The 57,671-nt window shown below is 48.0% G+C and carries 53 protein-coding genes and 1 pseudogene (1 of these 54 only partly in view); 40 read left to right on the forward strand and 14 right to left on the reverse strand.

Annotation, left to right across the window (positions count from 1 at the left end; all coding sequences use genetic code 11):
• The first annotated feature begins 241 nt into the window (after positions 1-241).
• The 4 genes from E8L90_RS01620 to abc-f all read left to right on the forward strand — a co-directional run bounded on the left by E8L90_RS01620 (position 242) and on the right by abc-f (position 4,874).
• A complete protein-coding gene (locus E8L90_RS01620) occupies positions 242-643 on the forward strand; it encodes a hypothetical protein (RefSeq protein WP_015892556.1) in 402 nt (133 codons plus the stop codon).
• A gap of 13 nt (positions 644-656) precedes the next feature.
• A complete protein-coding gene (locus tag E8L90_RS01625; RefSeq protein WP_137027711.1) occupies positions 657-1,595 on the forward strand; it encodes an AEC family transporter in 939 nt (312 codons plus the stop codon).
• Between the two features lie 99 nt (positions 1,596-1,694).
• Positions 1,695-2,492 carry a stalk domain-containing protein gene (locus tag E8L90_RS01630; protein WP_137027712.1) on the forward strand — a complete coding sequence of 266 codons (798 nt, stop codon included), beginning with the start codon at positions 1,695-1,697 and terminating at the stop codon, positions 2,490-2,492.
• Between the two features lie 456 nt (positions 2,493-2,948).
• Positions 2,949-4,874, forward strand: coding sequence for a ribosomal protection-like ABC-F family protein (gene abc-f / locus E8L90_RS01635; RefSeq protein ID WP_137027713.1), 1,926 nt, complete (start codon positions 2,949-2,951; stop codon positions 4,872-4,874).
• A gap of 62 nt (positions 4,875-4,936) precedes the next feature.
• Here abc-f and E8L90_RS01640 read toward each other — a convergent pair whose 3' ends face one another.
• Positions 4,937-6,274 (reverse strand): MFS transporter, encoded by a 1,338-nt coding sequence (locus E8L90_RS01640; protein ID WP_341870825.1) that lies wholly within the window; start codon positions 6,272-6,274, stop codon positions 4,937-4,939.
• 22 nt (positions 6,275-6,296) lie between these two features.
• On the opposite strand from E8L90_RS01640, the gene E8L90_RS01645 reads away from it, so the two are divergent.
• Positions 6,297-6,695 (forward strand): hypothetical protein, encoded by a 399-nt coding sequence (locus E8L90_RS01645; RefSeq protein ID WP_137027715.1) that lies wholly within the window; start codon positions 6,297-6,299, stop codon positions 6,693-6,695.
• Positions 6,692-6,898, forward strand: a complete 207-nt coding sequence (locus tag E8L90_RS01650; protein ID WP_137027716.1) for a YqgQ family protein — start codon at positions 6,692-6,694, stop codon at positions 6,896-6,898. Before E8L90_RS01645 ends, E8L90_RS01650 begins: the two co-directional genes overlap by 4 nt.
• 131 nt (positions 6,899-7,029) lie before the next feature.
• Here the strand turns inward: E8L90_RS01650 and E8L90_RS01655 are convergent, their stop codons facing one another.
• On the reverse strand, positions 7,030-7,434 hold the full coding sequence (locus E8L90_RS01655; RefSeq protein ID WP_137027717.1) for a hypothetical protein: 405 nt from the start codon (positions 7,432-7,434) through the stop codon (positions 7,030-7,032).
• Positions 7,435-7,776: 342 nt separating this feature from the next.
• Between E8L90_RS01655 and E8L90_RS01660 the strand changes: the two genes are divergently transcribed.
• The 11 genes from E8L90_RS01660 (at position 7,777) to E8L90_RS01710 (ending at position 21,048) form a co-directional block, all read left to right on the forward strand.
• Positions 7,777-8,364, forward strand: a complete 588-nt coding sequence (locus E8L90_RS01660) for a DedA family protein (protein WP_137027718.1) — start codon at positions 7,777-7,779, stop codon at positions 8,362-8,364.
• 291 nt (positions 8,365-8,655) lie between these two features.
• Positions 8,656-10,698: a methyl-accepting chemotaxis protein gene (locus tag E8L90_RS01665; protein ID WP_137027719.1), complete on the forward strand. Its 2,043-nt coding sequence runs from the start codon at positions 8,656-8,658 to the stop codon at positions 10,696-10,698.
• A 161-nt stretch (positions 10,699-10,859) separates the two neighbouring features.
• Entirely contained in the window at positions 10,860-12,275 is a 1,416-nt protein-coding gene (locus E8L90_RS01670; protein ID WP_137027720.1) for an NAD(P)/FAD-dependent oxidoreductase, read from the forward strand.
• Positions 12,272-13,111, forward strand: a complete 840-nt coding sequence (locus tag E8L90_RS01675; RefSeq protein ID WP_137027721.1) for an NAD(P)/FAD-dependent oxidoreductase — start codon at positions 12,272-12,274, stop codon at positions 13,109-13,111. The genes E8L90_RS01670 and E8L90_RS01675 overlap by 4 nt, the downstream gene beginning before the upstream one ends.
• A gap of 24 nt (positions 13,112-13,135) precedes the next feature.
• Positions 13,136-13,600, forward strand: a complete 465-nt coding sequence (locus tag E8L90_RS01680; RefSeq protein ID WP_244297132.1) for an SRPBCC family protein — start codon at positions 13,136-13,138, stop codon at positions 13,598-13,600.
• A 19-nt stretch (positions 13,601-13,619) separates the two neighbouring features.
• The gene (locus tag E8L90_RS01685; RefSeq protein ID WP_137027723.1) at positions 13,620-14,390 is read left to right on the forward strand and encodes a DeoR/GlpR family DNA-binding transcription regulator; all 771 of its coding nucleotides are present in this window, start codon (positions 13,620-13,622) and stop codon (positions 14,388-14,390) included.
• A gap of 24 nt (positions 14,391-14,414) precedes the next feature.
• Entirely contained in the window at positions 14,415-15,884 is a 1,470-nt protein-coding gene (locus tag E8L90_RS01690; protein WP_137027724.1) for an amino acid permease, read from the forward strand.
• A 24-nt stretch (positions 15,885-15,908) separates the two neighbouring features.
• Positions 15,909-17,429, forward strand: coding sequence for an FGGY family carbohydrate kinase (locus E8L90_RS01695; RefSeq protein WP_137027725.1), 1,521 nt, complete (start codon positions 15,909-15,911; stop codon positions 17,427-17,429).
• Between the two features lie 501 nt (positions 17,430-17,930).
• A complete protein-coding gene (tnpA, locus tag E8L90_RS01700) occupies positions 17,931-18,335 on the forward strand; it encodes an IS200/IS605 family transposase (protein WP_425267096.1) in 405 nt (134 codons plus the stop codon).
• A 2-nt stretch (positions 18,336-18,337) separates the two neighbouring features.
• Entirely contained in the window at positions 18,338-19,429 is a 1,092-nt protein-coding gene (gene tnpB / locus E8L90_RS01705; RefSeq protein ID WP_137027726.1) for an IS200/IS605 family element RNA-guided endonuclease TnpB, read from the forward strand.
• A 134-nt stretch (positions 19,430-19,563) separates the two neighbouring features.
• Complete coding sequence (locus E8L90_RS01710) at positions 19,564-21,048, forward strand: amidase family protein (RefSeq protein WP_137027727.1); 1,485 nt, start codon at positions 19,564-19,566, stop codon at positions 21,046-21,048.
• Positions 21,049-21,481: 433 nt separating this feature from the next.
• On the opposite strand, the gene E8L90_RS01715 is transcribed toward E8L90_RS01710, so the two are convergent.
• The 5 genes from E8L90_RS01715 to E8L90_RS30045 all read right to left on the reverse strand — a co-directional run bounded on the left by E8L90_RS01715 (position 21,482) and on the right by E8L90_RS30045 (position 24,364).
• Positions 21,482-21,925 (reverse strand): DUF2269 family protein, encoded by a 444-nt coding sequence (locus E8L90_RS01715; protein ID WP_137027728.1) that lies wholly within the window; start codon positions 21,923-21,925, stop codon positions 21,482-21,484.
• A gap of 2 nt (positions 21,926-21,927) precedes the next feature.
• Complete coding sequence (locus tag E8L90_RS01720) at positions 21,928-22,281, reverse strand: ASCH domain-containing protein (protein WP_137027729.1); 354 nt, start codon at positions 22,279-22,281, stop codon at positions 21,928-21,930.
• 171 nt (positions 22,282-22,452) lie between these two features.
• Positions 22,453-23,169, reverse strand: coding sequence for a hypothetical protein (locus tag E8L90_RS01725; RefSeq protein WP_137027730.1), 717 nt, complete (start codon positions 23,167-23,169; stop codon positions 22,453-22,455).
• A gap of 565 nt (positions 23,170-23,734) precedes the next feature.
• Positions 23,735-24,193 carry an NUDIX hydrolase gene (locus tag E8L90_RS01730; RefSeq protein WP_137027731.1) on the reverse strand — a complete coding sequence of 153 codons (459 nt, stop codon included), beginning with the start codon at positions 24,191-24,193 and terminating at the stop codon, positions 23,735-23,737.
• Between the two features lie 15 nt (positions 24,194-24,208).
• Complete coding sequence (locus E8L90_RS30045) at positions 24,209-24,364, reverse strand: hypothetical protein (protein ID WP_167403233.1); 156 nt, start codon at positions 24,362-24,364, stop codon at positions 24,209-24,211.
• Between the two features lie 129 nt (positions 24,365-24,493).
• Between E8L90_RS30045 and tkt the strand changes: the two genes are divergently transcribed.
• The 4 genes from tkt (at position 24,494) to E8L90_RS01750 (ending at position 33,221) form a co-directional block, all read left to right on the forward strand.
• Positions 24,494-26,500, forward strand: coding sequence for a transketolase (gene tkt / locus E8L90_RS01735; protein WP_137027732.1), 2,007 nt, complete (start codon positions 24,494-24,496; stop codon positions 26,498-26,500).
• A 170-nt stretch (positions 26,501-26,670) separates the two neighbouring features.
• The gene (locus tag E8L90_RS01740) at positions 26,671-29,187 is read left to right on the forward strand and encodes a PBP1A family penicillin-binding protein (RefSeq protein WP_137027733.1); all 2,517 of its coding nucleotides are present in this window, start codon (positions 26,671-26,673) and stop codon (positions 29,185-29,187) included.
• A 145-nt stretch (positions 29,188-29,332) separates the two neighbouring features.
• Positions 29,333-29,683, forward strand: a complete 351-nt coding sequence (locus E8L90_RS01745) for a hypothetical protein (protein WP_007721499.1) — start codon at positions 29,333-29,335, stop codon at positions 29,681-29,683.
• 232 nt (positions 29,684-29,915) lie between these two features.
• Positions 29,916-33,221 (forward strand): collagenase, encoded by a 3,306-nt coding sequence (locus tag E8L90_RS01750; RefSeq protein WP_137027734.1) that lies wholly within the window; start codon positions 29,916-29,918, stop codon positions 33,219-33,221.
• Between the two features lie 147 nt (positions 33,222-33,368).
• Here the strand turns inward: E8L90_RS01750 and E8L90_RS01755 are convergent, their stop codons facing one another.
• Positions 33,369-34,793 (reverse strand): L,D-transpeptidase family protein, encoded by a 1,425-nt coding sequence (locus tag E8L90_RS01755; protein ID WP_137027735.1) that lies wholly within the window; start codon positions 34,791-34,793, stop codon positions 33,369-33,371.
• Between the two features lie 96 nt (positions 34,794-34,889).
• Here E8L90_RS01755 and E8L90_RS01760 point away from each other — a divergent pair, with 96 nt between their 5' ends.
• The 5 genes from E8L90_RS01760 (at position 34,890) to E8L90_RS01780 (ending at position 39,314) form a co-directional block, all read left to right on the forward strand.
• On the forward strand, positions 34,890-35,600 hold the full coding sequence (locus tag E8L90_RS01760) for an AAA family ATPase (protein WP_137027736.1): 711 nt from the start codon (positions 34,890-34,892) through the stop codon (positions 35,598-35,600).
• A gap of 101 nt (positions 35,601-35,701) precedes the next feature.
• Positions 35,702-36,250 (forward strand): RNA polymerase sigma factor SigX, encoded by a 549-nt coding sequence (locus tag E8L90_RS01765; RefSeq protein WP_137027737.1) that lies wholly within the window; start codon positions 35,702-35,704, stop codon positions 36,248-36,250.
• Entirely contained in the window at positions 36,247-37,422 is a 1,176-nt protein-coding gene (locus E8L90_RS01770) for an anti-sigma factor family protein (protein ID WP_137027738.1), read from the forward strand. The genes E8L90_RS01765 and E8L90_RS01770 overlap by 4 nt, the downstream gene beginning before the upstream one ends.
• 91 nt (positions 37,423-37,513) lie before the next feature.
• Positions 37,514-38,476 carry an ABC transporter ATP-binding protein gene (locus E8L90_RS01775; RefSeq protein ID WP_137027739.1) on the forward strand — a complete coding sequence of 321 codons (963 nt, stop codon included), beginning with the start codon at positions 37,514-37,516 and terminating at the stop codon, positions 38,474-38,476.
• Positions 38,448-39,314, forward strand: a complete 867-nt coding sequence (locus E8L90_RS01780; protein ID WP_137027740.1) for an ABC transporter permease subunit — start codon at positions 38,448-38,450, stop codon at positions 39,312-39,314. The genes E8L90_RS01775 and E8L90_RS01780 overlap by 29 nt, the downstream gene beginning before the upstream one ends.
• 98 nt (positions 39,315-39,412) lie before the next feature.
• Here the strand turns inward: E8L90_RS01780 and E8L90_RS30565 are convergent.
• Positions 39,413-39,679, reverse strand: a pseudogene (locus E8L90_RS30565) (VOC family protein); the annotation flags it as partial.
• A gap of 211 nt (positions 39,680-39,890) precedes the next feature.
• Between E8L90_RS30565 and E8L90_RS01790 the strand changes: the two are divergent.
• From E8L90_RS01790 to E8L90_RS01800, 3 genes are all read left to right on the forward strand, one after another.
• Complete coding sequence (locus tag E8L90_RS01790; protein WP_137027741.1) at positions 39,891-41,201, forward strand: CitMHS family transporter; 1,311 nt, start codon at positions 39,891-39,893, stop codon at positions 41,199-41,201.
• Between the two features lie 100 nt (positions 41,202-41,301).
• The gene (locus tag E8L90_RS01795) at positions 41,302-42,933 is read left to right on the forward strand and encodes an ATP-binding protein (protein WP_244297133.1); all 1,632 of its coding nucleotides are present in this window, start codon (positions 41,302-41,304) and stop codon (positions 42,931-42,933) included.
• Positions 42,911-43,609, forward strand: coding sequence for a DUF977 family protein (locus E8L90_RS01800; RefSeq protein WP_137027743.1), 699 nt, complete (start codon positions 42,911-42,913; stop codon positions 43,607-43,609). The genes E8L90_RS01795 and E8L90_RS01800 overlap by 23 nt, the downstream gene beginning before the upstream one ends.
• A 360-nt stretch (positions 43,610-43,969) precedes the next feature.
• On the opposite strand, the gene trmB is transcribed toward E8L90_RS01800, so the two are convergent.
• Positions 43,970-44,614 carry a tRNA (guanosine(46)-N7)-methyltransferase TrmB gene (gene trmB / locus E8L90_RS01810; RefSeq protein WP_016743027.1) on the reverse strand — a complete coding sequence of 215 codons (645 nt, stop codon included), beginning with the start codon at positions 44,612-44,614 and terminating at the stop codon, positions 43,970-43,972.
• A 446-nt stretch (positions 44,615-45,060) separates the two neighbouring features.
• On the opposite strand from trmB, the gene E8L90_RS01820 reads away from it, so the two are divergent.
• On the forward strand, positions 45,061-45,561 hold the full coding sequence (locus E8L90_RS01820; protein WP_137027745.1) for a C40 family peptidase: 501 nt from the start codon (positions 45,061-45,063) through the stop codon (positions 45,559-45,561).
• A gap of 105 nt (positions 45,562-45,666) precedes the next feature.
• On the opposite strand, the gene E8L90_RS01825 is transcribed toward E8L90_RS01820, so the two are convergent.
• From E8L90_RS01825 to ilvD, 3 genes are all read right to left on the reverse strand, one after another.
• Positions 45,667-46,926, reverse strand: coding sequence for an MFS transporter (locus E8L90_RS01825; RefSeq protein ID WP_137027746.1), 1,260 nt, complete (start codon positions 46,924-46,926; stop codon positions 45,667-45,669).
• Between the two features lie 120 nt (positions 46,927-47,046).
• The gene (locus E8L90_RS01830) at positions 47,047-47,649 is read right to left on the reverse strand and encodes an ArsR/SmtB family transcription factor (protein ID WP_137027747.1); all 603 of its coding nucleotides are present in this window, start codon (positions 47,647-47,649) and stop codon (positions 47,047-47,049) included.
• Positions 47,650-47,785: 136 nt separating this feature from the next.
• Positions 47,786-49,462 carry a dihydroxy-acid dehydratase gene (gene ilvD, locus E8L90_RS01835; protein ID WP_137027748.1) on the reverse strand — a complete coding sequence of 559 codons (1,677 nt, stop codon included), beginning with the start codon at positions 49,460-49,462 and terminating at the stop codon, positions 47,786-47,788.
• Positions 49,463-49,683: 221 nt separating this feature from the next.
• On the opposite strand from ilvD, the gene E8L90_RS01840 reads away from it, so the two are divergent.
• Complete coding sequence (locus E8L90_RS01840) at positions 49,684-50,169, forward strand: PaaI family thioesterase (RefSeq protein ID WP_137027749.1); 486 nt, start codon at positions 49,684-49,686, stop codon at positions 50,167-50,169.
• A gap of 49 nt (positions 50,170-50,218) precedes the next feature.
• On the opposite strand, the gene E8L90_RS01845 is transcribed toward E8L90_RS01840, so the two are convergent.
• Positions 50,219-50,596 (reverse strand): hypothetical protein, encoded by a 378-nt coding sequence (locus E8L90_RS01845; protein ID WP_137027750.1) that lies wholly within the window; start codon positions 50,594-50,596, stop codon positions 50,219-50,221.
• A 142-nt stretch (positions 50,597-50,738) separates the two neighbouring features.
• On the opposite strand from E8L90_RS01845, the gene E8L90_RS01850 reads away from it, so the two are divergent.
• From E8L90_RS01850 to sat, 9 genes are all read left to right on the forward strand, one after another.
• Positions 50,739-51,515 carry an inositol monophosphatase family protein gene (locus E8L90_RS01850; protein ID WP_137027751.1) on the forward strand — a complete coding sequence of 259 codons (777 nt, stop codon included), beginning with the start codon at positions 50,739-50,741 and terminating at the stop codon, positions 51,513-51,515.
• A gap of 109 nt (positions 51,516-51,624) precedes the next feature.
• On the forward strand, positions 51,625-52,071 hold the full coding sequence (locus E8L90_RS01855) for a hypothetical protein (RefSeq protein ID WP_137027752.1): 447 nt from the start codon (positions 51,625-51,627) through the stop codon (positions 52,069-52,071).
• Between the two features lie 11 nt (positions 52,072-52,082).
• The gene (locus E8L90_RS01860) at positions 52,083-52,340 is read left to right on the forward strand and encodes a hypothetical protein (RefSeq protein WP_137027753.1); all 258 of its coding nucleotides are present in this window, start codon (positions 52,083-52,085) and stop codon (positions 52,338-52,340) included.
• 10 nt (positions 52,341-52,350) lie between these two features.
• Complete coding sequence (locus tag E8L90_RS01865) at positions 52,351-53,592, forward strand: glutathionylspermidine synthase family protein (protein WP_137027754.1); 1,242 nt, start codon at positions 52,351-52,353, stop codon at positions 53,590-53,592.
• 22 nt (positions 53,593-53,614) lie between these two features.
• Positions 53,615-54,052, forward strand: a complete 438-nt coding sequence (locus E8L90_RS01870) for a DUF350 domain-containing protein (protein WP_137027755.1) — start codon at positions 53,615-53,617, stop codon at positions 54,050-54,052.
• A 146-nt stretch (positions 54,053-54,198) separates the two neighbouring features.
• The gene (locus E8L90_RS01875) at positions 54,199-54,966 is read left to right on the forward strand and encodes a potassium channel family protein (protein WP_137027756.1); all 768 of its coding nucleotides are present in this window, start codon (positions 54,199-54,201) and stop codon (positions 54,964-54,966) included.
• Positions 54,967-55,392: 426 nt separating this feature from the next.
• Positions 55,393-56,250, forward strand: coding sequence for a sirohydrochlorin chelatase (locus E8L90_RS01885; RefSeq protein WP_137027757.1), 858 nt, complete (start codon positions 55,393-55,395; stop codon positions 56,248-56,250).
• 73 nt (positions 56,251-56,323) lie between these two features.
• A complete protein-coding gene (locus tag E8L90_RS01890) occupies positions 56,324-57,040 on the forward strand; it encodes a phosphoadenylyl-sulfate reductase (RefSeq protein ID WP_137027758.1) in 717 nt (238 codons plus the stop codon).
• 41 nt (positions 57,041-57,081) lie between these two features.
• Positions 57,082-57,671, forward strand: partial view of a sulfate adenylyltransferase gene (gene sat / locus E8L90_RS01895; protein WP_137027759.1) — the 5' portion only. The gene runs 550 nt beyond the window's last position; 590 of the gene's 1,140 nt are visible here — the first part of the coding sequence; its start codon is at positions 57,082-57,084; its stop codon lies off the right edge, out of view.

Genomic DNA, 57,671 nt, shown 5'->3' on the forward strand with positions numbered 1-57,671 from the left:
ACAAGAAGCTGAGCGTTTTCTCCTGTTTCCTCGACACCACTACAGAACGTTTACACTTTTTATCCCTTTTAAGTTTCTCCATTCACGCAGTAGCTATGTGCATGAGACGAAAACTTGGCGCAGAAGTAGTGGTTGAGGTTCCCCGTCAAGAAGCGTACAATTAGTACGAATTGAAAGGCCTACAAGCAATGACGTGCTTGTTCTTCATAGGAGAGCGCACCGACAAAAGGAGTCAATCAACATGTTAAACGACTGGCGTATGTATACAGATGGAAGTGGAATCGAGCAAAAGCATGTAGCTTGGCATGAAGTACTGAAGGAAATCGCTCAATTGGATGGAGTAACCCGAACGTTGGTTCACGCAGCGTACGGAGACCATGTTGATTTGGTCGTAGCAGGCGGGAACAACGGCAAAGTATTGGTGCAATGGAAAGAACACGAGCCTTCTGAACAGCACTTTGTCCTTGCGGCAGACAAGCAATCGGCGGTGATGTCCACACTCGTCATTGAGGGTAGTGAGGTTGCCTTCCCCCTTTCCTGGTGTGTTCCGCTTGAGCAGGTTGTTCCCTTGTGCGGGGATTTGCTCCGAACATGTGAAAAAGGGGAGCCGGCAAAACTCGAATGGCTTCCGGTAGAAATGTAGGCAGGAGGGCAGCATGGAACTACAAACGTTGCAGCAGTCCATCCTCATCATGGCCGTCATCATTGGGATCGGTAGCTTAATCGGCTACCGACAACCCTTGACTGCGGACTCCCGCCAACTCGTCATCACGATTATTATTAACGTGGCCATGCCGTGCATTATTTTAGACGGGATCTTTCAGACAACCATTGATCAACAAATTCTATACCAAATTTTTGTAATATTCTTCATTTCTATTATCCTGAACTGCTTGGGTATTTTCATCGGCTGGTTAGGTGCGCGTGCTCTTCCGCTTCCTGTGAAAAAACGCCGGGAGATCGCGCTCTTGTCTGGCTTGGGGAATACAGGCTTCATCGGTTTACCGCTTTGTGCAGCATTGTTCGGGCCAAAAGGGGCACTCTTGGCAGCGATTTTTGACGCAGGTGTGGATGTTGTGCTATGGACAGTAGGGGTGATGATGCTCCAGGGAAAAGGAAGCTTTTCCTTGAAAGGGCTCAAGACACTCATCAACATCCCGATGATCGCGATTGTATTTGGACTCGGTTCTGCCATTATTGGGTTTGTGCCTCCTGAGCCTGTGAAGCAGCTGTTTGGAACGCTGTCCAAGCTCGCCTCTCCGTTAGCCATGATGTATATTGGTATGCTTTTGCCTATGTTTTTGCGCAACAAACCACAAGTATCCTTGAAGCTTTTGAGCATGCCACTCACGTTTAAATTAGTTGTTTTTCCGCTGATGACGGCGTTTCTTTTGTCCGTTTTTTCAATCGACAGTGATATCGTCAGCGTTTCCCTTGTGCAAGTAGCAATGCCCACCCTGACATTGGCCTCGATTTTGTTCGGGCGTTATGCGGCGGATGAGGAGATGGGGGCCATGACGACGGTTTGTTCCACCTTGCTGGCGCTCTTGTCCATCCCGGTTGTTCTGGTCATGGGAAATTGGCTTTTGCACTAATCTCTCGCCAATCTCAGTCATAGTGAAACGAAACAGAGGTAACCTATGTCTAACAAGTAAAGAATGACGAAAATGATGATGAGGGATGGAGGAACAACAATGAAAGGCAAATCGATTTTGGCTGTTGCCCTGACACTGCAAGTGTTGGCGGCTTATCCTGTGCAGGCGGCAGTGACTAGCACACCACAAACAACGACAAATGCGATACTGGTAAACGGAGAGCAATCTTCCTTGGCAAAAGCACCGATTCTCGTCCAGCAGCGTACCTATGTAACTGCCGAGGATGCGAGTCGGATTTTAGGAGGCACTTGGAAACAGGATGCAACGAATGGAGAAATGAAGCTGGCAAAAGGGACGCTGACGTTCCAACTCGTTACAGGAAAAGTAGCGTTGAATGGCAAGTGGCTGTTAGATGGGCAGGGCGCAATCGTGCGTGACAAGCAAGTGTATGTGCCGTTGAGATGGATGGCAGAGCAGGCCGGACATCAAATCACGTGGAATGCCGAGAAAAAGGCGGTGGAAATTGTGATGGCTGGGGAAGAGAGTGCCTTTACGCTTGTCGATGCCGATAAGCTGACAGAACAGGAACGTACATTTATTGAATCGGTAAAAGAACAGCAAGGCATTCACAAGCAGGGAGATCTTTATGTCATCGCACGCGGGTCCTCACCGAATCCTGGCTACGGACTGCAGGTAACCAAAGTCGAGCAGAGCTTGGAGCAGCTTTTTGTGTATGTCAAACAAACGCAGCCTGATCCAGGCAAAATGTATCCGCAAGTGATTTCCTATCCGTATTTGGCGGCAAAAGTGAAGCTGCCACCTTACACGACGATTTCCTTTCTAGATGCAGAGACGAAGAAGCCGCTGTTTCCCACAGAGGGCAACGGAAGCCGATAAAAAAAATCGAACAAACGACGCAGAGGGCCTGCTAACGAGGAGCACGTAGCAGGCCCTCTTGTTTTTGTGTAACTCCTGATGTAAGATATGGTTGTGATTTCCTATCCCTTGAGAAATGGAGGTGTGTGTACGTGTCCGGAACTCTTCAAGCATGGTTTGTGGTAGAAACTTCCAGTATGACGCATGATTTTACATTCAACGGGACCAGTCTGTCCTTTTTTGCGCATACAACTGAACGGAGTTTCCATAGGCGTACCATGCATCGATCAGGGGCGGTTTGTTCTTGTCTATAATGGGTAACTGACGTAAGGTCGGTCCCTTTCACGATGCCGCAGGTAATGGCCTGCGGCTTTTTTGCGTCCACTCGTACGTGCGGTGTGGTCTCAAAATTGTGCCGGGGCCACCAGGAAATCCATTATTTTGAACCGTTACCAACATTTCTAGGAGGAAACTATCATGATTATTGTCGCGACACAGCAGTTGCAGAAATCGTACGGAGCCGATCCGGTTTTACAAGATATCACATTGGAAATAAAGGCAGGAGAACGCGTCGGAATCGTCGGACCGAATGGAGCAGGCAAAACCACGTTGTTCAAGCTGTTGGCAGGTATCGAAAGCCCAGATTCTGGTGAGCTTTTTCGGGCAAAAGGAACGATATGGGCGTACCTGCCGCAAACGCCGAAGTATCCGGCGGAGTGGACGGGGGCGGATGTTGTAGCCAGTGCTTTTGCGGATGTCATCAAGCTGCAGGAGCAGATGCGCGAGCTCGAGCAACAGATGGGTTTGCTTTACGAAAATGAACAAGAGCTAAACCGCCTCATGCTGCGCTATCAAAAGCTGCAAGATGAATTTGAACAACGGGATGGCTATCAGTGGGAGACGAAAATGGCCCAGGTGACACAGGGCTTGGGAGTGAGTTCGGAGCTGTTAGCGACACCTTTTGCCCAGCTCAGTGGTGGGGAAAAGACGAAGGCTGGCCTTGCAAAGCTACTCTGCCAACAAAGCGATGTTCTGCTCTTGGATGAGCCGACCAACCATTTGGATGTGGAGTCGATGGAGTGGCTAGAGGAGTTTTTGAAAAATTATCAAGGCACGATCCTGATCATCTCCCATGACCGTTATTTTTTGGATGCGGTCGTCACGTCTGTCTATCATGTGGACGGAGGGGAAGCTGAATTTTATATCGGCAATTACAGTGCGTTCGCTACGGAGCGTGAGGAGCGCTTGTTGCGCCAGTTTGCCGCTTATCAGGAACAGCAGAAACAAATCAAGAAAATGAAAGAGACAATCAAACGGCTCAAGGAGTGGGGCAATCGCTCCAATCCACCGAACGAGGCGTTTCACCGAAGGGCAAAAAGCATGGAAAAAGCACTGGCGCGGATCGAGCGTATCGAGCGACCGAAAATGGAAGCAGATCGCATGGGCTTGCAGTTTATGAAAACCGACCGAAGCGGGCAGGATGTGCTGAAAGCGACGGGTGTACAGAAAACATTTGGCGGAAAGCAGTTGTTTGCGGACGCTAGCTTTTTATTGCGCTTCGGGGAGCGAAAAGCACTGCTCGGACCAAATGGCTGCGGCAAATCTACCTTAATCCGCATGATGCTGGGAGAAGTTGAGCCAGACGCAGGTACGCTCAAAATTGGCAGTAGTGTAAAGGTAGGTTACTTGTCACAGCAAGCTTTGGAAGGGGATCAAAACCAGCGGCTGATTGACGTTTTCCGTGAGGTCGCCAGAGTGACGGAGCCGGAAGCACGACATTTACTGGCGCGGTTTATGTTTTACGGTGAACAAGTTTTCAAGCGGATCGGGCAGTTGAGCGGCGGAGAGAGGATGCGACTGCGACTGGCGCAAATGATGCATCAGGAAATCAACCTGCTCATTTTAGACGAACCGACCAACCATCTGGATATTGAAGCGCGAGAAACATTGGAGGAAGCGTTGGCGGATTTTCGCGGGTCGTTATTTATCATCTCGCATGATCGTTATTTCCTGCAAAAGATGGCAGATGGTGTGTTTTGGGTAGAAAATAAGCGGCTGGTTCACGATGTGGGTTCCTATGAAGAAGCAAGGGAAAAACAAAGACAGAGGATCGCTGCACGCGCCAATAAGCCAGAAGAAATAGAGCGAAAGCAGCCAGCAGTCAAGCAAGTCCAAGAGACTGCCATGACGAATACGACAGCTAAACGTCCGAATCCATACAAGCTGGCAGAGCTTGAACAAAAAATAGCATCACTAGAAGGAAGAAAAGGTGAACTGACGGTCTTGCTCCAGAGTGAAGGGGCAGATTACGAGCAGCTAGTGGCTTGGCAACAAGCGATCGATCAGGTGCAGCAGGAGATAGACGGAACCTTTACGGCTTGGATGGAGCTACAGGAACAATAAGCTGTAATAAAAATAGCACCGCCAGCAAAGTGTTGAATGCTGGCGGTGCTTCATTTTCTGACTCACGATTGCGCTTGTGTGCTTGGTTCCGGCAGGCGACGATAGCTGCCGACGAACCAGAGGAGGAGCAATACCATCAAGACGCCTCCGAGGAAGAACGGACCGCTGTGCGAGACTTGGTAAACCGCTCCACCAGCTAATGGACCCAAGATCCGTCCGAGGCTGTCCATCGAGCTGATTGTCCCACTCGTCACGCCTTGGCCTTGCGTCGTTCGTTGGGTGATCATCGCTGTGGCTGTCGCTCTGATCATTCCTTGTCCCGCTCCGAATAAGGAGAGGATCAGCGCCAGCACCCAAAAGTTACCTGACAGCGGAATGGCGAAAAATCCAATGCCGTAAAGAATCATCCCGATAACGAGGACACTTGCTTCCCCTAACTGCTTGACCATTCTTCCGATCAGCCCGCCTTGTACAGCGGCAGCGATCAAGCCCATGACGAGAAACATGTAGCCGAGGTCTTTGGAGGTAAAACCGTACAAATCACTTATGTACAGAGCAAAGGTCGTTTCCAGTCCGGAAAAAGCAAAGGAGACGGTGAACAAAATACCGTACAGCAAGGATATGGAACCGAACAAAGAGACAAGCGGATTTTGCCGCTGTTCTTTTTGCAGATTCGCCCGTTTTTCTTTCGGCAAGCTCTCTGGCAAGGCAAACAGGATCAGGAAAAACGTAAGAAACGCCACGATACCCGAAGCGTAGAAAGGAACACCAAAGCCGAATTCACTGAGCAGTCCGCCGATTACGGGACCGAAGACAAAGCTAAGTCCAATCCCGGCACCAATGACCCCCATCCCTTTTGCTCGTTCTTCTGAAGGGAAGAGATCCGCCACCATAGCGGTTACGGTTGGCAATGCGGCAGCCGAGACGATTCCACCCAAAATGCGATACAGGAGCATTTCTGTATAACTGTCAGCGAGTCCAAACAGGATAAAGGTGATGGAAAAGCCGAACAGCCCAAATGATAGGAGTGGCTTTCGCCCGATTCTGTCCGAAAGTGCTCCCCAAATCGGTGCAAACACTAGCTGCATAATATTATAGCTGGCAAAAAGCATGCCGATTTGAAACGAAGTCGCACCCAATTTTTCCGCGAAAAAGGGAAGAATGGGGATAATGATGCCAAAACCGAGCATGATGAAAAAAGCAATAAAGAACAAGAGGGCAAGGTGCTTCTTATTCACTACGTCTACCTCTTTTCGCACAAAAATCTGTTCAAGCGGATTGTTTGCTTTTTCCACCTTACGTGAAGGAAAAGGCGAAGTCAAGCCAGCAAAGTGGGCAGTCATAACGAGACGTGCTATAATAGAAAAGAAATGAGAATGGCTACCTATATTGTCAAGTATATATCCATGAGGTGTTTGTTACATGTCTACTGCGATGCTTTACTACCTAGCCTGGCATGAAGATGATTGGCTGGATGAAGTGCTCGATCGTTTTCCTGAGATCAATGCCATTGTGCCTTCGGTCAAAACGTTTGAGTTGCTGGCTAAACAAAGAGAGTCCGGAGAAGTTGAGCGAGCTGTTCTCGTTCTGAATGCGGCTGTCGAACAGGATCGATGCAAGGAGTTTTTACGCTTATGTCAAGAACACCCACAGCTATCCACGGACCCTTTGTACATCGTCGGATTGAAACCGGAAGAGGAGGAGGCGTGGCAAGAAGCGTATCCACACGCGAAGATCATCGTCATTACCGGCTTTGCTGTCGAGTTTGATTACGATGCCGTCCTCGCAAGGATGGAAATCGATCTGGAGGGAGCTCATTGAAAATAAACCCGAATGAATTCGATTTGAAGTCGTTTCTGCACCGTTTCGGATTGGTTATTTATACAGGTGATCCTGAAGGGGATTTGCTGTTGATAGAAGATGAAATTCGGGAGCTATATGAGCTGAATGTCATTGACAAGGAAGAGTTCATTGAAGCCATGTCAGCCTTGCGTAGCAAGCGTAAGGGTGAGGGAAGAGAATAGAGAGTAAGAGCGTGTTTGCCAAGCCGTGTGTATGCGGAAGATGGTAAACACGTTTTTTGTGAGCATTGTTTGATTTGTAAAACGCCTAGTACTTAGAACTAGGCGTTTTCAAGAGATACTCATCAATTCTGTTAACGAGACTCGAAGAACTCATCAATTTCTGCTTTTCTCTTAAAATAGACTTCTTTCGCATGTGGTTCACGTTCGATTAAATCTTCGTAGTGGTTTTCATCAAGTACCATCTCTTCATATCCCCAGATGGCAGGTAATCTATGATTTTTTCGATCTCCGAAGTACCAATTTGGTGGAAGGGTATGGTCTGTGATAATAAACAATTCGGATGGATACCAGTTTGGTTTGTTAGATCTTTTGTTGTGGAGTAAGAAGCGTAATGAATTTTCACATTGAAACATCCCATATACAGTAAGTTCATCGCCGATTTCTACAGAAAATTGGGTTTGTTCACTATAAAAAATTCTATCTCCATAGTAATTTGTAACATCTTTCCCTAAGGTATGGATACATTTTACTTTCAATCAATATTCTCCTCTTCTTGATAAGCAATCTTTCGAACAATTTGCTTAAGAAATGGCTCATTCCAACAACCGCGAGACAAGAAATGGCCGATTATGAAGCAAGAGTGTCTCTTTTTCTATTTAATCACAGCGGATTTTGGAAAGTACAGTCAAAAGTTAAATCTCTAGTGTCGGTATAAACCTAAAAAGGCACATTCCACTTTGAACGTAAAGAGGAAATGAGCTTTTTTGCGCTTCGTAAGAATTTCTTCAGAAATCCTTATCCATTTCTTAAGGTTTTCTGTCTTCTTTTGAAAGGTTTACCCTGTAGGATAGAGGGCAGAGAGAAAGGAGGTGGCACAGGTGGAGTTTACAGGGTATTACGAGCTATTCTGGGAGATGGTTACAGGCATGCTGGGAAAATTCATTCCTGATGAGATTACGGTCATGACCGTAGGGGCGCAGATTGCCAATACAGGAGCGGACTTTTTTACAGCATTTGCAGTCATATACCCTGTTTTTTTCATTGTTTCTTGCGCGGGGTACTTTCTGGGAGCGATGGCATTTGGCTGGATGACCCGGAATCTGGGCTTGCGTGCTGATTTCCTGTCGGCATGGCGCGGATCAATGGGCTGGGTGCTTGCATTTGGTATCTTTCTTCCGATTATTCGTCATATCGTGCCTATCCTCGCCGGTGCCAGCCGAATGCCGTTTCGGCAGTTCCTCCTCTACTTTTTGCCGAGCAGTATCGTCTGGACCTTTCATTATTTTGTGGCAGGCTACTGGTTCTCCGATCAATTGGAAATAATGGTTGCGGGTGTTTATCAATATAGCAAAATTACGTTGACGATTGTTTGTTTCGCAGGGTTTTCATTCCTCATGATTCGCCAGTTGCAGCGATTTGGTGGAATGAAAGAACCTCAAACGAATAAGCAACCACCTGTTTCATAATCGATACGAATTCCTAGAGTGCGGCGTCTACTATCCACGAGCTTTTCGGATAGCAGGTGCCTTTTTCTGTGAAAAACGTTTCGACGTTTTTCATAAAAGTGGATGCGACCGCTTGTGGTCAACAAAACGGTCATGACCGTTTTGTTATGTGGATTTATTGCCGTTATGTTCTGATATGACTAAAAGTTTGTAAAGAAGAAGTTTACATTTGGTAATAATGGGGTAGATTACCAAATGTCGTCGTGTCATGTATTTCCATTTTTAAAAATTTGTGTGAGTGGAGGCTTTTGCATGAGGAGCATAAAAAATGTGCTGGTAACCATTTTGGCTGCCATCACCATCGGTATTTTTATTCTTCAGCTAGTGTTTGGTTTTCTCCAGTTTGAACAAATTATCTCGAATGAGGTAGAAGCAAAGCTGCAAATGCAGGTAGCCAAAGAGGCGGCTTATCTGAATGGGTTGCTGGACAAGACAGGCAAGCTCTCAGAAACACTTACTTACTCTGTCTCTCATGGCTCCAAGGAAACAATCAAGCAAATCGAAGGGACGCTGGTCGATGTCGTAGCGTCTGAGCCTTTGATTGTGGGCGGTGGATTTTGGATGGAGCCATACAGCTTCGACAGTACGCAAAAGCTGTACGGCAGGTACGCCATCCGCAATAACGACAAAGTAGAGCTCGATCCGGCTTACAGCGATGGCAGCTATGATTATCTCGCGCAGGATTGGTACAAGGCGGGGATGGTTGATAAACGATACGTGTGGACTGAGCCGTATGCTGACCCAATTTCCAAAGTTCCTATGGTTACAGCGATTGCGCCCATTAAAGTGGGAGGAAAGATCAGTGGTACGACAACATTGGATATTGGGCTTACGGAGCTTAACAAAAGCATCGAAAATCTGAAGGTTGGCGAAACAGGTTACGGTTTTATCGTTTCCAAGTCGGGCATTTACGTTTCCCATCGCGATGCACAAAAGAACTTGCAAGTGAAAATGACCGACGAGTCTGAGGAGGGGCTTACGGACATTGCTCAAAGTATTACCGAAGCAACAGCAACTGGGATGACTCAGGCTATCATAGGTGGTCAAAAGCAATACGTCACCTTTGCTCCAATCGGGGAAACTGGCATGACGCTAGCTACTGTCATGCCCGCAGCAGAGATTAAGGGGCCGATTACCCACTATCTTTACGTCAGCCTGATTATTTTTGGTGTCTCCATTAGTATTTTCCTCGTGTTCTTGTACTGGTTCATCAATCGACAGGTAGCACGTCCATTGCTGCAACTGAAAGCAGGCATCGTCAATTTGGTGGAAAAAAAGGATTTAACCCAGACGATCCCAATCCGGCGCAAGGATGAAATTGGCGATGTAGCGACAGCAGTGAATGCATTCATTGAGGATCTGCACGGAATGATGAAAAATATTAGCGGCTATACCGGTCAAGTAGGAACAGTCTCGGATACCTCCGCAAAGAAGGCTCATGAAGCACGACTTGCCTTTGGTCAGGTTGCCTCGTCGTTCCAAGAGGTAGCAACTGGGACGGAGAATCAACAGCATAGTGCCGAAGAAAGTGCGCGGGCTATGGAAGAGATGGCGATCGGTATTCAGCGGATTGCCGAAGCCTCCTCCACGATGGCCGAATCATCGAAACATATGGCAAACGAAGCGGTGGCGGGCAACCAATCCGTAGAAAAGGTGTCAGGACAGATGGATTCGATTAACCGATCCGTAAGCCATTCTGCCGATGTAGTTCGTTCGCTAGATAGCCGCTCAGCAGAAATCTCACAGATCGTGGAAGTAATCGCAAGCATCGCATCCCAGACGAACCTGTTGGCACTCAATGCAGCGATTGAAGCCGCGCGTGCAGGTGAACAGGGCAGAGGCTTCGCTGTGGTAGCGGATGAAGTGCGCAAGCTGGCAGAGCAGTCCAACGACTCGGCCAACCAAATTGCCAACCTGATTACCGAAATCCAACGGGAAACGACCTCTGCGGTACAAGCCATGGATGAGGGAACACGCGAGGTTGAAACGGGAATCCAGATCGCCTATGAAACAGGGGAAGCATTCCGCCGGATCATGGATTCTACCCAGGATGTAGCAGATCAGATTCAGGAGATTTCCTCCGTTGCCGAGCAAATGTCAGCGGCAACGGAACAAGTGACGGCATCCATTTTGCAGTTGTCCTTGATTGCAAAGGAATCTGCCGCAAGTGCATCGAGTGTGGCTGCGTCAACAGAAGAGCAGCGCATCTCGATGAACCAGCTTTCTACATCAGCAGAGCAGTTAAACCAAATGGCGAAGGAACTACAGCAAATGATTAACCGTTTCACACTCTAATCACTGATTGCAAAAAAATGCAAAATGATGAACTGCTGCTGTCAAATGACGGTAGCAGTTCGTTTATTGACAGAAAAATAAGAGTCAGAATATAATGAACAAACAATAAGGCAAACAAAAGCAACATTTTGCAAATAAAAATCAGAGGTTGGTGAAACAGAATGCAAAACCATAGGTATGACGTTGTGGTGATTGGTGGTGGAGTAGTCGGTACAGCTATTTTACGCGCCCTTTCGTTTTATCAACTGAAACTGCTTTTAATCGAGAAGCAGCCTGACGTTTGTGAAGGGACAAGCAAGGCGAACAGTGGGATTGTTCATACCGGGTTTGATGCAAAGCCAGGCACGATTGAGGCAGAGTGCCTTCGCCGCTCCCGCAGCTTATGGCCGATGTTGGTTGAGAATCTGAGAATCCCCTTCATTCCATGTGGCGCGGTAATGGTGGCGACAAACGAAGAAGAAAAGCAGATTATCGAAACCACCTATGTTCCCCATGCAAAGGCGAATGACGTAGATGTTCACTGGATGTCTGTTGAGGAGATTATGGAGATGAATCCCGCTGTGACAACCAAGGTAACTGGCGGACTGGCAGTACCAGGTGAAGCAATCTGCGATCCATTCTGGGCCACCAGAGCCTTCGGAGAGAAAGCAGTACGAAACGGTGCGGAGGTAATGCTTGGGCAAGGTGTCTCCCACATCGAGACTGTACGGGATGGAGAGGACTTGCGCCTTACGCTGGAAAATGGGGAAACGGTCACGACCCGTTACGTGGTGAATGCTGCCGGATTATGGTCGGATGAAATTGCCCGGATGGTGGGAGATGAGAGCTTCTCGATTTCACCGCGTAAAGGCCAGTTTATCCTGACCGAAGAGGCGGTATCCATCTCCTCGATCATCCTGCCTGTTCCTACGAAAACCTCCAAGGGCGTGTTGGTTTCGCCAGTTGTGTTCGGCGGTTTTCTGCTTGGGCCAACGGCGGAGGATCAAGAGGACAAATGGGATCGTTCCACCTCACAGGCTGGGATGGAATCGGTGCTGGCAGGCTGCGAGAAACTGGTTCCCGACTCTCGTCAGTTTTCCACGATTCGTCAGTTTGCCGGCGTCAGGGCAGTTTGCAGCGAAGGAGATTTTGTCATCCGTCCATCCGCTGTACAGCCACGTATGATTCATGCCGCCGGGATTCGTTCCACAGGACTCTCTGCTTCCCCTGGCATAGCAGAGCTGGTAGCGGAAACACTCCAGAAAGCCGGCCTTGAGCTGCAAGCAAACGAACAGGCACAGCACGCCCTTCCCGATCTCTTTTCAGAAGAGCAGGATACAGGAGAAATCATATGTCTATGCCGCTCCATTACCCGGAGTGAGATCGTCCATTCCTTGAAGGGTCCACTCTCCCCGCAGACTATTGATGGAGTGAAGCGGCGGACAGGCGCCACCTTAGGAGAATGTCAAGGAAACTGCTGTATTCCCAAAATCATCGATGTTATGGCCGAGACCTATCCTGAGCAGACCGGGAAGCAGCCTTTAAAAGGAGTAAAAGACTCTTATCTAGCTGTAGCACAAGGAGAGAAGCAGGCATGATGTATGAATTGGTGATCATTGGAGCAGGAATCTCGGGATTGACGGCAGCCCTTTGGGCGTGGGAAGGAGGAGTCAGCTCTGTTCTGATGATCGATTATCAGAAGAGGAGAGGCGGCTTCACCTTACCGTATTGGAGCTCTGAGGAGTTCGTTCTAGAACGGGAGCTGCTGGAAAAAGCTGCTTCGCTTCCCTACGATATTCACGAGCAATCAACTGTCGTCGGTTTTTTCCCAGGGGCAAACGGTCAGTTGCACCAGTTGTACGTCCAATCGCCGATGGGCACCCATTCTCTTGAGGCAAAAAAGGTACTGATCGCCTCAGGCTCACTGGAAAAACCGCGTGAGGCGCACAAAATCCCGGGGACACGTCCAGCAGGAATTATGACGCCGATGATGGCGATGCAACTGATTGAGCGAGGATATCAGCCAGGCCGCAAGATTGTGTTGATCGAGAATGGCAGAATCTCTCGCAGTACAGCGATATTTCTGGAAAAAGAGACGAGCAATCTGGTCAAATATGCGGAGTCAGATTGGGAGCTTACCTCAATCAAGGGATTGTCCCGTGTAGAAGGAGTACAGCTGCGGCATCGGATGACGGATGAGATAGACGAAGTGGCGTGCGATACACTCATTTTTGCAAAAGGTCGGGTGCCCTGCACGTTTTTCTTGAAAGGAACGCCAATCGAGCGAGATCATCACGATGCGATTATCGTAGATGCCACGGGGAAAACGAATCTGCCAAATATTTATGCAGCGGGGAGCTGCACCTGCCTAGGCGACGATGATCACTCCAATTCGATGGAATTGGCTAAAGAAACAGCCAAGCACCTCTTTTAAAGTGATCATCAGAAGGGAGAGTTTATGATGAAGCTATCCGACTCGTTTACGATTCAGGCAAGCAAAGCAGATGTATGGTCCGTCTTTATGGATGTTGAAAAGCTGTCAGGCTGCGTACCAGGCTGCAAAGAAGTAAAAATGAGCAGCCCCACTCGTTATGAAGCGAACATGGAAGTGAAAATACAATTTATGACAATTCAATTTCGCGTCAGGGGGGAATTAAAAGAAGCGGTAGAAGGAGAAGCGCTGCAAGTGGAGATGACCGGACAACCGATAGCGTTGGCAGGATTGTTCCGTAATCAATTACACCTTCGATTAATAGAGGAACAGCCGGGAACTACGCAGGTGAAATACGAGATGGATTTGCAAATGACAGGACGACTGGCTTCATTAGGAGATATACTAATGAAGGGGACTGTGAAGAAAAAAGCGGAAGAATTTGCGACGAACGTCCAGACCCTGTTTCAGTCTAGTCAGATTTACAATTAAGAGAAGATGGTGATCATCCATGCTACAAGAAGAAAGACAGCAGCTGATCCTACAAATGCTACAAGAAAATCAATCCGTTCGTATTGCAGAGCTATGCAGCCGATTAACGGTGACACGCGAAACAATCAGGCGTGATTTGTATGAAATGGAGCAGCAGGGGCTACTCAAGAAGGTACATGGTGGCGCTATCTTGAATAAAACCAATGTGGAGCCTCCTTATGCCAAGCGAAGTGGATTAAATTTGGCGGAGAAGGAGGCGATTGCGGTCGCAGCCGCCTCCTTGGTGGAGGACGGCGACGCCATTTATATTGATTTGGGCACGACGACACAATTATTCGCCAAACACCTTTCCTATAAAAAGGGAATCACGGTGATAACCAATGCGCTGCTGGTGGCATTGGAACTATCTCATCACCCGGATGCAAAGGTGATCATGAGTGGGGGTGAATTGCGGGCAGGGGATCTGGCCATGTCCGGTCCGATCGCCAGGAAAAGCCTCGAGGGATTATTTGTAGACAAAGCGTTTATTGGTGTAGGGGGATTGGCAGCAGAAACTGGTTTTACGGATTACCATGTGGGCGAGTCAGACATCAGGCAGCTGATGCTTACAAACGCCAAAGAAACCTACGCACTGATCGATCATTCCAAAATAAATGTAACCGCTTTTATGAGAGTGGCAGAGCTATCCGACATCGACGTAGTCATTACAGATGAGGAACTACCTCAATCTCTTGCTGGGCGACTCGCACAGGAAGGATTGCAAGTCATCGTTGCTAAGACATCCGTGTAAAGCAAATGGTGAGGGAGGCAATCCATGGTGAAGCAATCGGTACAAGCAATTGATTCGCAAGATATGCAAACGTATCAGTATAAGCAAGAATTGAGACGAACATTAAAACTGTTCAGTTCGTTTGCCGTCGCGTTTTCTTTTATTTCCATTACCACAGGCATTTTTAGCAATTATGGATTTGTGCTTAGTACGGCAGGGCCGGCTGGTATCTGGACTTGGCCGATTGTAACCATTGGGCATTTGGTAGTGGCCATTATTTTTGCAGAGCTGGCTGGACGAATACCATTGAGCGGTTATTCCTATCAATGGGTTACGCGTCTTGCCAACCCGGGGCTAGGTTGGTTTGCTGGCTGGATTGCTTTTTGCTTTCTCGTTATTGTGGTTCCAACCGTCGACTATGCACTGGCGCCCATTATTGCCGAGATGTTTGGCTGGGATACAGGTTCCAAGACGCTGGTCTGGATCGTGATTGGTACGCTGGTTGTGCAAGCTTTATTAAACATTTATGGAGTCAAACTGGCGACTCGCATTAATGATATTGCCGTATATACAGAAGTGATCGGTATGGTTGGGATCGTTGTGGTGCTGGGGGTAGCTGTGATGTACAACGGGGCAAATTGGAGCATGCTAACCGATATCGGTACCGCTGCCACTCAATCAGACGGTTCGTACCTAGGCGCTTTTATCATGGCTGCCCTGATGGGTTCCTTTACATTGGTAGGTTTCGAAGCTGCTGCGAATCTCTCTGAGGAGACGATCAATGCGAAGAAAACGGTTCCCCGTGCCATGATTTTATCCGTATTACTAAGTGGTGTGATCGGTTTCTTGCTGTTGATCGTCATTTCTGTTGCCATCACCGATCTGCCGACTGTGCTCGGTGCAGCGAATCCGATTCCGTACATTTTACAAACAAGTCTTGGCTCTGCTGTATCCAGCTTCTTTTTGGTGATTTGCCTCATTTCCATCTTCGCGTGCGGCTTGATTATTATGGCTTCCGCTTCCCGACTCATCTATGCCTTGTCACGCGACCATGTATTCTTCGCTTCCTCCATCTTCAAGAAGGTATCAGCTCAGACTTCCGTACCAACAAACGCAGTTTTACTCGTTTTCGTGCTGGGCATTCTCGCTGTGTTATTTGCAGATTCCCTGACCCTTCTGGTAGGGGCCACCTCGGTTCTGCCAGCCCTTCTCTATCTGACAACGATTTCGGCTTATGCATGGAAACGTAAGGAACTGCCCGTATCCAAGTGCTTTGACCTGGGCAAGTGGCGCACACCGCTCACTTTCCTTGCGATCGCATGGTTAATCTTTGAAATTGGCATTTTGACTATTCCGGAAAACTTCCATAGTGTAGCGATCGTAGCAGCTACCTTGCTGGCTTTAGGCGTCATTTTGTATCATCTGCTGTTTCGCAAAGGGATTATGGAGGGACGTATCGGAATCAAAGACAGAACATTCGGATTTGATGAAGGGAAAGAAGATCATTCCGCCTAGAATAATGAAAAAGGAGACTGTAGTATGGAGAAGTATTTGCTGTCGATCGATCAGGGAACAACTGGGACCAAGGTGCTGTTGGTCAACCGCCATGGACGAGCTGTTGCTGAAAGCTATCAGAAGCACACGCAATATTATCCACAGTCTGGATGGGTGGAGCATAATCCAGAGGAGATTTGGGAAAAGGTCTTGATGGGAGTGGCCGACGTGTTGCTCAAGGGACGTATCGAACCTGAGCAGGTGGAAGCGGTAGGTCTGGCTAATCAGGGGGAAACGGTCCTTTTTTGGAATTCATTAAGCGGAGAGCCGCTTTATCCGGCTGTCGTCTGGTCGTGCCGCCGCTCCGATCAAATCGCCGAGCGTTGGAGGGCGGATGGTGCGTGGGCACAGAAGGTAGCCGAGAAAACGGGACTCTTGATTGATCCGTACTTTTCTGCCACCAAAGTCAGATGGATGATGGAGGAAGTGCCTCTGGTGCAAGAAAGGATCCGACAGCGGCAGGCTTATTGCAGCACGCTTGACTCTTGGTTAATCTGGCAGATGACAGGAGGCGCCGCGTATGTAACCGATGCTTCTACTGCTGCCCGAACGCTGTTGTTCGCTCATCGGCAGGGGAATTGGGATGAGGAAATATTGCGGTATTTGGAAATAGAGAAAGACTGGCTGCCGCAGGTTCGTCCAACAGTGGGCTCTTTTGGTCGTACGAATCCGGATCAATTTTGTGGCATTCAAGCACCGATTCTTGTCAGCCAGGTGGATCAACCAGCCGCCCTTTACGGACATCTCTGCATAGAGCCAGGTATGTCCAAATGCACGTATGGCACGGGGTGCTTTGCTTACATGAACGTCGGAAACGAGCCGCCTGCAACGAAAGAGAGCGGACTCTTGACGACGCTTGTCTGGAAACGCGGGGCGCAACATACTTATGCGCTTGATGGCGCGATTTATGCGGCAGGGTCTGCTGTCGAATGGGGAGTGGAGCAGCTTGGGCTGTATCGGGATATAGACGAGCTGCAACGATGGTCGGAACAGTGGTATGAAGATCTGCACAAGGGAGAAGCCCCAACCAATCTTTTATTTATCCCGGCATTGAATGGGATCGGCACGCCGTACTGGAACTCGGAGGCGAGAGGGGTGTTTCTCGGACTCTCCCAGCATACTGACCGACCACTGATGGCAAAAGCAATGCTGGAAGGGATCGCTCACCGTGTAGCGGATGTGTTTGTCACAATGGAACAGGCAGTCGGACAAAAGATCTCAGTCTTGCGTGTAGATGGCGGCTTGACGAAAAATCCGTATTTGATGCAGTTTCAGGCAGATTTGCTGGGTGTTCCGGTTGAGGTGCCCCAGATCAATGAAACAACAGCGATGGGTATTGCGTTTCTGCTTGGGGAAGAGTGCGGCTGGTGGTCGGCGAAAGATTTGGAAGCGCAATTAAAGGTAGGGCGTCGCTATGAACCGACACTGGATGAAGCCGTGAGGAAAAGACTGCGTGCCCGTTGGAACAAGGCGGTTCATTTGCTACTGCAAATGAGCGGAGGTTAATGCTCTGTTTCACTTATGCCGGTTAAACGAATACCGCGGATGGGTAAGCGGCCGATAAATCAAGTCACATACAGAAGAATTAGGGGCATGAAACCATTCATGCATATTGTGGCTGTGTCATTAGACACAAATGACCGCACAATGAGACGATAGTCAGGAAAGCTGTTTACTGAAAATAATGTATTAGACTCGAAAAATAAAGTGCTAGACTGTGAAGATATAGTTATGGACTAAGCAAATAAAGATTTAGACTTAATGCCGATCATTAGGCTAACTGGCAGTTTAGTTTTCTCTACAGGTCATTGCTTTTTTCATTTTGTTATTATTATCACTCGTGCCGTAAAACCCCTTGCTTTAGCTATGGGGATATAAGGCACTTTGCTCTGTATCCCCTAAAGGGGGTGCTAAGAGCAAACAAAATATCGTTCTTTTTTTTCTAAACTCTGTTAGATATATCTTTTCTATCTAACCAAATGGTATAATTAACCATAGGTGATGGTTTTGAGTAGATCAGTCGAAAGTAACCACAATGTCGTATTTGACTGTAAATATCACGTTGTTTTTTGTCCGAAGTATCGAAAAAAGGTTTTGAAAGAGCCAGTAGACATTCGATTAAAAGAGTTGTTTCTTGAAAAGGCAAAAGAGCTTCGTACAGAAATTGTTGAAATGGAGATCATGCCAGACCACGTTCATTTGCTCATCAAATGCGATCCGCAATTCGGAATCCACCGAGTCGTAAAACATTTGAAGGGCTATACATCCAGAGTGATGCGGATGGAATTTAGACATCTCAAAAGCAGGCTTCCCTCGCTATGGACAAACTCCTACTTTGTTGCAACGGTTGGCACGGTGCAACTCGATGTGATTAAGAAATACATCGAGTCTCAAAAAGAAAGGAATGATTGAACTTGCATAGAGCCTACAAATTCCGTTTGTATCCAAACAAAGAACAAGCAACACTCATCAACAAGACAATTGGATGTACTCGCTTTGTATTCAATCACTTTCTTGCGAAACGAAAAGAGGCTTACGAACAAGAAAACAAAACGCTGAACTACAACGACTGTTCTGCTTTGCTCACGCAACTCAAAAAAGAAATCGAATGGTTGAAAGAAGTGGACTCCACTGCCCTGCAATCAACCTTAAAAGATTTGGATTCCTCCTACAAAAAGTTTTTCAAAGAGAAAAAAGGCTATCCCAAATTCAAGAGCAAGAAGAATCCAAAGCAATCCTATACATGCAAGATGAACATCAAAATAGAAGGGAATCGCATCAAACTTCCTAAGCTAGGATGGGTATCGTTTGCGAAATCCAGAGAAGTTGAAGGGCGAATCCTATCGGCCACGATTAGATGGAATCCTTCAGGTAAATACTTTGTATCCGTATTGTGTGAAACAGAGACTCGATTACTCCCAAAAGTAGAACAAACAGTTGGGATTGACCTTGGGATCAAGGATTTCGCCATTCTCTCTACTGGAGAGAAGGTGGCAAATCCCAAATACTATCGCAAGTATGAAAAACAACTGGCGAAGTGGCAACGGATTCAATCTCGTAGACAAAAAGGCAGCAACAACCGGAACAAGGCGCGTACCAAAGTAGCTCGACTCCACGAAAAAATGGCAAACACCCGTAACGATTTCCTACATAAGCTGTCAACCAAGCTGATCAACGAAAGCCAAGTGATCTGTTTGGAGGACTTACAAGTGGAAAATATGATCAAAAATCACAAGTTAGCCAAATCCATTGCAGATGCTTCGTGGTCGATGTTTCGTACGATGCTGGAGTATAAGGCAGAATGGTATGGAAGAAAGGTCTCCATTGTTGGAAAGCAATTTCCCTCAAGCCAGCTCTGCTCAACTCCGAACTGTGGATACCGCAACAAAGAAGTGAAAAGTCTCAACTTGCGCAGTTGGATATGTCCGCACTGTGGCGTACAACATGATCGTGACCAAAACGCTGCTATCAATATTGAGCAAGAAGGACTTCGACTGTTGGCATAGCCAACTAAACTGTGGGACACACAGGGATAGCTTGGTGAATTTCACTCCGTTAGGAGTGACTACCCAAGACTCCCCTGCCTTTAGGCATGGGGAGTGTCAAAAGCAGAACATTGCAAAAAGGAGAGTCTCTCTGAATGGCCAGAACACTAAATGATAGTTTAATAGAGGCAGATATCGTTTCGTTGCAGTTGGCGATGGAATCAGGCGAGTTATCGTCAGCAGCTTGCGTTAGCTGGTATTTGGAACGAATCGAACGGCTCAACCCGAAGCTGAAAGCGGTGCTGGAAGTCAACCCGGACGCGATAGCGGTCGCAAAGAGACTTGACGCGGAGCGACGGGAACACGGGGCTCGTGGACCGCTTCACGGCATACCGATCTTGCTCAAGGACAATATTAATACAGGTGACCGCATGCATACTAGTGCTGGTTCAGTCGCTCTTGCTGAACATTTCGCTCCAAAGGATTCGGTCGTGGCCGCGCAATTAAGGGCTGCGGGATGTGTATTCCTTGGTAAGGCAAACATGACGGAATGGGCTAACTTCATGTCGGGCACGATGTGGGCTGGTTATAGCTCCAGGGGCGGTCTGACGCTTAATCCTTATGGGCCCGGCGAGTTGTTTGTAGGCGGCTCGAGTTCGGGCTCTGGCGCGGCGGTTGCCGCAAATCTGTGTGCTGCTGCCATTGGCACAGAAACTTCGGGTTCGATCATCAGCCCGTCTTCACAAAACGGCATCGTCGGTATAAAACCGACTATCGGGCTCGTCAGTCGTACAGGAATCATTCCGATTACACATAGTCAAGATTCGGCCGGTCCGATGACGCGTACGGTCAAGGACGCCGCGATCTTACTCGGAGCCATGACGGCGGCAGATCCGGAAGATGCGGCTATGCTAGAGAATAGACGAATAGCGTATACGGATTATACGCCTTTCTTGGACGCGAACGGTTTGCAAGGCGCGAGAATTGGAGTTCCACGATATTATTATCGAGGATTGGACAAAGCCCGGGTGGCGATTATCGAGCGGGCGATCACCTTGTGCAAGGAACGAGGGGCGATCGTCGTAGACCCGGTATCGTTGCCGTGCGAGAGTGCGAAGTGGGACTGGGACGTGATGCGGTTCGAATTCAAAAAAGGACTGAACGACTATCTCGCTAAAGCTGGCCCCGGCGCATTCGTTCGGTCGTTAGATGAACTCATAGCCTATAACGAAGAGAATCGCGACGTCGCGCTTAAATATGGGCAAGACACGCTGATCTGGTCGAATGGAACAAGCGGCACATTGTCTGAACAGATGTACGCCGAGAGTTTGCGACTTAACCATGAGTTATCCCGTGACCAAGGCATCGACCACGTGATACGCGAATATGGGCTGGACGCGTTGATGTTCCTAGGCAACGAGGAAGGGATTGATTTGTCCGCGCGGGCGGGGTATCCTGCCATTACCGTACCGGGCGGGTACGCAGAGACAGGCATCATCGCCGAAGGCGGCTATACGACCAAAGGGCCACAGGGAATCACTTTCGTCGGAACCTCCTACAGCGAGCCTTCGCTTTTCCGTCTCGCTTACGCCTACGAACAAGCAAGCCAATACCGCTTTGCGCCGACAGATCCGGTTTAGTCTCCAATTCCGTCTGTTAAGGAACAGTTTGTTGAATGACACCAGTGGCAAAATCTAAGACTTGTCTTGGTCCGCCGCTATTTCTATTAATGGCTCTACAACTCATTTTTCAAAAGCGAACGATTTTTCAATTCAAAAACCGCGTCTATCAACGACCACCAGTCTAACTCTTTATTTTCACCGAACACCAGCAAATCTCATTTGCAGAGGCTTGCAAACATGTGCAGCACAGGCACCATCCGCCGGGTGTATCGGCATATTAAACACATCGAGGAATTGGTTATCGAATAAAAAGAAGATGAAACGCCAATTAAACCGGCAGATCTAACCTGTAGTTAACAAAAAAGAAAAAGACACCTGAGGCGTCTTTTTCCATCAGTGAACGAGAACACAGTTAGGAGGTCATCTCGGACAAGTGAAGGACTTATCATCTCTACCATACCTCAGGCTTCACCACCATGAACCATAACATGGCCAGTAAAAGAAACAAATAGATCCAGATCGAACGAGTAAGCGACTGCACCAATTTATCCTTGTCCTGATCAGTTTGATTAAACTTCCGTATCTTCGGCGAAAATGCGCGTGCCAAGAAATACAAGGAGCTTACCATGATCAATACGGTCATCACGATCCAGGACGACTTCCATGACCAATTCCCACCCATTACTAGCAATACTCCGGATATGACTAAAACATGACCGGCATGCTTCGCCAAACGTGTGGTAGACCTGAAAGTATCCAGATAGGCTTGTTGTTTGGTGAGGTCAGCCTCTCGCAATCTTTTCATCATGGGTAGCAGAACAAAAAATGGTCCAATGGACATTATGGCACTGAGAATATGTAGATAAAGAATCGCCTTATATAATAAAATGCCCACCGTTATTTTTTCATGTCCGGGCTAAATTCATGGACCCACACTCGCATTTGCGGCAGCCAAGGCATCCCAGGATGAGATGATAGAATGGATTGCTTATATTCCTCTACATTTGAATATCCCTCTTGCTTGGCATCATCATCGGTTAATTCCCCGAGCGACTGTGAATAAACCTTGTCTATTACAAATTCGTGGCCTTCGAGGGTCATGATTTCACCAACATCTGCGTAGCGTCCATTGCGACGGGTCGCGGTTTTTTGTCCTGACAATACTTTCTCGATATCCGGCTTCACGGTAATTAAACGATCGATTGTACAGGTTTTGGGTGGCAAAGCGTTGGAACCCATTTGATTTTGCATACATGTCATCCTCCTTTTTTCTTCAAAACCACTTTATCATAAGTCGAGCCATGAATGCACAAGCACACGACTGTATGGTTGGACGGGTGGGTCAGTCTTTAACGGTCAGAATAGTGTAATAACATAGAAAAGACCCATCCTCATGGGGTCTTAGCATATTATCGGTTAATATTATTTTTTGGTATCCAATTTAACCATAGACTTTAGTACTTTTACTAATTGCTCTGGTGTAGTTCGCCCAGTGATTATGTACCACGTTTTTCCATTATTATAAGACCAACCAGCATCCGAACGAACACCCTCATTTGTATCAATAGCTGTCATCTGTCCATTTATTGCACCATGAACAGGATTACTTCCCTTTGGAATTGTAGCCATGACACGCTTCATGATATTAATAGCATTGTTAGTATTCTCTGCCCATACCAAGTATTCCCACCCGTTATCTTTCCAGATAAATGCTCTTTTATTAGCAGAATACTTTACATCATACCCGTTAAATTTAGTGGCTCCCTCTGGTATCTCGAACATTTCGTATGTAGAGAAAGGCTGTTTTCGGTAACTAGGAAGTGTACCTGCTGACATTGTCATTACGTCAAAAGTAAGCATTTTTGATTCTCCATCATGCACTCTTTGGCGTGATATCTCGAATAAATAATGGTCTTTACTTACTTCAAGTTTGCTTACAAATAAAGAACCAAGACTTCGAGAAAATTCAGATGAAGCTATATAAGTAGGAACATACACAGCAACATCTACTTTTTTCAGTTCATCAACATACTGTCTATCCCAAGTAAACGGTTCGACTTCCTCGTCTTGAATAGCGACAGCAACAGAAGCAAAACCGATAAGCACTGTAACAAAGAGCAAGATAACTTTCTTCTGCATAAAGCACCAAGCACCTCCTCACCTATTTTTTGTATATGGGTAAATTCTATGCGAAGTGTTTTATGAAACAAAAAAGTGGATAGTCATTTGTCCAGTTTTGAACAACTGGGTTTCGATAGTTCAATAAGGCAGTGTAAGACTCTATTATTCAGTTTAGATCCATAGACTACTTCATTCCGACGTATAGACTAAAACTAATAATCATTTATCTGGTGATTTAGTTAATAGGGGGGGTGGAACTTATCCGGAAGGTACATATCATGACGCGAAGACTTAAGAGTTAATAAAGGCTAGTATAAATGAAAAAATTCCTTGTATACTTACTTTTAGTGGCGGTTTTTTCCGCTTTTCTTTGTTTTTACTTTGATAAATTTATGATTGGTTACGGGATAATATTTGGGATTATAACGATTATTACGGCAATCGCTAATATGGTAAGCATAGATAACACGATCTATTTAGACAAGAAAATGAATGAATATAAGGAACATAACAAGTCCCCTTAATTGCGAAAGGGGACACTTGTCTAAAGTCTGGAGAGGGTAGAGAGTATCCCTCTTCTTTTTTATTGCTTCAATCCAAGCGCAGGCTCCCAGCCAAAGCTGTCAAACCACTGCTTCCGTATGAAGTTTGAGAGAGCTTGTCTCACATAAGGAATGACGTTCGGGGGTAATTTATCCATATCCACCCATACGAGCTCATCGCATTTATTCGGCTCGGCATTGATAATTTCTCCGCGCCATTCAGTGGCAGCGACGAAAAAATCAATGCGCTCATCATTGGAGCGACGATGCATGACGCCTACCATCTCCAAGCTCGCTGGATCGATGTCTATTCCGCACTCTTCTTTTGCCTCGCGGATCGCGGCTGTCTTCACTTCTTCATTCCCATCCAGATGTCCAGCAGGCACACTGTAATTGCCGTCTTCGTAGCCGGTATTATAGCGGCGTAATAACAAGACTTGCGCACCCTTCACCAGGAAAAGGTGAACGGCGACCTGCATCGCGAAGCGCTCTTTCTGCATGCGGATTCTCCTCTATTAATGATATTCTTCCGGGCGATGATTCTCAGCAGCCTGTCTACGGCGTTCCAGTCTGTTTTTTTTCAAAATAGGTGAGCTGGTCAAGCCCATAAGCAGCATAATAATTCCAGCAGCACCCAGGACGATTCCGATTATAAGATAAAGCCAATTCATTGAAAAAGACCTCCTTCATTCATGCAAAGCGAACATGATTCTAAATGGGAACTATGCTATAATGGCACAGTGTGTTTTTACCAGATACTCGGTAGTTATTTCTAGAAAACGCAGGGAGGATTTTGCGAGATGACTCAGCATACGTCTGTTGATCAGCTATCCATTAATACCATCCGCACGCTGGCGATTGATGCCATCGAGAAGGCGAATTCCGGTCACCCGGGTATGCCGATGGGTGCAGCCCCTATGGCACATGTACTGTGGAGCCGCTTTATGAAAGTAAATCCGAGCAACCCAAATTGGATTGACCGTGACCGTTTTGTCCTCTCAGCAGGACATGGCTCTATGCTATTATACTCGATGTTGCATCTGATGAAATACGATGTTTCACTGGAAGACCTACATAACTTTCGTCAATGGGGCAGCAAAACACCTGGTCACCCTGAGTTTGGACACACGGCGGGTGTTGACGCGACAACCGGTCCTCTGGGACAAGGGATCGCGATGGCTGTCGGCATGGCGATGGCTGAAAAGCACATGGCAGCTGTTTACAACCGCGACAATTTTGACATCGTTGACCATTACACATACGTGATCTGCGGCGATGGTGACCTGATGGAGGGTGTATCCAGCGAGGCTTCTTCTCTGGCCGCTCACCTGAAACTGGGTAAAATGATCGTGCTCTACGATTCGAACGATATCTCTCTGGATGGAGAGCTTTCCCGTTCCTTCTCTGAAAATGTAGCGGGTCGCTACCAAGCGTATGGTTGGCAATACATTCGCGTAGAAGACGGCAATGATCTGGCTGCTATTGACGCGGCTATCGCAGAAGCGAAAAAAGATTTGGATCGTCCTACCTTGATCGAAGTAAAAACCGTCATTGGATACGGAAGCCCGAACAAAGGCGGCTCCAGCTCTTCTCACGGCGCTCCACTTGGAAAAGACGAAGTGAAGCTGACAAAAGCAAACTACGAGTGGCACCATGAAAGTGAGTTCCACGTACCACAAGAAGTGACTGATTTCTTCGCAGGCTTGGCTGATGCTGGCGAAAAAGCAGAAGCTGCTTGGCGCGACCAGTTTGCTGCTTACGCAAAAGCGTATCCGGAACTGGCGCTGCAATTTACAACTGCACAAGAAGGTCAACTGCCTGCTGGTTGGGACAACCATATGCCAACGTATGAAGCTGGCGCGAAGCTAGCGACACGTGTTGCTTCCGGTAATGCGATCAATGCATTGGCAAACAGCGTTCCGTTCTTCCTGGGCGGATCTGCTGACTTGGCACATTCCAACAACACGGTGATTAAAGAAGCGGGCAACTTCCTGCCAGGTTCTTACGATGGCCGCAACATTTGGTTTGGTGTTCGCGAATTTGCAATGGGTGCAGCCCTCAACGGTATGGCTCTCCACGGTGGCGTAAAAGTATACGGTGGTACGTTCTTCGTGTTCTCCGACTACGTGCGTCCGGCGATTCGCCTCTCTGCATTGATGAAGCAGCCAGTCGTCTACGTATTTACACATGACTCGATCGCAGTTGGTGAAGACGGACCGACGCATGAGCCGATTGAGCAGCTCGCTTCCTTGCGCGCAATGCCAGGCTTGACCATTCTTCGTCCGTCTGATGCAGTGGAGACAAACGAAGCTTGGAAATATGCTGTATCCCGCACAGATGAGCCAATCGTTCTGGTGCTGACTCGTCAAAACCTGCCAGTTCTGCCTGAGACCATTGAGAAAGCGGCAGAAGGCGTGAGCAAAGGGGCGTATGTTCTCGCAGACGCTCCAAGCGGCAATCCGCAGCTCATCCTGCTCGCAACTGGATCTGAGGTATCTCTCGTGATGCAGGCGCGTGAGCAATTGCTCGCGAAAGGTATTGAAACACGCGTTGTTTCCATGCCGAGCTGGAATCTGTTCGAGCGTCAACCGAAAGAGTATCGCGACGCTGTGATTCCACCGTCCGTAAAAGCACGCGTGGCGGTAGAAATGGGCTCTCCAATGGGCTGGGAGCGTTATGCTGGCGATAACGGTACGGTCATCGCAATCGATCAGTTTGGCGCATCTGCACCAGGTGAGCGTATCATGAAGGAATACGGCTTCACGGTAGAAAATGTTGTAGCTGAAGCAGAAAAACTGCTGAAATAAATCGTAAACCTTTAGTAAAAAGCCTATCTTCTGTTTCAGGAGATAGGCTTTTCCAGTGACAAACGGAATTTTGTATGGAATGATAGACTACAACCCAAAACAGAAACTTTTTTGAAATGGGACCGTCTATATAAGATGTGGGGGAGAGAGAGAAGACCAGGAGGTGAATAATGGCAGCAAAGGCCAAGAAGAAAGTCAAGAAGAAAAAGAACAACTTGCTGATGATTGCCGTATCGTTTGCAATTTTCCTTATCCTAAGTGTGATTGGGGGCTACTTCGCCCTGTTGTATGCGGGAGACCGGATGATTGAGGAAAACGTACAAAAGCTACAGGACTTAAAAGCAGAACCAACGGTCATATACGACAAAAACGGAGTAGAGATGACGAGCCTGATTCGTCAGAAGAACCGTGTATACAAACCGATTAATGAAATGCCAAAGACTTTGATCGATGCTTTCCTCGCCGTAGAGGATAAGCGCTTTTATGAACACAAGGGCGTCGATATGGTTCGGATCGGTGGCGCCATCGTCAATGACATCAAAAAAGGATCGTTAGCTGAAGGGGGAAGTACCATTACCCAACAGCTAGCAAGAAACGTCTTTCTCACCCTAGACCAAACATTCTGGCGTAAAACAAAAGAAATGAGTATCGCGATTGGCTTGGAGCGCAAGTACTCCAAGGATCAAATTTTAGAGATGTACTTGAACCGCGTTTATTTGGGTGAAGGGGAATTTGGGGTAGAGGATGCTGCCCAGTATTACTTCGGCAAGTCGGTAAGCAATGTTACCGTTGCAGAAGCAGCGATGCTGGCGGCCATTCCAAAAGCACCGACTACTTATTCACCTTTTAACAATCCAGAAAAAGCGAAACTGCGTCGAGACACCGTTATTCGTCTGATGTATGAGCAAGGAATCATTACTAATGAACAAAAAGACGCAGCTCAAGCAGAGGCATTGCCAAAAGAACCGCATGAAGTGGCGGGTGCGAGCTTGAAAAAAGGCTATCGCGCGTTTTTTGACAATATGTTGAAAGAGTCCGAAGCAGAGTTCGGTGTAACGGAAGAGGAGCTGTATCGCGGAGGATGGAACGTTTACACATCCTTCGATCCGAAAGTACAGGATGCCATGATAGAGGAATATGCCAAAGCCAAAAACTTCCCGAAAGATGGCGCCAAGCGCGGTGTAGAATCATCGATGATTGTCATCGACGCGAAAACGGGCGGAATTGCTGGGATGATAGGTGGACGCAATTATGCGCCAAAAGGCTTTAACTATGCGACAGATATGAAGCGTCAGCCGGGCTCCAGCTTTAAGCCGATTGCCGTGTTCGCTCCAGCAGTCAATAAAGATATCAACAAATGGAACGCGAATTCACAACTGAGCAACAAACGGCAGAGCTTTAATGGCTATGAGCCGCGCAACTACAATAACCGCTACACGGAAACAGTAAGTATGAGCCGGGCGATGATCGACTCCGCGAATATCCCGCCTGTTTGGCTGTTAAATGAAATTGGGGTATCAGAAAGCTTGGCATACCTCAAGAAAGTCGGCATAGAGCTGACACCGAATGACCGAAACCTGGCGATTGCTCTCGGGGGATTGAATGAAGGTATATCCCCGCTGGAAATGGCTCAGGCCTATACACCTTTTGTGAATGCAGGGGTAGTGTCTGAGGCGCACTCGATCAGCAAGGTCGAGAATAAGGATGAGGGTGTCGTTCGTGAATACCAGCCAAAACAATCTGAAGCACTGAAGCCGGAAGCAGCTTGGGAGATTCACACCATGCTGGAGAAAGCGGTTCAGGAAGGGACAGGGAAGGCAGCGCGTATTTCTGGCCGCCATGTTGCAGGTAAAACCGGTACGACCCAATCAATAGCAGGCGATAGCAAAGCAAACAAGGATGCTTGGTTTGTGGGCTATACTCCGGAATATGTCGGTGCCGTTTGGATGGGCTTCGATCCGGAGGACAAACAGCATTTGATGCACCAAGGAAGTAGCATGACGGCGCAAATGTTCTCCAAAGTGCTGGGAACTGCCTTAAAAGGTGTACCGTCATCGGACTTCGTTCGACCAGAAGGCGCCGTACAACATAAACAAGAGGAAGTTGAATCGGAAATCCAATTGGCTGCGGATATGACATTGGACACAAGTACGAATAAATTGATGGTCGTGCTTAGCTGGATTGGTGGGGCTAACGGAGATACGTACGATCTGTACCGCATTAGCGAAAACGGTGAAAGACAGCTCATCTCTGCGGGTATGAAGGAAACCTCTTATGTAGATGTGCTAGATAGTCCGAAACAGTATCAGTATCAAGTCGTTCCACGAAATGCACAAGGCGAGGAAGGCACGCCTTCAAAAACAGTCCCAATCGATTCCAAGAAGCTGGAGAATCTGATTAATCAAGATCCTGGTCATAACGAGGAAGGCAGCAATCAGGGACAAAATCCGGATGGTACGGGAAATGGCAACGGGGAAATTCCACCGGACCAAGGTACCGGAGGAACTGGTTCGCATACAAATAATGGAAGCGGTAGCCAACCGCCAAATCCGGGAACAGGTGAGGTTCCACCGGACATCGCGAATCCAGTACCTGGTCAGACAAATGGTTCCTCCAATGAAATTCAATTACCACCACCTCCACAAGAGGAGGGGCAGAACCAGTCCCCAGATGCTTCAAACGGCTAAAGATTAGCCCAGCAAGAACGATTCAAAACCGATTCAAAACCGATTCAAAACCGATTCAAAACCGATTCAAAACCGATTCGACTATTTGCACAGCTTCTTTCGCGTGGTACAATACCATTAAATCGGGAGACAGGGGGGACAGTCCATGTCTGGCTACGCACAAAGGGATCTACCCACATTTTTCAAAGAACAGTTACGCCAAACCAAGGTGAATTTTGAGCGAGCACTTGACTGTAAACACACCGATTTCGATGATCTTTACCCATACATGAACGAGCAGCCACAGTTCTTCTGGTACAAACGTTACGTGGCTTGGTCAGAATTGTTGACCGTCGTACGTCTAGCTGAACAATTGGGTATTGAGTGGACAGAGGATTTCAGTGAGCAGCAGGTAGAATTCATTCAAGGCAAGGTTCTGCAAGGAAAAGTGCTCGATTATTGGAACCCAGAGGAAGAACAAGAAGAATCGATGAGGGAATTGGAAGAAGAAAAATAGATGTGAAAGTAAAACATGGCGCGTTCCCATTCTCGGGAACGCGCTTTTTTGTGTGCGCGAAGAAAGGTTCACTTTTGAAGTAACAGTGTCTAATATTTCGTACATGTTTATGTATTTTTGTAAAAAAATGTATACATTTTTACTGTTCTTTTCTGATATATGTATTGGCACCATAGTTGCAATTCTAAAAGCGTGTCATGTATTTCACCATTCAAAGGAGGTTTGCTCATTCATGAAGAAAAAGCGCCACACGCTACACACAAGCCGCATGATGGCTGGTGTCCTTCTCTCCACATCCTTTCTATTGGGGACGGTTGGTACTCCTGCCCAAGCCTTGGCAGTCAAGGATTACTCGAGTGCGATCGGAAAAAACGTTCCGCCCTCTGGGAAATATGTAGTGGGAAAGCTGGACCCAGTCACCTCGTTTCAGCATCAATCCAGTGACAAAGCAGGGGAATATCCCCATCCAGTGGAGCCGACCTGGCGTGTAGAGGAGCAAAAGTCTCCTAGCGAACAGCAGCGGAGCATAAAGGCAAATGCCGAAAAGTACGCGATGTCCGATTTGAACAAGCTCAGTTATGACGAATTAGTCAATGTACTGGTGACGGTCAGCTGGGAGCAGATTCCTGAATTATTCGATTTTACCCCCGATTCGTACGCCTTTTACAATGATCGGCAGCGCGTTCAGGCCATCATTGACGCATTGCAAGTCAGAGGCACACAATACTCCAGCAGCGATTCCAAAGGAATAGACACCTTGGTAGAGGTTCTTCGCTCTGGGTATTACCTCGGCTACTACCATCAGGAATTATCCTATCTCAATCAGAGAAGCGAGCATGAAAAAGTGTTCCCTGCTCTACAAGCCATTGCAGACAATCCGAATTTCAAATTAGGGACAGATGCTCAAAATGAGGTGGTAGGTGCATTTGGTGGACTTATCGGAAACACATTTGTAAGCGCTTCCCTTGTAGAGAAAGCTGCACCGATCATCCGACAATACGAAGAACAAATGGATACTTTCATCTCGCAGCGGAGTGCGGGAGATGCTGTATTCCGCATCATGAGCCAGGTTAGCTTTATTCTGATGTGGAAAGTGGATGAACCAACCAAGAAACAGGAGTTTTACGGCAAAATCGATACGTATCTGAACGAGTTGGGAAAACTCGCCTTGCATGGCGATACAGATGAAGCGAAGGAATGGGTCCTCGACAATGGGTTTTATCATAGTGCGTATTTGGGAGAATACCATTCCAATCCGAATAAGGGTAACGAGGTCCTCACAGAAGCATTAGAGCTTTATCCGTATGTGGGACTTCAGTATATGCAGGTAGCGAAGCTGATCCAGACGGTCTATGGCGGAAAAGACGCTACGGGAAGGGACATCCAGTTCAACAAGATTCGTGAGGATGCCATGGAAAAGTATCTGCCCAAAGAATACACATTTGATGACGGAAGCATCGTCATGAAAGCAGGAGGGGATGTCACAGAAGAAAAAGTCAAACGGTTATACTGGGCGGCAAAAGAGGTAAAAGCGCAGTTTCATCGGATGGCAGGGCGAGATGAACCGATGGAAAAAGGGAACCCCGACGATATTTTGACCATGGTCCTTTACAATAGTCCTTCAGAGTACAAGATGAACAACCCCCTGTATGGCTATGAGACGGACAACGGGGGCATGTATATCGAGGGGAAAGGAACTTTCTTCACCTACGAGCGAACACCGCAGCAGAGCACGTACACACTGGAAGAATTATTCCGCCATGAATTCACGCACTATTTGCAAGGGCGCTATGCCATACCTGGCTTGTGGAATGAAGGCCCAATTTACAGAGACGAGAGACTGTCGTGGTTTGAAGAAGGAGGAGCGGAACTTTTTGCAGGCTCCACGCGAACAACAGGTGTTCTGCCTCGAAAATCCATGGTCAACAATCTCATTCGCTTTGGACAAAATAATTGGTATACGGCTTCGCAAACTTTGCACGCACGCTACGGCACGTGGGACTTTTATACGTATTCATACGCCTTGCAGTATCACATGATGAAAGAGGACTGGAACAAGCTCGATGATATCATGGATTACATAGAGGCCAACAACGTGGATGGTTATGACCAGTTCATCCGTACGCTCAGCAACGATTCAGAGCTAAATCAGGATTACCACCGAACCATGGAATCGTTGGTAGACAGCTATCCTGATCTGACCGTGCCGCTGGTATCTGATGATTATCTGGTTGCGCCAGCCCCCAAAGCAAGTGCAGAAATCTTCCAAGAAATTGAGGATGTCGCTGGATTGCAAAATGTGTCTACAAACAGGCGCGAGTCAGAGTTTTTCCAAACCTTTACGTTAACCGGGACGTACACGGGTACGCAGGCACAAGGGGAGAAGCAAGACTGGGAAACGATGAGTCGCATGACAGATGAGTTTCTAACTACACTTACTTCCCACCCGTGGAACGGCTACAAAACCGTAACCGCCTACTTTACCAACTATAGAGTAAATGCGTCCAATCAGTTTGAGTATGATGTCACGTTCCACGGGGTTCTTCCAGAACAGGGAGATGGTGAGAACCAGCCGCCTGTAATTGTCATGAACGGACCGTCAAAAGCAGCTGTAAACGAGGAGGTAGCATTCAGTAGTAACGGAAGCTCCGATCCGGATGGGAGCATCGTATCCTATCTGTGGGAATTTGGAGATGGCACAACTAGCAGTAATGCCAACCCTACGCATGTCTACGAAAATCAGGGAGAATATACCGTGAAACTGCAAGTAACGGATGACAAAGGAGCGGTTACTACGAAATCGATGACGATCACGATCGAGGAGCAGGGTGGAGAAATTGGGGAAAAGGAACAGGAGCCAAACAACAGCTTTTCAGAGGCGAATCCATTGAAAAGCAATGTGGTGTTGAGTGGTCAAACAAGTAGACAGGACGACAAGGACATTTTTGCCTTGAAGGTATTGGGCAGCGGAAAGGTGAAAATCAACGTAACGAGTGAGCACGATACTGGTTTGAACTGGGTCGTTCACCACGAGGATGATCTGGATCATTATTTCGCTTACCCCAAAACCTCAGGAAAAACGCTCTCCGGTGAGTTTGAAGCAACTCCGGGTACCTACTATTTGTCCGTGTACAACTTTAACGGTGAAACCATTTCATACAAAGTAACCTCGGAATTGCCAGAAGTAGAATTAGAACCAACCGAAACGGAGCCGAACAATTCATTCGATGACGCTAATACAGTACAGTTGGGGGAAGAGATAAGTGGTCAAACCGATCGTACAGATGACAGGGACACGTACATGATTCAGGTTGAAGAGGAAGGGGTCGTTCAAGTTACGGTAAGTAGCGAGAAGGACGAAGGCTTAAACTGGGTGGTGTTCCATGAAGATGATCTCGAAACGTATTTCGCCTACCCCAAAACCACAGGTAAGAAACTGACTGGAGAATTTGAGGCAAAACCAGGGAAATATTACTTGTTAGTCTACAACACTAACAACACGAAGATTCCGTACAAAGTAATCCTGAACGCTGAGTAATCTACCCATTTATGGGAAGAAAAGCCCTTTCTACCCCCTTTTTAAAAAGGATAGAAGGGCTTTTTTTTCGTTTGATAAGCGTCTGGTAAAAATCAGCGCGTAACGCTATGACGTTCCGCACGTCTTTTCTTTACGTAGCTTAAAGAATCAATGGAGCCAATTGTAAATGACTTGTGGCGTCTCTTCCTCAGGACCAGCCGGGAGAACGAATGGAACAGGATTGCTCCAAGGCTGGGCAGGGGACGGGGCATTGGAGATAATGAATTCTGTCCCCAATGAAACAAAGCTGTACAACTCCTCGACAGCGGCATTGTACAAGCGAACACACCCGAGCGAAACAGATGAACCGATGCTCTCGGGATGGTTTGTCCCGTGGATGGTATACCCCTTCTCCTGAAAGACCATGCCCCTCGTACCATAAATATTGTCATGTCCGCGGGGCTGATTGATTTTTTGTTGAATGGTATAGTAGCCTTCGGGCGTAGAACCGTTTTTACCTATGGCAACGGGATAGCTGCGAACCAGATGGGACCCACTGATGAGCTTCATCGTATGTGTCGAGGTAGTCAAGTGAAGCTGTAACGGTTCGAAAGGCGTCACTGGCTCCGGATAGCCGGGAAGCGGCAGCACATTGCGTAAGCTGTCCCATGCGGACTCTGGCGAGAAGGCTTTGGGATGATACGGATAGCTTGTTAACAAAAGTCTCTTTGGCGGTACTGGAATTTGTGGCAAATAATTGCCTGGATAAGCGTCAGCCAGATCAGACAGTTGGGCAGGCAACGTACCCGTTTGCTGATAGTAGCGATACAAGGCGTTTCGCAAGATCAGAACATGCTGAAGGGTTAGCTGCTCATCCGTGAGTTCTGCCTTTGCTGTAGCAAGTGTCGGTTCTCTGTCCAACTGCACAGGTTTATCCCACCATTTTTCACTGAGAACAGTCCGACTCGTCGGATTGTAACGCAAGATGCCTCGGACTTCGTGCGGCTGATAAAACAGCAAGGGACGAAACGACGGCGAACCAGGTACTTCTGGGACAACCATCACCGTAAAAGGCTGTGTTAGAGCTGGACGCCGGGACTCTACATACCGCCGGACCTGTTCAGATAGCTCGCGGGCACTGAGTGTAGGAGGGACTGCAATGACCTCGACATGTGGCTGTGTTTGCCCAGGTGTCGGTACGGGCTGTTTGGCAGCCTGCGGCGTTGTCTCGGATGACGCATCTCTCAACGGTCCAGGAGAAAAAGCGAATTGAAAATAGAGAAACAAAAGTGAAGCCAAGAGTAAACGCATTCGACTGCCCAAGGAACTGCGCTGTCGCTCACGCAGCAGTCTGTGATAAGCGTCACGCGTCTCGTTGTCATACGGGCCTTGCTTGGATACCAGGCCACGTCTATACGCTTCGAGAGCTTGTTCCGGGTTTCCTTGTGCTTCTCGTTCTTTGCCAAGGTGAAACCACCCGATGGCTTCGTTTGGATACTGAGTCGTATACCACCGGTAAAAGGCGAGGTCGTTCTGCTCCGGGTATTTCATATGAAATGTACTTTTTTCCTGAAGAAAGGAAACCTTGTCCACAGATACTTCTCCCCCAAATAAATGAGCGTTTAAAAAGGCGCCCTTATAAGGATGTATCGGCGGGAGTCGGGAAAATAATGAGAGTGGAGGTCAAAAATGGTTTACTTACGAACGATCAAGCTGCTGCGAGAAAAATTCCCCAACACGAAAGAATATCCATTTCACTTGCCTTCCTTGCGCAAGCTGGAAGAGATCGAGCTTGCGAGCAGCGTCACTTTTTTTGTAGGAGAGAATGGCTCGGGCAAATCGACCTTATTGGAATCCATTGCCTATCAATGCGGTTTTCACACGGCTGGAGGATCGCGTCACAACTTTTATGAGGTGCACCGCTCGGAGGCGATTCTGGGTGACTACATACGCCTTTCCTGGCTACCCAAAATAACGAATGGCTTTTTCCTGCGAGCGGAGAGCTTCTATCAGTTTGCCAGCCATATTGATGAGATGGGCCCGAAAAGCTATCAACATTATGGCGGACGCTCGTTGCATGAGCAGTCGCACGGAGAATCTTTTTTCTCGTTGTTTGCCAATCGCTTCAACGGCAGGGGAATCTACCTGCTGGATGAGCCCGAGGCTGCTCTTTCACCGAAGCGCCAAATCGCATTTTTGTACTTGATGCGCGATTTGGTGGAAGAAGGAGCACAATTTATCATTGCATCCCACTCGCCGATTCTATTGGGCTATCCTGGAGCGACTATCCTTAATTTTGACGAATCGCCGGTACAAGAGGTGAATTATCGCGATACGGAGCACTATCAATTGACGCGCCGTTTCCTGGAGAAGCCCGATCTATTTTTAGATGAAAAATAATTTTCATTCTTCCTGTCACAAAACTCGCCTTGGCGGTTTCTATTAGATGAACGAAGCAGTAGAGGCAATCGTCAATGGCGCAAGCAGGAAGGAGGAGCCCAGTGGAGGTGCAAGCAAACCTGGTGATGAACCATGCTCGAGTAGAGGATCAAGCAGATTCCTTTCAAGAATTGTTTACGACCTATTATCCGTTTGTGGTCAGACAGATCATGCGAATTGTGAAAGATCAACAAACGGCAGAAGATATTGCACAGGATGTATTTCTCTCCTTTTACCATACCGATCGCACGGTGATCGAACAAATCCCGGCATGGCTGTCCAAGTCCGCGCTCTACGCAGCGTACAATTATCTTCGTTCAGAAAAACGCAGGTACGCAAGACAAGAGCGAAGTGCATCCGAGCAAGAGCACGTCAGCCCTTCTTCAGAAGAGATGTGGCTTGCAAAAGAGTCTCAGAGTATCGTCCGCGATGTGCTAGAGGAGCTAGACGAGCGGGAACGAACCTTGCTGGTCATGAAATATTCCGGATTTCCTTATACGGAGTTGGCGAAAGCGACTGGCACGCAGATCAGCTCAGTGGGAACACTCCTCGCGAGAGCGAAAAGTAAATTTCGTACCATATATGGCCGGATGAGGGGGGAAGAGGAATGAAATGCGCCGATACAGGCTTTATTCAGGCGTTCTTGGATGGGGAATGCAGCTCAAAAGAAAGTAAGCAATTCCTGCTTCATCTGGAGTACTGTGAAACCTGCCGCACACAGCTAGACGAACTGTCCGCGTTGGATAGCTGGACTCGTGAGAAGATGGAGCATGCTTTTTCCGAGACAAACGATGGGAAGGTCAATACGGAAGCAGCGTGGCAGCGTTTTTCGCAATCCATCGAGAAAACGACTGACACCTATGCACAAGAGCGACAAATGATAACGAATCGAGCAACAATGAGAAGGAGCTGGAATCAGATGAACAAGCAAACAAAAAGATGGGTAACAGGTGCTTCGGCAGCAGCAGTATTGGCTGTGTCCCTGTCTTTCCCCCAAGTACAAGCAGCAGCGAACGATTTTCTGTCCATTTTCCGCATGGATAAAGTAGAGTTTGTCAAAGTGACGCAAGAGGATCTGCGAGAGGTCGAACAATGGATCGCTAGCGGCAATTGGGGCGAGACGGAACTACCTGGGATTGGGAAAATCTGGATGGATAAAAACGATCAAGAGAAGCTCGAACAAAGAAATCATTATTACAACAGTAAAGAAGCCGCGCTAAAGGCTGGAGTGAAGCTGCCTGAGCTGCCGAAAGATGTCACAGTGGATAGCGTGGACGTCAATTCTCCTTACACCATGCACATGGAAATCGATGCCGATCGTGCAAACAAGCTACTGGGGCAATTGCAGGTAAAGGCGCGCTTTGATGAAAAGCTGAATGGCAAACGCTTCTCCTTGAAGATCCCACAGATGCAGAAAGTCTGGATGACCGCAGGAAAAGAAAGCTATGGCTACTCTGTCGTGGACGCACCTGAGCTAACAGCTCCTGAGGGAGTTGATCTGGCCCAGCTTCGCGAGACACTCTTGGCCCTGCCGTTCATTCCAGATCAAGTGAAAAAGCAGATGGTGAGCATCGAAGACTGGCAGCATACCCTCCCTGTGCCATACATGGCAGACGGCGATAGCAAGATGAAGGAAGTAAAAGTGAACGGTCAAAACGGAATGCTGATCACAGGTAAATACAATGCACGTCTGATGTGGCAGCAGGATGGACAGATTCACATGCTGGAAGGCAGCGAAAAGAACGCTGACGGGCTGTTGGATTTTGCAAATCAACTGAAATAAGTAAATAAATAGCGGGGCACTGGCGGAGTTTTCCTGAAAAGGGGGGGGGCTCTGCTTTGTCCCGTTTGCAATGGAGAAGGTGAGGTAAGCGATGTCAGATTATGTGATTGAGACCTGGGAGTTGACCAAGCAATACAACGGCAAAGCCGGCTGCAAAAATATTACGCTACAGGTACCGCGCGGCTCTGTATTTGGTTTCCTCGGGCAAAATGGAGCGGGTAAAAGTACCTTTGTCAGGACGATGCTCGGGTTGTTGCACCCGACGGATGGCAAAGCGGTTATGCTTGGGCAGCCGATTGGCAGTGTAGAATCGCGAAAAAAGGTAGGGTACTTACCAGAGCTATTCCGCTATCCGGATTGGTTGACAGGTCAACAGCTTTTAGAGCATCATGCCGAGTTGTGTGGATTAACACATCGCGAGAGTAAAACAGTCATAAAAAATGTCGTTGAGCTGGTCGGAATGGCTGGACGTGAGCGTGAACGCATCCGGGGCTATTCCAAAGGCATGCAGCAGCGTATCGGGATTGCCTGCGCCCTCTTATCCGATCCAGAGCTGATCTTCCTCGATGAGCCGACCTCCGCACTGGACCCAATCGGGCGAAAAGAAGTACGTGAGCTGATCGGGAGACTGCGTGACCAAGGAAAGACGATTTTTCTCAACAGTCATCTACTGAGTGAAATGGAGAGCGTGTGCAACTACGTCGGGATCATTCACCGTAGTGAGCTGGTCGTACACGGCGACTGGCGCAAGCTGAATAACGTCCAACCACAAATTGAATTGACAGTGGACAAGGATAGCGCAGGCTTTCATAAGGAGCTTCCTTCCTTCGTTACAGCGAGTCAACTCGTCAGACAAGAAGAAGACCGTGATTCTTGGATGATGACCCTGGATCAGGACAATCGAGTGCCAGCCCTCTTGCGACAGTTGATTGCCTCCGGGGTTGCGGTTCATGAAGTCGTGCGGAAGCAGCAATCACTGGAAGATGTATTCCTGTATTGGGTGCAGAGAAAGGAGGGGGAACGACATGTGGCCGATCATCAAGATCACGTATAGAGAAATGATCTCCAAGCGTATTTTTACGATTACGCTGATCATGTCGCTGGCCTTCCTGCTGCTGTTTGGACTTGCAACTGGCTATGCGGTTAAAGAAATGAAAGAGATGGTAGGAGACACGGGTGTAGAGACCGTGTTGGAAAAGCAGGTTCTCTCCACACAGATGTTGGGCATGGGCTTGTACTTTGGCTCTGTCATTACGGCACTCCTGGCGATTTTGAGCAGTGTAGGGAGCATTGCTTCTGAAATCGAAAGCCATCAGATCGATACGTGGCTAGCGCGAGCACTTCCTCGCTACAAATATGTGCTGGGGAAATTTTTCGGGTTGGCGAGTATGCTGGGGGTGTACGCACTCTTGATGTTCCTCGGGTTATTGGGGATCAATCAATGGGTGGGGGGAGGTATGCTGGCTGTTCAGGTGGATGTTGGCCAAATCCTGAAAGCAGCTGCCTTCTTCGTTAGCATGCCGATCATCCTTGTCTGTGTCGCGATGTTCTTAAGCAGCATGACCACCACAGTGACGGGTGGTATTATCCTGATCATTCTGTACGGGATCAGCTTCGTTGGCGGCTTTATTGAGCAGATCGGTGCGGTCTTTAGCAATAGCTCGCTTACCAACATCGGGATTATTTCCAGTCTGCTCTTTCCGGCCGATTCATTGTTCAGGCAAGCGACGCTTTCGCTATTTGACTCTGCTGACGATCCGCTGTCCTTTGCTTCGCAAGGAATTTTCGGTACGACTTCTCCTCCGAGTACTGCCATGCTCATTTACACCATCCTCTATGGCATCGTGGCGTTGGGGTTGTCGATTCGGGTGTTTCAAAAGCGGGATGTATAAAATACAAGAGAGAACGGCTGATTCGTGCCGTTCTTTTTTTTTTCGAAAGCTGGGTCAATCAGCAGGAGGCCATAGCGACGTAGGTAGGGAGCTATCCGTCAAATAAGAGAAGAGAATAGATAGAGGAAAACGATATTTAATTGTTTCGCGATCTCCCAGGCATGTCCTGCCGGATCGATGCATGAAGCCGTTTGCACTCCCCACGGCCGGTCGATCGGACCGTTAAGTAGAGCAACCCCACGTTTTTTCAATTCTTCACAGACTTCATCCACGTCTTCGACCCAAATGGTGAGCAGGAAACGGAATCAGGATTTACGTGTTTCGACTGTTCCCGGGCTCATCAATTCGTGTGATTCAGAAATATTTCACAAGCTCCTGTTTCTTTACAGGGGAAAAGCCTCTTTTTTATGTACATGTATGCTCCGATCACCATGTGCGCATCCCGTAATTTTTATGATGTTAATAGAGGAAATGTGGTTAAAACAGTTTATGCGCCTATTCTGTTCGGATTTTTATGAATATTGTTATAATGTCAGCACGAAATGAAAGCGCATTCTCGCGAGGAGGAACGAGCGTATGCTGGCATTACTTGGATTTCTCATGGTAGCGGTTTTCATGTACTTGATTATGTCGAGACGGCTTTCGGCATTGGTTGCTTTGATTGTTGTTCCTGTTGTTTTTGCGTTGATTAGCGGATTTGGTACGACAGAAATTGGCGAAATGATGCTTGCAGGCATCAAAAAAATTGCCCCTACGGGAATTATGCTGTTGTTCGCCATTCTATACTTTGGAGTCATGATGGACGCGGGTCTGTTTGATCCATTAATTAAGAAAATCGTGAAAATAGTGAAGGGTGACCCACTGAAGGTGATTGTAGGTACAGCGATTCTCGCTACCTTGGTCGCACTGGATGGAGATGGAACCACGACTTATATGATTACTGTTACCGCGATGCTACCTTTGTATCGGAAGCTGGGAATTAGACCGATGATTTTGGCAGCCATGGCGATGCTCTCGCTCGGTGTCATGAACATGACGCCTTGGGGTGGACCGACAGCACGTGTCATGAGTGTACTCCATATGGATGTTTCCGAGATTTTCGTCCCTGTGATTCCTATGATGATTGGCGGAATTGCGTGGGTGATGATCGTAGCCTGTATTCTGGGCAAACAAGAGCGTAAGCGTTTGGGGATTATTGAGATACCAGATGAAGATTTGAAATCGCTTGCAGGACAAGAGGTGGCGGCGACGGATGAGACCGCTGCACTGAAACGTCCGGGCTTGATCTGGTTCAATCTGTTGTTGACCGCAGCCCTGATGGTCGGCCTGATTACGAGCTTTTTGCCACTGCCGACGCTGTTCATGCTCGCTTTTGCGATTGCCCTGTTTGTGAACTATCCGAAAATGCAAGATCAGAAAGAGCGAATTGCCGCCCACGCAGCTAACGCACTGGCTACCGTGTCCATGGTTTTCGCTGCGGGAATCTTTACAGGCATCCTGTCTGAAACAAAAATGATCGATGCGATGGCGAGCACACTCGTTTCCTGGATTCCGGATTCACTTGGTTCCCATATGCCTCTACTCGTAGCGCTGACAAGCATGCCATTCACGTATTTCATGTCGAATGATGCGTATTACTTCGGGATCGTTCCCATCCTGGCAAATGCAGCAGCCGCTTACGGAATCGATCCGGCGGAAATTGGTCGCGCTTCCATCCTGGGTCAACCGCTGCATGTACTCAGCCCGTTGTTTGCAGCACAGTATCTGTTGATCGGGATGGTTGGGGTCGATTATGCGGAAACCCAAAAGTTCATCCTGAAATGGGCGTTTGGAACATCGATCGTGATGATTGCGCTTGCTCTTCTTACCGGAGTCATCTCATTCTAGTCAGCTATAAGAAGAAAGAAATAAAGAAGGGGCCTGCTGATGGCCTCTTTTTTGTCATCGAGCGAAATAAGATACAATGAGAAGAAGAGGAGGGAACGATATGCGTTTTCACAGCAAGCTGATGTTGATTATTTGTTCGCTCCTTTTTGGCGTGACGGTCATCCTCGGTACGATGTTTGAACAGATGTTAGCGGGCGTATTGGAGCATGAGATCGGAACACGCGCACTGCATACCGCCAAGACCGTCGCGCAGATGTCCGAGATTAAACAGGCGTTTGACGCAGAAGACCCTGCCAAGATTATTAATCCAATCGTGGAAAAAATACGTGTAGACACGAATGCGGCTTTTATCACAGTAGGAAATTTGCAAAGCATCCGCTATTCCCATCCTGATCCAGAGCAGATTGGCAAAAAGATGGTGGGAGGCGACAATGAGGCAGTATTTGAGGGGCAATCCATCATCTCTGAGACAGTCGGCTCGCTTGGCCCCGGACTCAGAGGAAAGACACCGATCTATGATGAGGAAGGAAAGGTGATGGGAGTCGTTTCTGTCGGCTTTTTGTTTGAGGATATAAATGAAACGATTGAATCGTATCGCAATCGAATCTTCGTCATCGGGATCGTCACCTTGCTCTTGGGTGTGGTGGCTACGCTCATTCTTTCACAAAATGTAAAGAAAGCCATATTTGGTTTGGAGCCTGAACAAATCGGGCGATTATATCAGGAAAATCAAGCCGTGCTGGAATCGATTCGCGAAGGCATTGTGGCGGTCAATAAGGAAGGGGCGATCACACTCGCGAATCAGACTGCTCACCATATGCTGGGGCAAGCGAAGGATAAAGACAGGATTATGGAGAAACAGGACGAGCTGGTTCGTTCGCTGGGCCTTCATGAGGTAATTGAGACAGGGAAAGCCGAATTTGACCGCGAAACGAATGTGGACGAGCACATATTAGTCGTGAACCGCGTTCCGATTATGGATAAGGAGCGCCAAGTTATCGGTGCTGTAGCGAGCTTTCGCAATCGGTCCGAGCTGTTCGAGGTCACACAGGAACTGTCACGGGTGAAGGAGTATGCCGAAGTCCTTCGTTCCCAGACGCATGAGTATTCCAACAAACTGCATCTCATATCAGGACTCATTCAGCTTGAATCGTATCAGGAAGCGATTGAAACGATTTCTTCTGAGCTGAATGTGCATGTCCACAATACGACGTTTATTATGCAAGAAGTCCCCGACCCACTGATAGGTGGCTTGTTGCTCGGGAAGCTGAATCAAGCAAACGAACGTAAAGTGGATTTGAAAATTGATCCAGAAAGCAACTTCCGTGACATTCCTGCCTCGATTGATCGCTCACAGCTGATTGTCATTCTCGGCAATTTGATAGATAATGCGATGGACGCTGTAAAAGCTCCAGGTGCATTTGCACCAGAAATCACGATCTTTTTGCTCAATATGGAAGAGGTCTTGCTCATAGAGGTAGAGGACCTGGGACCAGGCATCTCCGAAGAGAATGCTGAACGAATTTTCGAGCTCGGCTTCTCTACCAAGCAGCAGCCGAATCATGGCTACGGACTGCACTTAGTCAAACAAGCTGTTTTACATGTACACGGTAATATAACGCATACGGGTAATCCAGTAGGTGGAACGATTTTTACTGTGACGATACCAAAGGATGCACGCACGGCAGAACGGAAGGAGGTCGTTTTAGATGATACGGGTACTCATTATTGAAGACGACCTGAGAATTGCAGAGGTAAACCGACGCTTCGTGGAAAAAGTGGAGGGGTACGAGGTGATTGGCATTGCTACGAATGGGCAAGAGGCCAAGGACCAGATGGAAATTTTGCAGCCTGATCTCGTGTTGCTCGACATTTATTTTCCGGATATGGACGGCCTTGATTTTTTGTCGATCCTAAAGGAGCAGTGCCCTACAACGGATGTCATCATGCTGACAGCTGCCAAAGAAGTGGATGCAGTTGTAGAAGCGATCCGCTATGGTGTATTCGATTTTATTACCAAGCCCCTTATCTTTGCACGCCTGCAACAAACGTTACGGAATTATCAGGAGTTCAGGCAAAAGGTGAGCGATTGGAAAAAAGACACCGATCAGATCAGCCAAGCCCAAATCGATGAGCTCATTGCCCGGACAGGCCAAAAGAAGACAACCGAGACAAGGGCAGTCAAAGGAATTGATCAAATTACGCTGGACAAGATCTCTGGCTTTCTCATGCAGACGCAGGAGGCCACAACGGATTTGGTCAGCAAAGAAACAGGCATCAGCCGTTCAACAGCAAGGCGATACCTCGAATATTTGGTAGCCAAAGGAGACGCCATCGCAGACCTTTCGTACGGCGTCGTCGGACGTCCAGAGCGCGTGTACAAAAGCGTCGGGCGACAAAAAGAATAAAAAAACCCTTCGCGCATTCAAGCAAGTTCCAAAGCTTACTTGAGAGCGTAAAGGGTCTTTTTTTTGTAATATGATTTTTGACAAGTATTAAGAAGGTTCCGATGAACCAACAAAGCTGGTGAGAAGAAAAAGCACAGATCTCGCAGACCTTGACAACGCCTACCCAGTCGGAACTTCCAAAAGGGGACCACGCTTGTCGAACACTTCTTCCCTGAGAAACTTCCGCCCGTAGGGTGGCTTTGGCTCGACGGTCCCCTTTTGGAAGTGGAGACGGACAGTGAAATTTCCCTTGCGGGCGTGTCAGAGTCGAAGAGAACTGTGCTTTTTCTTCTCCTCCCCTATGTTGACTCAAACTCGGGTCTACTTAATCACACAACTCGCTTCCACCCGATAAATACGCTGCCCACGAGAAGAAAAGCGCTCCTCGTACTCCGTCATCACATTATCTGCCGCCAGCTTGGACTGGTGCAGGTCAAAGGTGATATTGCGCATCTGGAAGCGCTCCGCAGCAAATTGGTTGAGTGAAAACTCAAAAAGGTTCTCGTTGTCTGTCTTCATATGAAGCTCACCGTCTGCCACAAGCACCTGACGATAGGTGTTCAAGAAGCTCTTGTAAGTAAGACGGCGTTTCGCATGACGGGTTTTTGGCCACGGATCACTAAAGTTCAGATAGATGCGAGAAATTTCATGATCGGCAAACAACTCGGTCAACTTGGAAGCGTCGTACTGGACAAAGGCCAGATTCGGAATAGCTTTGTACTCCGTACGTTGGACAGCGCGCAGAACGACCTCCGCCTTCAGTTCAACCGCAATGAAATTGATGTCAGGGTGACGCTCGGCCAGTGTATTAATGAAACGTCCTTTTCCACAGCCGATCTCCACATGAATCGGATTGTTATTCCCGAAGCGTTCCTTCCAATTTCCTTTGTAGGAAAGGGGATTGTCTACGAACGTCGGATATTCTCTCAGGGCCGCTTCGGCACCTGGAATGTTACGCAGTCGCATATGTGCCTCCTTCAAAACGAACTCCTATCTACTTTACGATGACTCCCTGCTAGTTGCAAGTAGAGAGAAGAAAGAGAAGCGAGATTCCAGAGGTAGATGACGTGAAAAAGAGAGAATAGGGGGTTTTTGTAAACGGAACTAGGACAAAAGTCGCGTAGGTCGCGAGTTTTAACAAATGGGGGCTGGATAGATTTTGCCAATTTAAGAGGGACATTATGGAAGGAAAATAGACTGAAAATTTGAGGAGTGCCTATTAAATCAAGCGCAAAGGCGTCAAGCGGTAATCGTATCCAGTTGAAAAAATAGTTTTTGGTAAGTTTTTGGTAATTTCATAGAGGGTGAGCTTTGGTAAAGTAGAGAACAAGTGAGAGGTCAGCCAAACTTTGCATAAAATGGTCTCCTGTTGAGCAGGGATCTTTTTCAAAAGAAAAGGGAGGATGAACAGCATGAAATTACATAAAGCCCTCATAGGAATTGTAATGGGAGTAGCATTGGGAGTCACGGCGATTGTCGCTCCACTGCCAGGAGAGCAAAATGTGGCCGAGGCTGCATGGACGCAATCCAAGGCGGACAAGGTCATTGCCACGGGAAGAAAATATATGGGTACTCCTTATAAATTCGGTGCGAGCAGCAATACCACAGCCGTTTTTGATTGCTCTTCCTTTACAAAGCGCGTATTTAAAGTCGCAGTCGGCAAGACCTTGCCACGCACTTCTCGCGATCAAGCCAAGGTAGGAATGAGTGTGTCCAAGTCGAACCTGAAAAAAGGAGACCTGGTGTTCTTCAAGGCGAGTAAAACGACGACGTCCAAACGGATTACACACGTGGCGATCTATGCAGGTAACAACAAACTCCTTCATACATATGGAAAACCAGGAGTGACGTATTCGACCTTTAAGGGCACGTCCTGGGAGAAACGCTTCGTTTCGGCACGGCGAGTCTTGTAATCTACCCGTCCGGCTCTCTACTTACTAATACGTCTTGCACGCGGTAAAGTTGCGATGAACGAATAAGCAAGTTTTGTAAATACGATAGGGAAGAGGGATGATCTATTACAGATCATCCCTCTTTGCAGACCAAGCATACTTGTGCCGCCAATAAAAGAAACAGGAAGCAATGAAGAGAGGGATGGAGGCAAGCAGCATCACTTCCTTGGCCGTAAGTCCGTATGCGATCAAAAGACTCGTCATCGCCTGTGAAATCGGCTGCAAACCTAAAGACGAGAGCGAGACCAAACTCATGACTTTCCCCAAAGAGGCTTGTGGCACCTTTTCCTGAACAAAAGAGAGAATCGGAATATTAATGAGAGAAAACGTGACCCCGAGCGTAAAAAGAATAAGCAAGCTGAGCCAGAACTGTTGGGTGAGACTAAAAGCAAAGAAGACAAGCGCTTGCATCATCATGAAAAGAAAGGCGATCTGCAACCTGTTTTGACCCAGTTTCATGAGTGCGAGCACGATTGCCCCGGCAAGCATGCCAAAAGCGAGTCCCCCTTCCAAAAAGCTGTACTGCAGGGTAGAGCCAGCTAACACCTGATCTACAAAAATCGGCAAGCCGATGTATAAGGGGCCCATCAAAAATACGTTCAGGCAGATGATGGAGGTCAATAGCAAGGGAAGAAAATCCGATTGTTTGACATAATAGAAGCTTTCCTTTAACGATTCCTTGAGCCTTGGCTGTGGTTTGGAAAGAACGGCAGGTTCCTGTTTCGGCATGCACCATGCTGCTACACTTGCAACCAGAAGAAGCAAGCCGATAAAGCTGTATAGAAGGGGGTAACTTCCCCACTCAATCACAAAACCGGCAAGAACAGGACCGAGGAGCTGTGAGGTTTGGCTTGTCGTTTGCAGCACAGAATTCGCACGCAAAAGGGAAGAAGAGGGTACGATTGACGGTAGGAACGAATTTTGAGCTGGCCAATAAAAGGCATCAATCGTACCGAAGAAGAGAGCGAACCAAACAAACAGCGCAAGCGAGGAATACCCCCACCAGATGATTCCCCCAAGCAACAGCATCAAAATTGCTTTCAGCATGCTTGTGATCGACAGGATTCTCTTTTTGCTCATCCGATCAGCGAGCGTTCCGCCTATCAGCATAAAGACGATCCTGGGAATGGTTGCCGCCATAAATACAATGCCTAAAGAGGCCTCCTGAGATAAAACCTGGATGATATACCACGTTTGGGAGAAAAGAAAGAGTGAGATACTGAGTCCGGAACAAAGGGCGGATATCCAAAGAAGGGTAAAAGGTTTCGTAAACAAGCGGGATGTATCCACTGAGGGAAGGCTAGATTGCTTGGGGACAGCTTCCATAGAGATTCACTCTCCTTAATATTAACTGGTTAAAAAAAATTAACCGAGTGTCTGAAAGAAAAACCTACGCGAATAGGTTTTTCATACTCATGTGGAAATATCGTCTTACATTTCCCTTTGTTACTCATGCCCATCCTTTTTGAATAACGGTTCATCAATTTGAAAGCCCGTAATCATCAGGTAGTAATCCTGCTTCGAAGATGGGTCATCCAGGGAGCTTTGCTGCAATTCGTGGAGCAGGTTCCGGTATTTTTGCAAAAAGGATACAAACGCCTGCTGGCTGACTTTGACTTCAGACTGTAAGGAGATGCGCGGCCAATTCTCTACTTCGGATGACGTCAGCGCAAAGGCTTCTTCTGGAGCACTGAGTGCTCTTGTTTTCGCCCGTTGCAACACTTCGACATAGGATTGCCTGGTTGCCTCCTTCGACTCCGTATACGTGAGTAGATGATCAGCAGGTATGAAACCTCTTGCCACCGCCTGATAGTATTTGAGAATGTTGCCGCCCTTCTCTTCCTTTTTAACCAACTGGATGATGCCGTGCTTCTCCAGCTCACGCAGGTGGTACAGAATCTTCGCGCGGGACAGCCCAAAAAGTTGGGAGAGCTGTTGCCCCGTGTGCGGCTTTTCTACCAGATGCATCAGCATTTTCGTGCGTAACGGGTCACTGATCACTTTTAGCTGATCGTAGTTTTCGATGATAAAAATCGACTTTTGCTCCAATATGCATCACAATCCTTTTAACCAGTTAAAATTTATTAACTTGATTGTATGAGGGAATAGATGGAAAAGTCAATACAAAAACCCTTCCTGAGTGACGGTGATTCACAAAGGAAGGGTTTTGGCTTTACTTGCAACACTAGATTTTCAAAATACCACCCATGCTCGCATTGGTTACCAGCTTGGAGTAACGAGCCAGATAGCCTGTTTTTACTTTCGGCTCGAATTCTTTCCAGCCTTCTTTGCGGCGAGCCAGCTCGGCTTCATCCACGAGCAGTTGCATCGTGCGCTCCTCGAGGTCAATCGAGATGATATCTCCGTCCTGTACGAAGGCAATTGGACCGCCTTCTGCGGCTTCTGGAGACACGTGACCGATACTGATTCCGCGAGAAGCACCGGAGAAGCGTCCGTCTGTGACGAGCGCGACTTCTTTACCGAGGCCCATACCCACGATTTGTGAGGTAGGAGCCAGCATTTCTGGCATGCCTGGGCCGCCTTTTGGTCCCTCGTAGCGGATGACGACAACATGACCGGATTTGATTTTTCCAGCGGCGATTCCTGCCAGAGCGTCCTCTTGGGAGTCGAAGCAGATGGCTGGACCTTCGTGCTTTTTAATAGAAGGATCGACACCACCTGTTTTGATGATCGAGCCTTGCTCCGCCAGGTTGCCGAACAGAACAGCGAGACCGCCAGAAGCGCTGTATGGGTTGTCCAGGCGACGAATGACTTGATCGTTCTTGATTTCAGCGTCAGCGATGTTTTCACCAAGGGTTTTGCCCGTGACAGTGATACGGTCTGGATGGATCGCGCCTGCTTTTTTCGCGATTTCATTCAGAACTGCTGATACGCCGCCTGCTTCGTGGCAATCCTCGATATGATAGTCGGAGGAAGGTGCCAGCTTACAAATATGCGGAATGCGCTTCGCTACTTCGTTGATGCGTTCAATCGGGTATTCGATGCCTGCTTCTTGCGCGATAGCTAGTGTATGGAGAACGGTATTGGTTGATCCACCCATCGCCATGTCAAGAGCGAATGCATCGTCGATTGCTTCTAGCGTCACGATGTCGCGTGGCTTAATGTCGCGTTCAATCAGATTTTTCAGTTTTTCAGCAGATGCTTGTACCAGCTCGCGACGTTCAGGAGAGACAGCGAGTACGGTACCATTGCCTGGCAGTGCCAAACCAATGGCTTCGAGCAAACAGTTCATCGAGTTCGCTGTAAACATACCAGAACAGGAACCGCAAGTCGGGCATCCATATTGCTCCAGCTCCTCGAGCTGTTGGTCGTTGATCAAGCCTGCTTGGTGAGCTCCGACACCCTCGAATACGGAGGAAAGCGAGATGGAGCGACCATCACTCGTTTTCCCGGCTTTCATAGGACCACCGGTTACAAATACGGTTGGAATGTTGACACGAAGCGCACCCATGATCATCCCAGGCGTGATCTTGTCACAGTTCGGAATACAGATCATGCCATCAAACCAGTGAGCAGCGACAACGGTTTCCAAGCTGTCTGCGATGATCTCGCGGCTCGGGAGGGAGTAGCGCATCCCGATATGCCCCATAGCGATTCCGTCGTCAACACCAATCGTATTGAATTCGAATGGAACCATGCCAGCAGCACGAACGGCTTCCTTGACCAGTTTTCCAAACTCCTGCAAGTGCACGTGACCCGGAATAATGTCGATGTACGAGTTGCAAATGGCGATAAACGGTTTATCGAAATCCTCATCCTTTACACCTGCTGCACGTAGCAAGCTACGGTGCGGTGCGCGGTCGAATCCTTTTTTGATCATGTCACTTCGTTGTCTGGCCAATTTGAAAAACTCCCTTCCCATACGGATAATGCCTGTCTTATGTTTTGAACTATCTTATCAATTTTTAATTACAGAAACAACCGTAAAAGTCTGAACATTTGCTCAGTCTCGAATGGTTCGGACGGCTGCTTTCGATTGGTATAAGCTTAGGAATCGTAGCGAAATCAGCTTGTTTGGGATAAAATAGAAGGATCGACTCTATTTCGGTTGGAGTGAACAAAATGTTAGATGAATTAAAAAATATCTGGTCGGACGGGAATGAAGAGGAGCGCTGCATTCTCGAGCTGGCTGTTGCTGCCATTCATCAAAAGCGGGAACGGAATAGCGCGTTTATCTCTGGGTTTCTTGGATTAAAGGGAGAGTTCATCGACGAAGAAAGACAGTCGTATCGCTTCGAATTGCCTCTGACCCCTTTCATGCACAATTCAGGGCGGGTTGTTCATGGAGGTATTCTCGCGACCTTGATCGATTCAGCGATGGGCTCCTTGATCAATCGATCCTTGCCACCCAATCAGTATGCAGTGACGTCAGAGCTGAAGGTCAATTATTTGCTTCCGGGAATAGGGGAGCGGCTGCGCGCAGAAGCGAGCTTTTTGCATCGCGGACGCACGTTGGTCGTCATGGAGAGCAGTGTCTACGATGATCGGGATAGGCGGATCGCCCACGGTACAGGAACGTTCATTGTGCTATCCAGAAATGCTCGATAATAAAAACCCTCGCTCCACACCAAAAAAGTGAGGGTGAGGGTTGACGGTGTTATTTGATGACAACGAGGCCGCTGTATTCCGAAATATATGTGAGCATTTTGGTGGAAAGCGGCACGATAAACTCCATGTTTTCTTTTTCGACGATACCGGATCGAGAAACAATCCGCGCCCACTTGGCGGTCAGCTTGTAGTAATCGGAACCAAACGAGGCGTGAACCGTCTCACTCCGATGCCGAAACGTGACTGGGCTTGTGTCTAGCTTCATCGGGACCATGCTGATGATATCCTGCAAAAACAAATGGTAGGTCATGTGTGGCTTGAAAAAAACGAGCTCCTTTGTGGTGACAGAGAAGCCGTAGCTATTGTTCATTTGGGTGAATTTGAGTTCACCTTCCATGTTTTTCAGCCGAATGAAGTCGGTGTTCATGTTTATCCCCCTCCTTCGGGTGTTTCTCTATGATAGTAATCTTTCCTATGCAAGTGCAAGTGGAAGGTTGTTCAAAAAGTCGTCTTTTGACATCGAATATTATTTAGGAAGTTGTTCCAAAGGGAAAAAGGAGCGAAATGTCATGATCGAAATTGCAAAAGAAGCAGCAAGTGTCGCGGGTGCGTTTTTGAAGGAACGTTTTCTCGAACAGCTCGTGCCCGATGAGGAATTGCATAACGACGTGAAGCTGCCAGAGGATAAAGGCAGTGAGAAGCGCATCATTGAGGTACTGCATCGCCACTTCCCGACACATACCATTTTTTCAGAAGAGGTCGGAATGGTTTCCCGTGAGGAAGAGTATTTGTGGATTATCGATCCTTTAGATGGAACGAATAACTATTTTATCGGCTATCCGTATTTCTCGATCTCGATTGCGTTGCAGCACAAGGGTGAGCTGGTGCTGGGCGTCGTCTACAATCCAGTAGCGGGTCAAATGTTTTGGGCGGAAAAAGGAAAAGGAGCCTATCTGAACGGAAAACGATTGAACGTCAATAACCGTCAAGACCTCACACGTGCAGTCGGTACGTACATCCGTGGACGAGACACGGTAACGAAGGAAGAAGAGATGGCTTTTACGAAACCGTTTGTATTCCAGACCAAGCGTCTCATGCGAAATATTGCGCCTGCACTGGACTGGTGCTTGCTGGCAAACGGATGGCTCGATTATATCGTGATGCAACGCTCCAATATTATGGATGTGGCTGCCGGAATTGTTATCGCCCAGGAGGCGGGGGCAACGATTACGGACTGGTCTGGAAAGCCGTATCAGCATGAACCATTCCAACAAGATCACACTCCTTCATTCGTGGCGAGCAACGGACATTTGCATGAAACCATTCGTGGTATGATTCAACAGTAACGGAAACAAAAGAAGCACGACTTATGTAGTGCAACCAAATGTTTCGGCTCACGTATAAAAATGTTGCGAATGATTTGTTATTCTGGGATAGGTAAAAGAGGTGAGAGAAATGGCACGATTGGAATATCGGCTGCTGGATGAGGCGAGGGGGTACCCTGTTCAGTTTTACTATGACAACGTGGACAAAGATGAGGTCTCCTTGCGTTTTGCTTGCGATTATTTGGTGAAAGGGCATGTCGTTTATGAAAAGACGTCCTGTTCAATCGAAAGCGGTACGTATGTCATTTACGTCAAGCGCTCAACAGAAGAGCAGGCTGTCGACTATGCGGAGGCTGTGTCTGCACGCTGGGGCAGCATCCAGATCGAAATGCGTGAATATCAAGAAAATGCACGCGTTTATCCGCTCGTACACACGTTTTATTTCAAGGACGATGACAATGCTCTCTTGCATTTGCAAAGTGACTACTTGTATGTGAATGGACGCGAATGGGAGAAGACATCGGCCGAGGTGGATGAAGATCGTCAGGTTTATGTTTACTACGCGAAGCCAGTGTAGGAGGAAGTAGAATGACACAAACGAAATCGAAGAAAGTAGTTGGTCTGTTCGTCGCAGCTGCACTTGCGGTCAGCGGTTGTTCTTCCGAGGACGACTATGATGATTGCTACGATAACGACAATGACGGCTATTGTGACGATAGCAGCAGCGGTGGGGGTTCAAGCTCTACTTACAGATCCTACAAGAGCAAATCCGGAGTATCGAGTGGGATAAGCACGAGCAGCTCCAAGGGTGGTATCGGAAGTTCGGGCTATTCCAGCTCCGGGTGAGGTGAAGGAAGTGGAAAACCAAAATCGACGAGAACGAGAGGCGCTGTACGGCCCGATGCGGGAAGAGGGCGTATTTACCTGGGATTGGATGTATGGCGAGGAATATGCGCTTCATGATATCCACCTGATCTCTCCCTCCTTTCGAGAGGAAATCGCGATGGCAACCGAGCGACTGGGGCAAGTCTTTTCCAAGGTCGTTCCGGTATTGCAGCGTGCAGAGGACTCCCTGTTGTTAGAACTAGGAGTGCCAAAGGAGGCTTCGCAGGCAGTCAGGATCGTTGTTTCCCAAGCAGTGCCGACTGTGATTGGACGCTTTGATTTTGCCCAGACGACAGAAGGATTGAAGATGCTTGAGTGCAATAGCGATACCCCTACTGGAATCGTCGAGGCTTTTTATGTGAACGGTCGTGCTTGTCGCCATTTCCTGCGCGAGGACCCGAATGAAGGAATGGCGCGACAGTTGTGTTCGGCATTCAGCAAGGTGGTCGACGCCTATCGGGCGCAAGGCTATGATACGGAATCTATCTGGTTTAGCTCGCTCGACTGGCATGAGGAAGACAAGGGAACGACCTTGTACTTATTGAACAAATCGGGTCTGTCTGCCAGGTTTGCGGCTTTGGAGCATTTGCGTGTTTGGCAAGATCGTCTCTATGTAAAGGAAAACGAGGAGCTACTGCCAGTCGATGTGTTGTACCGCCTGCATGCTTTGGAAAAGCTGGCGGTAGAACGGGATGAAGATGGCTACCCGACTGGTGAGCATGTGCTTTCGTTAATTGCCCGCAAAAAGCTGGCCATTATTAATCCTCCTTCTGCGTTTCTCATTCAGACGAAGGCTTTGCAGGCGCTCATCTGGAACTTGCATGAGGCAAATGAGTTTTTCACCGAAGAAGAGCACGCGATCATCGAAGCTTACATGCTGCCGACTTATTTTGAAAATCGGTTTGCAGGCAGGGAGGACTACGTCACGAAGCCGATTTTTGGACGGGAAGGTGGCGGTGTCATGCTGTTTGCATCAGATGGTACGCTGCAAGAGAAGGATGAGGAAGAGTTTTACTGGGAGCAGCCGATGATTTATCAGAAACGGGTGGAGCTTCCAGAGATAACGGTTGAGACGATGAAGGGAGCATATGCTGGACGGCTGCTCTGGGGGTCCTTTTGGATCGGAACAGAGTCATCGGCAATTGTAGCTCGTGTCGGGGGACCGATTACAAACAACCTATCCTACTATTTGCCGGTCGGGATAGACAAGTAGCGAGAGGAGAGGACAACTTAACATGTTGGGACAATTGGATTACGTAGTAAACTTTTTAGCGTATTTGGCAGTGACCATTCCGATATTGGCTGTGGGGATTTTTGTGTTTACGATTACGACTCCTTACAAGGAGTTTGATCTGATCAAGCAAGGAGCACAGACTGACGATCCGAAAAAAATGGCAGCGGCAAAAGCAGCCGCGCACGATTTGGGAGGGAAAATCATCGGTTTGGCAATCGTCCTCGCTTCGGCTGTTTACCACTCTGTTAACTTGTGGGATTTGGTCATCTGGGGTATTGTAGGAATGGTATTTCAAGTTATCATTTTTTATTTGTTCGAATGGATCACACCATTTAAAGTCGTGTCTGAAATTCCGAACGGGAACGTATCCGTCGGTATTTTCGCTTCGCGGTTGAGTATTGCCGCAGGTTTGTTGATGGCTGCGCTGATCAGCTACTAAGCATGGAAAGAGGCGTTCACCTTCGAAGTCTGGTGCTCGTGTAGGCTCCCTACATTTAGCTCCTCCCGCTTCCGGTTCTCGCCTCTTTTTCGATGCGAACAGATCATATTTTGAACAGGCACTTATGGGCACAGGGAGGAGTCTTTTTGTTCTGGCGCGTGATGTATGAGATTTTTATCATTATGCTTGTGATTACGTATGCGATCCTATTGTTCGCAGACTTCTCTAATCATCCTCTGTTGACGGATGAACTGATGAACAAGGTAGACACTGGGCTGATCATTCTGCTGATTGTCGAGTATTTGTTCCGGCTATGGAGGGCGAAAGACAAACGAAAATTCGTTGTTGCCAACTGGTTTGATCTGATCGCAATGATCCCATTGGACTCTTATTTGTATTTAGCCAGAATCATGCGTGTGCTTCGGCTGGTGCGTATCGTGCGTGCGTCGCCGTTTTTGTTGGGAATCATTCAATCAGGCCCAATGCGACAAGTAGTTGGCGTCGTCACGATCATCATGCTGTGGAGCTCAACTGCTATTTATTTGCTCGAATACGGTGTAAACGAGAACATCAAAAGCTTCCCGGATGCGTTATGGTGGTCGATCGTGACAACCACGACAGTCGGCTACGGTGATATTTCGCCTGTGACGTCAGGTGGAAGGATCATGGCCGCGATCTTGATGATCACGGGGATCGGAATGCTGGGAGCCTTGACGGCGAATTTTGCTACGCATTGGACAGAGACACATGAAAGCAAAAGCCCGGATGAGAAAGATCGCTTGACCGAAGAGATCAAAAAGCAGACGATCACAAATATCCGACAGATCGAAAACTTGACCGAGCGAGAGTATGAGACGCTCAAAGAAAGTATGGATTTGCTGTATCGTCGAACGAGGAAAAAGAGCGAGGAATAAGTGGAAAGCGAAGCTGTCAGGCATTAGGCCTGGCAGCTTTTTTCTTTCCATTTTGAATCACTTTCATAGTGTTTAAAAAGCTGCGCAGGAAGAAGTTCATTTCCAGTCCAAGCGCCTCTGGAGCCCGACCAAGCGTAGGAATAAATGGCGGGGAATTTAAGCTTCACTTATGGAATACCTCTCTGAAACGTCTACGTTTGAAGCGCTCCCGCCATTTATTCCGAAGCGGACAGTCAATCCCCCGTGCAGGGCGTAGGCCGAAGCGCAGACTGGAAATGAACTTCTTCCCTCACCTATAGCAACGTCCCAAACCACTATGTTCAAGTGAAATATGATTTTGTTATTGACGAGGCAATCTATCCCAATTATAATTCCGAGTAAACATATATGAATTACTAAAATAAATTTGGATAAAGGGGTTATCCGATGGCGAAAACAGCGGTTTTGGTAATTGCTCACGGTTCATCCGATCCTGACTGGTTGGCGTTGGTGGAATCAGCCGTTTGGCAGTGCCGCGCCGATTTGCCAATTCGGGTAGCTTTCCTGGGAGGAGTGGAAGGACGAAGCATCAGCGATGAAGTGAGACGTCTGGAAGTATCAGGAGCGACAACGATTGTCGTCGTTCCGCTATTCGCCACGGCAGGAAGCAATCACGTAGGGGAAATCCGCGTGATACTTGGACTAGACCCGTGGCCGACAGGAGAGACAGACCTGATTCGGGTTCCAGTTCAGGCAAGAATTCTCTGGTGTCCGCCATTGGAGGATCACCGAAACGTCGAGCAGATCGTGGCAGAGCGAATCGAAAGTCTATCGCGCTTACCTAGTCGGGAGGCTTTGTTGCTCGTCGGGCACGGCAGTGACTTGCCTGGATGTCATGAGCGCTGGGAGAAGCTGCTCTTGCGACTGACATTCCGCTTGCAAAACCGCTATGCATTTGCCGCTGCCGGATATGCGACACTGAGGCCCGATACACTGTACGACCAAGCCTGTGAACTTGTACAAAAAGGGGATGTCCTCGTGCTTCCTCTGTTCGTTAGCCAGGGCTACTTCACGCGACAAGCTATCCCGAAGCGTCTTGCGGGCTTGGCTTATCGCTATGAGGGCAGTGCGTACTTGCCCCACCCGCTGATTGCCGACTGGATGAGTCAATCGATTCGAATGGCATTGGTAACTGACATCCTTACACAAAGGAGCATGTACGAACATGGCAGAGAGAAAGCAGTGGAAGTGGGCTGGCAATCCGTGAGCAGCCATGCAGCCATGCAGGTAACGCGATCCATATAAACGAGCTTATGGCTTGTCGACGACTGGTTCGTAAGAAGGGAGATCGAACGCTGAATGATCAAGGAGGGGGCACATGAGCCAGCTGAATTATGCGTCAGCGACAGAGGAACAACTCGCTTCCATCAATAATAGTCTCGCAATGGGCGATACCATAGATGTAATCAAATGGGCCTACCAAACATTTTCAGATGATTTGATTTATTCTTGTAGCTTTGGGGCCGAGGCCATGGTGCTGCTTGATATGATCAGCGATGTGAAAAAGGATGCCAAGGTCACTTTTTTGGATACCAATCTCCACTTTTCCGAGACGTACAGCTTGATTGAGCAGGTGAGAGCGAGGTATCCTGCGTTGCAGCTAACGATCAAGCAGCCGGAGATTACGCTAGCACAGCAGGCAGACCTCTATGGCGAAGAATTGTGGAGCAGGCAGCCGGATATGTGCTGCCATATCCGCAAGGTACAGCTGATGGAAAGTGTGCTGAACGGAACGGTTGCATGGATGTCAGGACTACGCAGAGAGCAGTCTGCCACGAGAGCGAATGTCGATTTTATCAATCGCGATGAAAAATTCCAGTCGCTAAAAATTTGTCCGCTCATTCATTGGAAGTCGGAAGAAGTGTGGCAGTACATCCGAACATTTGAATTGCCGTACAATCCTCTTCACGACCAGGGCTATCCAAGCATCGGCTGCGCTCCTTGTACACGTCCTGTAAAAGAGGGCGAGGATTTGAGGGCAGGGCGCTGGGCGCAAGCAGGGAAAACAGAATGTGGCCTGCATCTCGCAAGGTAACGAGAAAGAGAAGAACAAACCAAGGATAGGAGGGGCTTTGTATGAGTGGGAAACCACACGGGGGAGAGCTGGTAAACCGTTTTGATCCACAGGCAGACCTATCGGTGACTACGCATGAGGTAGAGATAGATGCATTTGCACTCGCAGATCTGGAGTTAATCGGGATTGGGGGCTACAGTCCGCTTGAGGGATTTTTCAATCGGGCGGATTATATTTCTGTCGTTGAGCAGATGCGGCTGGCAGATGGTACGGTTTGGAGCATTCCCATTACACTTCCGGTCTCGACCCCTGTCGCAGGAGCCTTGCAAATCGGAGACAAGGTGCGGTTGAGCCATCAAGGTTCGGTGTATGGCATTCTTGAGATCACCGATATTTATTCACCTGACAAGGAGCGAGAAGCTCGGCTCGTCTATGGTACCGACGATACGAATCATCCCGGGGTGAAAAAGCTGCTGGAGCGCCCCGCCGTTTATTTGGGTGGCCCGATTACGTTGGTAAAGCGCACCGAAAAAGGGCGTTTTGCCAGCTATCACTTCGATCCGGCACAAACGAGAGAAAGATTTGCCGAGAAGGGCTGGAAAACGATTGTCGGCTTTCAGACACGCAACCCAGTCCACCGCGCGCATGAATA

Source organism: Brevibacillus antibioticus (assembly GCF_005217615.1).
Classification (GTDB): Bacteria; Bacillota; Bacilli; order Brevibacillales; family Brevibacillaceae; genus Brevibacillus; species Brevibacillus antibioticus.

What these genes read in the sequence shown, in the direction of transcription:
- E8L90_RS01620 (WP_015892556.1), top strand. Translation starts at nt 242, where the DNA reads ATGTTAAACGACTGGCGTATGTATACAGATGGAAGTGGAATCGAGCAA.
- E8L90_RS01625 (WP_137027711.1), top strand. Translation starts at nt 657, where the DNA reads ATGGAACTACAAACGTTGCAGCAGTCCATCCTCATCATGGCCGTCATC.
- E8L90_RS01630 (WP_137027712.1), top strand. Translation starts at nt 1,695, where the DNA reads ATGAAAGGCAAATCGATTTTGGCTGTTGCCCTGACACTGCAAGTGTTG.
- abc-f (WP_137027713.1), top strand. Translation starts at nt 2,949, where the DNA reads ATGATTATTGTCGCGACACAGCAGTTGCAGAAATCGTACGGAGCCGAT.
- E8L90_RS01645 (WP_137027715.1), top strand. Translation starts at nt 6,297, where the DNA reads ATGTCTACTGCGATGCTTTACTACCTAGCCTGGCATGAAGATGATTGG.
- E8L90_RS01665 (WP_137027719.1), top strand. Translation starts at nt 8,656, where the DNA reads ATGAGGAGCATAAAAAATGTGCTGGTAACCATTTTGGCTGCCATCACC.
- E8L90_RS01670 (WP_137027720.1), top strand. Translation starts at nt 10,860, where the DNA reads ATGCAAAACCATAGGTATGACGTTGTGGTGATTGGTGGTGGAGTAGTC.
- E8L90_RS01675 (WP_137027721.1), top strand. Translation starts at nt 12,272, where the DNA reads ATGATGTATGAATTGGTGATCATTGGAGCAGGAATCTCGGGATTGACG.
- E8L90_RS01680 (WP_244297132.1), top strand. Translation starts at nt 13,136, where the DNA reads ATGATGAAGCTATCCGACTCGTTTACGATTCAGGCAAGCAAAGCAGAT.
- E8L90_RS01685 (WP_137027723.1), top strand. Translation starts at nt 13,620, where the DNA reads ATGCTACAAGAAGAAAGACAGCAGCTGATCCTACAAATGCTACAAGAA.
- E8L90_RS01690 (WP_137027724.1), top strand. Translation starts at nt 14,415, where the DNA reads ATGGTGAAGCAATCGGTACAAGCAATTGATTCGCAAGATATGCAAACG.
- E8L90_RS01695 (WP_137027725.1), top strand. Translation starts at nt 15,909, where the DNA reads ATGGAGAAGTATTTGCTGTCGATCGATCAGGGAACAACTGGGACCAAG.
- E8L90_RS01710 (WP_137027727.1), top strand. Translation starts at nt 19,564, where the DNA reads ATGGCCAGAACACTAAATGATAGTTTAATAGAGGCAGATATCGTTTCG.
- E8L90_RS01720 (WP_137027729.1), bottom strand. Translation starts at nt 22,281, where the DNA reads ATGCAAAATCAAATGGGTTCCAACGCTTTGCCACCCAAAACCTGTACA.
- E8L90_RS01725 (WP_137027730.1), bottom strand. Translation starts at nt 23,169, where the DNA reads ATGCAGAAGAAAGTTATCTTGCTCTTTGTTACAGTGCTTATCGGTTTT.
- E8L90_RS01730 (WP_137027731.1), bottom strand. Translation starts at nt 24,193, where the DNA reads ATGCAGAAAGAGCGCTTCGCGATGCAGGTCGCCGTTCACCTTTTCCTG.
- E8L90_RS30045 (WP_167403233.1), bottom strand. Translation starts at nt 24,364, where the DNA reads ATGAATTGGCTTTATCTTATAATCGGAATCGTCCTGGGTGCTGCTGGA.
- tkt (WP_137027732.1), top strand. Translation starts at nt 24,494, where the DNA reads ATGACTCAGCATACGTCTGTTGATCAGCTATCCATTAATACCATCCGC.
- E8L90_RS01740 (WP_137027733.1), top strand. Translation starts at nt 26,671, where the DNA reads ATGGCAGCAAAGGCCAAGAAGAAAGTCAAGAAGAAAAAGAACAACTTG.
- E8L90_RS01745 (WP_007721499.1), top strand. Translation starts at nt 29,333, where the DNA reads ATGTCTGGCTACGCACAAAGGGATCTACCCACATTTTTCAAAGAACAG.
- E8L90_RS01750 (WP_137027734.1), top strand. Translation starts at nt 29,916, where the DNA reads ATGAAGAAAAAGCGCCACACGCTACACACAAGCCGCATGATGGCTGGT.
- E8L90_RS01760 (WP_137027736.1), top strand. Translation starts at nt 34,890, where the DNA reads ATGGTTTACTTACGAACGATCAAGCTGCTGCGAGAAAAATTCCCCAAC.
- E8L90_RS01770 (WP_137027738.1), top strand. Translation starts at nt 36,247, where the DNA reads ATGAAATGCGCCGATACAGGCTTTATTCAGGCGTTCTTGGATGGGGAA.
- E8L90_RS01775 (WP_137027739.1), top strand. Translation starts at nt 37,514, where the DNA reads ATGTCAGATTATGTGATTGAGACCTGGGAGTTGACCAAGCAATACAAC.
- E8L90_RS01780 (WP_137027740.1), top strand. Translation starts at nt 38,448, where the DNA reads ATGTGGCCGATCATCAAGATCACGTATAGAGAAATGATCTCCAAGCGT.
- E8L90_RS01790 (WP_137027741.1), top strand. Translation starts at nt 39,891, where the DNA reads ATGCTGGCATTACTTGGATTTCTCATGGTAGCGGTTTTCATGTACTTG.
- E8L90_RS01795 (WP_244297133.1), top strand. Translation starts at nt 41,302, where the DNA reads ATGCGTTTTCACAGCAAGCTGATGTTGATTATTTGTTCGCTCCTTTTT.
- E8L90_RS01800 (WP_137027743.1), top strand. Translation starts at nt 42,911, where the DNA reads ATGATACGGGTACTCATTATTGAAGACGACCTGAGAATTGCAGAGGTA.
- trmB (WP_016743027.1), bottom strand. Translation starts at nt 44,614, where the DNA reads ATGCGACTGCGTAACATTCCAGGTGCCGAAGCGGCCCTGAGAGAATAT.
- E8L90_RS01820 (WP_137027745.1), top strand. Translation starts at nt 45,061, where the DNA reads ATGAAATTACATAAAGCCCTCATAGGAATTGTAATGGGAGTAGCATTG.
- E8L90_RS01825 (WP_137027746.1), bottom strand. Translation starts at nt 46,926, where the DNA reads ATGGAAGCTGTCCCCAAGCAATCTAGCCTTCCCTCAGTGGATACATCC.
- E8L90_RS01840 (WP_137027749.1), top strand. Translation starts at nt 49,684, where the DNA reads ATGTTAGATGAATTAAAAAATATCTGGTCGGACGGGAATGAAGAGGAG.
- E8L90_RS01845 (WP_137027750.1), bottom strand. Translation starts at nt 50,596, where the DNA reads ATGAACACCGACTTCATTCGGCTGAAAAACATGGAAGGTGAACTCAAA.
- E8L90_RS01850 (WP_137027751.1), top strand. Translation starts at nt 50,739, where the DNA reads ATGATCGAAATTGCAAAAGAAGCAGCAAGTGTCGCGGGTGCGTTTTTG.
- E8L90_RS01855 (WP_137027752.1), top strand. Translation starts at nt 51,625, where the DNA reads ATGGCACGATTGGAATATCGGCTGCTGGATGAGGCGAGGGGGTACCCT.
- E8L90_RS01860 (WP_137027753.1), top strand. Translation starts at nt 52,083, where the DNA reads ATGACACAAACGAAATCGAAGAAAGTAGTTGGTCTGTTCGTCGCAGCT.
- E8L90_RS01870 (WP_137027755.1), top strand. Translation starts at nt 53,615, where the DNA reads ATGTTGGGACAATTGGATTACGTAGTAAACTTTTTAGCGTATTTGGCA.
- E8L90_RS01885 (WP_137027757.1), top strand. Translation starts at nt 55,393, where the DNA reads ATGGCGAAAACAGCGGTTTTGGTAATTGCTCACGGTTCATCCGATCCT.
- E8L90_RS01890 (WP_137027758.1), top strand. Translation starts at nt 56,324, where the DNA reads ATGAGCCAGCTGAATTATGCGTCAGCGACAGAGGAACAACTCGCTTCC.